The 57,671-nt window shown below is 47.2% G+C and carries 55 protein-coding genes and 4 pseudogenes (2 of these 59 running past the window's edge); 15 read left to right on the top strand and 44 right to left on the bottom strand.

All coding sequences use genetic code 11. The features are described 5' to 3' along the window. The 4 genes in view from NST44_RS21310 to NST44_RS21295 are tightly spaced (at most 40 nt apart) and all read right to left on the bottom strand, a layout consistent with a single transcriptional unit that may run on beyond the window. On the bottom strand, positions 1-791 hold the 5' portion of the coding sequence (locus tag NST44_RS21310; protein ID WP_213614105.1) for a Ger(x)C family spore germination protein. 451 nt of this gene lie to the left of the window's left edge; only the first 791 of its 1,242 coding nucleotides appear in the window; it begins with the start codon at positions 789-791; its stop codon lies beyond the left edge, outside the window. Positions 792-831: 40 nt separating this feature from the next. Next, the gene (locus NST44_RS21305) at positions 832-1,041 is read right to left on the bottom strand and encodes a CLC_0170 family protein (RefSeq protein ID WP_007131406.1); all 210 of its coding nucleotides are present in this window, start codon (positions 1,039-1,041) and stop codon (positions 832-834) included. Then, complete coding sequence (locus tag NST44_RS21300) at positions 1,038-2,132, bottom strand: GerAB/ArcD/ProY family transporter (RefSeq protein WP_340900545.1); 1,095 nt, start codon at positions 2,130-2,132, stop codon at positions 1,038-1,040. The genes NST44_RS21305 and NST44_RS21300 overlap by 4 nt, the downstream gene beginning before the upstream one ends. A gap of 3 nt (positions 2,133-2,135) precedes the next feature. Next, positions 2,136-3,767 (bottom strand): spore germination protein, encoded by a 1,632-nt coding sequence (locus tag NST44_RS21295; protein ID WP_210095497.1) that lies wholly within the window; start codon positions 3,765-3,767, stop codon positions 2,136-2,138. Between the two features lie 326 nt (positions 3,768-4,093). On the opposite strand from NST44_RS21295, the gene NST44_RS21290 reads away from it, so the two are divergent. The 5 genes and pseudogenes from NST44_RS21290 to NST44_RS21270 form a co-directional block, all read left to right on the top strand. Further along, complete coding sequence (locus NST44_RS21290) at positions 4,094-7,021, top strand: insulinase family protein (protein ID WP_210095498.1); 2,928 nt, start codon at positions 4,094-4,096, stop codon at positions 7,019-7,021. Positions 7,022-7,365: 344 nt separating this feature from the next. Next, complete coding sequence (locus tag NST44_RS21285; RefSeq protein ID WP_028404302.1) at positions 7,366-8,865, top strand: malate:quinone oxidoreductase; 1,500 nt, start codon at positions 7,366-7,368, stop codon at positions 8,863-8,865. 222 nt (positions 8,866-9,087) lie between these two features. Continuing rightward, entirely contained in the window at positions 9,088-10,230 is a 1,143-nt protein-coding gene (locus tag NST44_RS21280; RefSeq protein ID WP_051425038.1) for a nitric oxide synthase oxygenase, read from the top strand. A gap of 135 nt (positions 10,231-10,365) precedes the next feature. Then, complete coding sequence (locus NST44_RS21275; RefSeq protein ID WP_028404304.1) at positions 10,366-11,076, top strand: lipase family protein; 711 nt, start codon at positions 10,366-10,368, stop codon at positions 11,074-11,076. Between the two features lie 191 nt (positions 11,077-11,267). After that, positions 11,268-11,456 (top strand): annotated as a pseudogene (locus NST44_RS21270) (hypothetical protein); the annotation flags it as partial. Between the two features lie 358 nt (positions 11,457-11,814). On the opposite strand, the gene NST44_RS21265 reads toward NST44_RS21270, so the two are convergent. From NST44_RS21265 to NST44_RS21255, 3 genes are all read right to left on the bottom strand, one after another. Next, positions 11,815-12,273 (bottom strand): hypothetical protein, encoded by a 459-nt coding sequence (locus NST44_RS21265; RefSeq protein ID WP_244869112.1) that lies wholly within the window; start codon positions 12,271-12,273, stop codon positions 11,815-11,817. A gap of 466 nt (positions 12,274-12,739) precedes the next feature. Beyond that, positions 12,740-13,096, bottom strand: coding sequence for a DUF6463 family protein (locus NST44_RS21260; RefSeq protein ID WP_007131413.1), 357 nt, complete (start codon positions 13,094-13,096; stop codon positions 12,740-12,742). A gap of 169 nt (positions 13,097-13,265) precedes the next feature. Further along, entirely contained in the window at positions 13,266-13,652 is a 387-nt protein-coding gene (locus tag NST44_RS21255; RefSeq protein ID WP_210095505.1) for a hypothetical protein, read from the bottom strand. Positions 13,653-14,137: 485 nt separating this feature from the next. Here NST44_RS21255 and NST44_RS21250 point away from each other — a divergent pair, with 485 nt between their 5' ends. Beyond that, on the top strand, positions 14,138-14,626 hold the full coding sequence (locus NST44_RS21250; RefSeq protein WP_007131415.1) for a DUF3995 domain-containing protein: 489 nt from the start codon (positions 14,138-14,140) through the stop codon (positions 14,624-14,626). 492 nt (positions 14,627-15,118) lie between these two features. Here the strand turns inward: NST44_RS21250 and NST44_RS31110 are convergent, their stop codons facing one another. From NST44_RS31110 to NST44_RS21240, 3 genes are all read right to left on the bottom strand, one after another. After that, positions 15,119-15,277, bottom strand: a complete 159-nt coding sequence (locus NST44_RS31110; protein ID WP_138919346.1) for a helix-turn-helix domain-containing protein — start codon at positions 15,275-15,277, stop codon at positions 15,119-15,121. Between the two features lie 83 nt (positions 15,278-15,360). Next, positions 15,361-16,110 (bottom strand): DUF3600 domain-containing protein, encoded by a 750-nt coding sequence (locus NST44_RS21245; protein ID WP_007131416.1) that lies wholly within the window; start codon positions 16,108-16,110, stop codon positions 15,361-15,363. Continuing rightward, positions 16,097-16,684, bottom strand: coding sequence for a sigma-70 family RNA polymerase sigma factor (locus tag NST44_RS21240; RefSeq protein WP_007131417.1), 588 nt, complete (start codon positions 16,682-16,684; stop codon positions 16,097-16,099). The genes NST44_RS21245 and NST44_RS21240 overlap by 14 nt, the downstream gene beginning before the upstream one ends. A gap of 667 nt (positions 16,685-17,351) precedes the next feature. Between NST44_RS21240 and NST44_RS21235 the strand changes: the two genes are divergently transcribed. Further along, complete coding sequence (locus NST44_RS21235) at positions 17,352-18,518, top strand: glycoside hydrolase family 27 protein (protein ID WP_244869113.1); 1,167 nt, start codon at positions 17,352-17,354, stop codon at positions 18,516-18,518. Between the two features lie 289 nt (positions 18,519-18,807). Here NST44_RS21235 and NST44_RS21230 read toward each other — a convergent pair whose 3' ends face one another. Beyond that, a complete protein-coding gene (locus NST44_RS21230) occupies positions 18,808-19,617 on the bottom strand; it encodes an AraC family transcriptional regulator (RefSeq protein WP_213614107.1) in 810 nt (269 codons plus the stop codon). A gap of 200 nt (positions 19,618-19,817) precedes the next feature. Here NST44_RS21230 and NST44_RS21225 point away from each other — a divergent pair, with 200 nt between their 5' ends. Both NST44_RS21225 and NST44_RS31105 read left to right on the top strand, forming a co-directional pair. After that, entirely contained in the window at positions 19,818-21,353 is a 1,536-nt protein-coding gene (locus NST44_RS21225; RefSeq protein ID WP_210095506.1) for a carboxylesterase/lipase family protein, read from the top strand. 526 nt (positions 21,354-21,879) lie between these two features. Continuing rightward, positions 21,880-22,396, top strand: a pseudogene (locus NST44_RS31105) (AlkZ-related protein). 262 nt (positions 22,397-22,658) lie between these two features. Here NST44_RS31105 and NST44_RS21215 read toward each other — a convergent pair. From NST44_RS21215 to NST44_RS21200, 4 genes are all read right to left on the bottom strand, one after another. Continuing rightward, positions 22,659-23,177 carry an SRPBCC domain-containing protein gene (locus NST44_RS21215; RefSeq protein WP_007131420.1) on the bottom strand — a complete coding sequence of 173 codons (519 nt, stop codon included), beginning with the start codon at positions 23,175-23,177 and terminating at the stop codon, positions 22,659-22,661. 25 nt (positions 23,178-23,202) lie between these two features. Then, positions 23,203-23,547, bottom strand: coding sequence for an ArsR/SmtB family transcription factor (locus tag NST44_RS21210; RefSeq protein ID WP_213614109.1), 345 nt, complete (start codon positions 23,545-23,547; stop codon positions 23,203-23,205). A gap of 193 nt (positions 23,548-23,740) precedes the next feature. Continuing rightward, positions 23,741-23,953: a hypothetical protein gene (locus NST44_RS21205; RefSeq protein ID WP_028407015.1), complete on the bottom strand. Its 213-nt coding sequence runs from the start codon at positions 23,951-23,953 to the stop codon at positions 23,741-23,743. Between the two features lie 31 nt (positions 23,954-23,984). Next, on the bottom strand, positions 23,985-24,695 hold the full coding sequence (locus NST44_RS21200) for a GAP family protein (RefSeq protein WP_213614111.1): 711 nt from the start codon (positions 24,693-24,695) through the stop codon (positions 23,985-23,987). A gap of 91 nt (positions 24,696-24,786) precedes the next feature. On the opposite strand from NST44_RS21200, the gene NST44_RS21195 reads away from it, so the two are divergent. After that, positions 24,787-25,380 (top strand): TetR/AcrR family transcriptional regulator, encoded by a 594-nt coding sequence (locus NST44_RS21195; protein ID WP_028407017.1) that lies wholly within the window; start codon positions 24,787-24,789, stop codon positions 25,378-25,380. Between the two features lie 246 nt (positions 25,381-25,626). Then, positions 25,627-25,773, top strand: a complete 147-nt coding sequence (locus tag NST44_RS21190) for an IS3 family transposase (protein ID WP_186311217.1) — start codon at positions 25,627-25,629, stop codon at positions 25,771-25,773. Between the two features lie 523 nt (positions 25,774-26,296). Here the strand turns inward: NST44_RS21190 and NST44_RS21185 are convergent. The 3 genes from NST44_RS21185 to NST44_RS21175 all read right to left on the bottom strand — a co-directional run bounded on the left by NST44_RS21185 (position 26,297) and on the right by NST44_RS21175 (position 29,261). Beyond that, on the bottom strand, positions 26,297-27,016 hold the full coding sequence (locus NST44_RS21185) for a hypothetical protein (RefSeq protein ID WP_244869114.1): 720 nt from the start codon (positions 27,014-27,016) through the stop codon (positions 26,297-26,299). Between the two features lie 113 nt (positions 27,017-27,129). Further along, entirely contained in the window at positions 27,130-28,482 is a 1,353-nt protein-coding gene (locus NST44_RS21180) for a sensor histidine kinase (RefSeq protein WP_244869115.1), read from the bottom strand. Between the two features lie 71 nt (positions 28,483-28,553). After that, on the bottom strand, positions 28,554-29,261 hold the full coding sequence (locus NST44_RS21175; RefSeq protein WP_213614113.1) for a response regulator transcription factor: 708 nt from the start codon (positions 29,259-29,261) through the stop codon (positions 28,554-28,556). An 826-nt stretch (positions 29,262-30,087) separates the two neighbouring features. On the opposite strand from NST44_RS21175, the gene NST44_RS21170 reads away from it, so the two are divergent. After that, positions 30,088-30,507: a hypothetical protein gene (locus NST44_RS21170; protein WP_244869116.1), complete on the top strand. Its 420-nt coding sequence runs from the start codon at positions 30,088-30,090 to the stop codon at positions 30,505-30,507. A 278-nt stretch (positions 30,508-30,785) separates the two neighbouring features. Here NST44_RS21170 and NST44_RS21165 read toward each other — a convergent pair whose 3' ends face one another. The 4 genes from NST44_RS21165 to NST44_RS21150 form a co-directional block, all read right to left on the bottom strand. Continuing rightward, positions 30,786-31,556: a nucleotidyltransferase gene (locus NST44_RS21165; protein ID WP_213614117.1), complete on the bottom strand. Its 771-nt coding sequence runs from the start codon at positions 31,554-31,556 to the stop codon at positions 30,786-30,788. A 171-nt stretch (positions 31,557-31,727) separates the two neighbouring features. Beyond that, positions 31,728-32,222: a hypothetical protein gene (locus NST44_RS21160; RefSeq protein ID WP_213614119.1), complete on the bottom strand. Its 495-nt coding sequence runs from the start codon at positions 32,220-32,222 to the stop codon at positions 31,728-31,730. Positions 32,223-32,728: 506 nt separating this feature from the next. Beyond that, positions 32,729-33,214 (bottom strand): anthrone oxygenase family protein, encoded by a 486-nt coding sequence (locus tag NST44_RS21155; protein ID WP_210095512.1) that lies wholly within the window; start codon positions 33,212-33,214, stop codon positions 32,729-32,731. A 381-nt stretch (positions 33,215-33,595) separates the two neighbouring features. Beyond that, entirely contained in the window at positions 33,596-34,027 is a 432-nt protein-coding gene (locus tag NST44_RS21150) for a VOC family protein (protein WP_213614121.1), read from the bottom strand. On the opposite strand from NST44_RS21150, the gene NST44_RS21145 reads away from it, so the two are divergent. Beyond that, positions 34,021-34,440, top strand: a complete 420-nt coding sequence (locus NST44_RS21145; RefSeq protein ID WP_213614123.1) for a hypothetical protein — start codon at positions 34,021-34,023, stop codon at positions 34,438-34,440. The genes NST44_RS21150 and NST44_RS21145 overlap by 7 nt on opposite strands. 454 nt (positions 34,441-34,894) lie before the next feature. Here NST44_RS21145 and NST44_RS21140 read toward each other — a convergent pair whose 3' ends face one another. The 12 genes and pseudogenes from NST44_RS21140 to NST44_RS21085 all read right to left on the bottom strand — a co-directional run bounded on the left by NST44_RS21140 (position 34,895) and on the right by NST44_RS21085 (position 45,533). Further along, positions 34,895-35,734 carry a nucleoside hydrolase gene (locus NST44_RS21140; RefSeq protein ID WP_213614125.1) on the bottom strand — a complete coding sequence of 280 codons (840 nt, stop codon included), beginning with the start codon at positions 35,732-35,734 and terminating at the stop codon, positions 34,895-34,897. 347 nt (positions 35,735-36,081) lie between these two features. Beyond that, positions 36,082-36,651 (bottom strand): NADPH-dependent FMN reductase, encoded by a 570-nt coding sequence (gene ssuE, locus NST44_RS21135; RefSeq protein WP_210095515.1) that lies wholly within the window; start codon positions 36,649-36,651, stop codon positions 36,082-36,084. A gap of 11 nt (positions 36,652-36,662) precedes the next feature. Beyond that, positions 36,663-36,950 carry a M20/M25/M40 family metallo-hydrolase gene (locus tag NST44_RS21130; RefSeq protein WP_213614127.1) on the bottom strand — a complete coding sequence of 96 codons (288 nt, stop codon included), beginning with the start codon at positions 36,948-36,950 and terminating at the stop codon, positions 36,663-36,665. Between the two features lie 208 nt (positions 36,951-37,158). Continuing rightward, entirely contained in the window at positions 37,159-38,496 is a 1,338-nt protein-coding gene (locus NST44_RS21125) for an LLM class flavin-dependent oxidoreductase (protein WP_210095517.1), read from the bottom strand. Positions 38,497-38,532: 36 nt separating this feature from the next. Continuing rightward, the gene (locus NST44_RS21120; RefSeq protein ID WP_210095518.1) at positions 38,533-39,000 is read right to left on the bottom strand and encodes a DinB family protein; all 468 of its coding nucleotides are present in this window, start codon (positions 38,998-39,000) and stop codon (positions 38,533-38,535) included. 154 nt (positions 39,001-39,154) lie between these two features. Further along, on the bottom strand, positions 39,155-40,330 hold the full coding sequence (locus NST44_RS21115) for a M20 peptidase aminoacylase family protein (RefSeq protein ID WP_340900536.1): 1,176 nt from the start codon (positions 40,328-40,330) through the stop codon (positions 39,155-39,157). Between the two features lie 43 nt (positions 40,331-40,373). Beyond that, positions 40,374-41,390 (bottom strand): LLM class flavin-dependent oxidoreductase, encoded by a 1,017-nt coding sequence (locus NST44_RS21110; RefSeq protein ID WP_210095520.1) that lies wholly within the window; start codon positions 41,388-41,390, stop codon positions 40,374-40,376. A 13-nt stretch (positions 41,391-41,403) separates the two neighbouring features. Beyond that, positions 41,404-42,155: pseudogene (locus tag NST44_RS21105) on the bottom strand (amino acid ABC transporter ATP-binding protein). A 6-nt stretch (positions 42,156-42,161) separates the two neighbouring features. After that, positions 42,162-42,863, bottom strand: a pseudogene (locus NST44_RS21100) (amino acid ABC transporter permease); the annotation flags it as partial. After that, positions 42,860-43,645, bottom strand: a complete 786-nt coding sequence (locus NST44_RS21095) for an amino acid ABC transporter permease (protein WP_210095523.1) — start codon at positions 43,643-43,645, stop codon at positions 42,860-42,862. The pseudogene NST44_RS21100 and the gene NST44_RS21095, both read right to left, overlap by 4 nt. A gap of 33 nt (positions 43,646-43,678) precedes the next feature. Then, positions 43,679-44,515: a transporter substrate-binding domain-containing protein gene (locus tag NST44_RS21090; protein WP_090911061.1), complete on the bottom strand. Its 837-nt coding sequence runs from the start codon at positions 44,513-44,515 to the stop codon at positions 43,679-43,681. Between the two features lie 139 nt (positions 44,516-44,654). Beyond that, a complete protein-coding gene (locus NST44_RS21085; protein WP_210095524.1) occupies positions 44,655-45,533 on the bottom strand; it encodes a LysR family transcriptional regulator in 879 nt (292 codons plus the stop codon). Positions 45,534-45,802: 269 nt separating this feature from the next. Between NST44_RS21085 and NST44_RS21080 the strand changes: the two genes are divergently transcribed. Next, entirely contained in the window at positions 45,803-46,345 is a 543-nt protein-coding gene (locus NST44_RS21080) for a GNAT family N-acetyltransferase (protein ID WP_007131441.1), read from the top strand. A 474-nt stretch (positions 46,346-46,819) separates the two neighbouring features. On the opposite strand, the gene NST44_RS21075 is transcribed toward NST44_RS21080, so the two are convergent. Next, positions 46,820-47,146, bottom strand: a complete 327-nt coding sequence (locus NST44_RS21075) for a hypothetical protein (RefSeq protein WP_244152755.1) — start codon at positions 47,144-47,146, stop codon at positions 46,820-46,822. A gap of 141 nt (positions 47,147-47,287) precedes the next feature. On the opposite strand from NST44_RS21075, the gene NST44_RS21070 reads away from it, so the two are divergent. Beyond that, positions 47,288-47,662 carry a winged helix-turn-helix transcriptional regulator gene (locus NST44_RS21070; RefSeq protein ID WP_007131443.1) on the top strand — a complete coding sequence of 125 codons (375 nt, stop codon included), beginning with the start codon at positions 47,288-47,290 and terminating at the stop codon, positions 47,660-47,662. Here NST44_RS21070 and NST44_RS21065 read toward each other — a convergent pair. The 9 genes from NST44_RS21065 to NST44_RS21025 all read right to left on the bottom strand — a co-directional run. Continuing rightward, complete coding sequence (locus tag NST44_RS21065; RefSeq protein ID WP_138919349.1) at positions 47,652-47,990, bottom strand: hypothetical protein; 339 nt, start codon at positions 47,988-47,990, stop codon at positions 47,652-47,654. The two genes, NST44_RS21070 and NST44_RS21065, sit on opposite strands and share 11 nt — an antisense overlap. Positions 47,991-48,142: 152 nt before the next feature. Further along, positions 48,143-49,072, bottom strand: a complete 930-nt coding sequence (locus NST44_RS21060) for a hypothetical protein (protein WP_007131445.1) — start codon at positions 49,070-49,072, stop codon at positions 48,143-48,145. Positions 49,073-49,550: 478 nt separating this feature from the next. After that, on the bottom strand, positions 49,551-50,420 hold the full coding sequence (locus NST44_RS21055; RefSeq protein ID WP_340900530.1) for a hypothetical protein: 870 nt from the start codon (positions 50,418-50,420) through the stop codon (positions 49,551-49,553). A 448-nt stretch (positions 50,421-50,868) separates the two neighbouring features. Further along, entirely contained in the window at positions 50,869-51,795 is a 927-nt protein-coding gene (locus NST44_RS21050; protein ID WP_007131447.1) for a phosphotransferase family protein, read from the bottom strand. Positions 51,796-52,121: 326 nt separating this feature from the next. Continuing rightward, positions 52,122-52,811 carry a stalk domain-containing protein gene (locus NST44_RS21045; RefSeq protein ID WP_213614147.1) on the bottom strand — a complete coding sequence of 230 codons (690 nt, stop codon included), beginning with the start codon at positions 52,809-52,811 and terminating at the stop codon, positions 52,122-52,124. A gap of 41 nt (positions 52,812-52,852) precedes the next feature. Further along, entirely contained in the window at positions 52,853-53,959 is a 1,107-nt protein-coding gene (locus tag NST44_RS21040; protein ID WP_210095697.1) for a sensor histidine kinase, read from the bottom strand. Then, positions 53,952-54,647: a response regulator transcription factor gene (locus tag NST44_RS21035; protein WP_340900529.1), complete on the bottom strand. Its 696-nt coding sequence runs from the start codon at positions 54,645-54,647 to the stop codon at positions 53,952-53,954. The genes NST44_RS21040 and NST44_RS21035 overlap by 8 nt, the downstream gene beginning before the upstream one ends. A 269-nt stretch (positions 54,648-54,916) precedes the next feature. Next, complete coding sequence (locus tag NST44_RS21030) at positions 54,917-56,782, bottom strand: hypothetical protein (protein ID WP_340900527.1); 1,866 nt, start codon at positions 56,780-56,782, stop codon at positions 54,917-54,919. A gap of 107 nt (positions 56,783-56,889) precedes the next feature. After that, positions 56,890-57,671, bottom strand: the 3' portion of a protein-coding gene (locus NST44_RS21025) for a hypothetical protein (protein WP_007131452.1). The gene runs 169 nt beyond the window's last position; the window shows 782 of its 951 coding nt (coding positions 170-951); the start codon falls outside the window, past its right edge; it ends in the stop codon at positions 56,890-56,892.

Below are 57,671 nucleotides of genomic sequence, written 5' to 3'. Positions count from 1 at the left end.
ACCAAATATCCGGCAATTTCAAACGGCTTCGTCGTGCCGACCATCCTGGCCCCCTTAAAGAAAGCGATCCCGCTGATTTGAACATTCTCGCCTTCCATGATTTGAATGTAAGGGAGGAATCCTTCTTGACCCTTCTTCGAGGAATTGCTCCAGAACGTTCCAATGTAATTGGTCGGGAATTTCCCATGCCTAACAGCATCGTCTAACGTGGATGCCAAGTACAGCGTCGGAACGCGCTCCAATTTCGGAGCAGCTTCCATCAGCGCCTTTGCTTTTCCTTTCGACACCATCATCCATGCCATTCGGCGTACTTCCGCATTGCGATGAAGATAATCGTTTATATTTTGGATACCTTTCCTCGCAATTTCCTCGGAGATGACGATGACACGGAGGTGGCCGAAAAACAATTTTCCCGATATCTGCTGCTGTAAGTTCATCATGGCATCATCGATCGTATGACCGACGACACTGAGCACCCACACGGTCTGTTTTCCACCACCGTCGCTGCTGCCGCCGCTCTCGCCAGGCCCGAGGGGGATGCGCCCCGGCAGAGCGATCTGCACGGACAACTGAATCATGCTCTGTTTCGGAGCGGGATATTTCCCCATGAGGTGGGATACCTCGTCTTCCTTCTTCGCCGCATCCGGCCCGGCGGTGTCTATGGATATGCCAAGGACGACGGCACGCTCCTCAAGCTCCATGCGATCCCAACAGCCTGTCAGCAGCGACGCTAGGAGGAGAAGGGTCATGATGATGCTCAGCTTGTAATCTACGGATGCATGTTCTCTCATAGAAATCTTCCTTCCCCGGGATTGATCCATATCGTCACGCTCATAAAATGATTTTTAACGTCATAGCCCCCAAAAAAATGACGATGCCTGACACGATGTTGATCCAGCCTAGGACGCGCGATACTTTCTTCTCCTTGTCCATCTTCGATTGATCATATTTGCGGGTATCGACAACAAGATTAAATAACCCGGTCAAGATCCAAATCGCAATGGCGACATACAGATAACCGCTGTAGATTTCACCGATCATCGGGAAGCACCTCTTTTTTTGCGCAGCTTCGAGATCGTCAGCAGCACGCCTGGGTACACAATGGTTATCAGCAGTCCGAACTTGGATATGACGGCATTCCATTCATTTAATTGAAGCAAGCTCTGGGGAAGCATCGCCAGCACGAACAAGATCGGTAGTATGAAAAAAGACAGCATCCCTTGATCAGCCAGCTTCAACATCTTGCTAATCGAATAGATGGTAAAGTAATAACAAGAGAACAAGGAGGTAAATACGGCCGTAACCCATACGGCAAGAAATACTGCATCCAAGCGCTCCAGCACATTGGCGGGCAGTGAGGTCGCCTTGGCCAGCTCGAGTGTCGGCCAGAGCAGTGTCTTCGTTTCTTCCGCACCGAACACGCCGACGGTTGCGATAACGATCAATGTATACAGCAAGCCCGTCACCAGCATTGCCCAAAAGCTTGCCCGCATCGCCTTCTCGGGTCTGCACATGGCGGGGATGACCATCATCATAATAAAGTAACCCTGAAACATCGTGGAGAGCGTAATGATCCCCATTGGGATCCCGCTCGGGTCGTTCCCCCAGACCGGAAGCACGTTGATGATGTTGGCGCTCTTTAAGGAAAGGGCGACAATCAGCAATGCGGGTACGAGAATAAATGGGCTGTAAAATAAGTGGATGTAGGCAAAAGACATGATGTTCTTGCGTGAGGAGAGGGCTGCCAGAAGCAGCATCACGAGTACGGTCACTTCCAGCGGCGTATTCTTGAGCACGGCTGTGACGACAACCTCACCGAATTCTCTTGCCACCAGCGAGCACAATACGCCAAAGAAGACGATGAATACAAGGTTTCCAATCGTGCCGAGCCACCTGCCCATGATGACTTCACTATATTGGATGTACGAATCATTGGGGAATCGCATGCCCAGGCGGGTCATGAAAAATAAACCGACAAAGGCGAGCGCCATCCCCAAAAATGTGACAAGTGGGGCTCCGGCGTCCGCTGCGCGTGCCGCCCCAAGAGGGAGTGCTAGGACGCCGACCCCCACGATCGTGCTGATCGTGATTGCCGATGCCTGCAATACGGTTACTTGGCGCTGATTATTCATCGTTTAACGCCCCTTTTCTCCGTTAGGATGGGTGGAACTCATGATGTTATTTGAAGCATGATCGACTTGGTCAATCATGTTGTCGCCCAATCTTGTGATGTCCTGCGTGTGGAGGAAGGAAGGCCTGTTCTTCATTTTCCACAGTGGTCCTCGCGTCAGCAAATCGCGCATGCCCTGAACGTTGCCCGGAACGAAAGGGCTCAAGTAAGGAACGCCAAACGATTTGAGCGACAGCAGGTGATTCGTAATGAGAATAAGCCCGACCATAACGCCATAGAGACCGAACACGCCGGCCAAAATGATTAATGGGAACCGCAGAATCCGGAGTGCGAGCGCTGCATTGTATGCGGGTGTAGCGAATGACCCGATGGTTGTCAGAGCAATGATGACGACGGTGATCGGGCTTGAGAAGCCTGCAGCAACCGCAGCCTGTCCAATGACGAGCACCCCAACGATCGATAAGGCACCGCCAACCTGCTGTGGCAGACGAATCGTCGCTTCACGCAAAACCTCCATGGAAATTTCGATGACCAACACTTCAATGACCGCTGGAAAAGGTACACCTGCTCGTCCGCCCGCTACCGCAACGGCAAATTCGGTAGGGATCAATTCCGGATTGAATGAAATGATCGCTACATATAGCGAAGGGAAGACTAATGAGAAGATAAGGGCAACGAGCCTGGACATCCGGATCGCGCTCATCAAGACATACCGTTCGGTATAGTCTTCGACGGTCTGGTAGAACTGGCTAAAGACGGTCGGTACGATGAGAGCCATCGGTGATCCATCCACCATAATAGCTACTCTTCCTTCGAGCAGATTGGCTACGACTTTATCCGGCCGCTCCGTATATTGAATCTGGGGAAACGGCGACCAGTGGTTGTCTTCAATAAATTGCTCCAAGTAGCCGGCATCGAGCACGGCATCAATATCGATGGTGGATAGGCGTTTATTTACTTCTTGAACAATGCCCGGATTGGTGATGCCCTCCATGTAACAGACGGCAACCTTGGATTTGGTCTTCGTTCCGATCTGCATGGATTTCACCCGGAAATCCGGCGTCTGCAGACGGTATCGAAGAAGGGAGATATTCGTTCCCAAGGATTCAATGAAGCCTTCCCGGGCCCCTCGAATGACTTGTTCCGTGGCTGGCTGTTCGATCGATCTCTGGGAAATCTTACGGGTTTCGATGACGATTGCCTCGTTCAGCCCATCGATGACGACGACGGATTGCCCGCGCAGCAGACTGTCAATTAGTATTGAAATATTTCGTTCGGCGAATCCTTCGCTATGATAAAGCGTATCCTCTAATAATGTATCCCTCAGCGCATGAAGCGGGATGCTCTCCACATCGATATGGGGGGGACCGTACTTGAGCGGCTTCAATATTGTATTATTGATCACGACATGGTCCGTAATATCGGTGAAATAAAACAGGACCGCACCATGCTGTCCGAATATCTGGAAGGAATGGACGATAAAATCGTCGCTGCCCCCGAGGAGATCCTTGATGCTTGACGTCGTTTCCTCTAGACTTTCGGAGATGTTCCGACCCTCTACCTGCTTTGTCACCGGTTTGTCAGCGGATTTACCCTTTCTTGACCGGTTGGACCCCTGCCATTTGGAAAAAGACATGGATGTTCACACCTTTCCCGATTTAACGGTGCTCATAGCAATTGAATATTTTGACTCAGTATTTCCACTGTTTGTAATTTTTATCAATTGTGGTAGTGAACCCATCGAGAGCGGGTTGAATCACTTAACCTTAGATGACACATATGGGATTCTTGTATATAACGATGCCCAAGACGCTCCTCATCGGTAGAGATGAGCGGAGGAGCTGCGGCAGACATGTCGAATGTTTATATGGAAGGGGAGGCTGCACCCGATCACGGAATAATAAAAAATGAAACATACAAATTACCGTACTCAACATGGAGACGGTCATGGAGGTTACGATTATGAAGACACTGGATTCATTAACGTCATATCAAGTATTGCAGCATCGAAGACTGAAGGATATCCAGTCGGATGGAGCCTTGCTTGAGCACAAGCGCAGCGGGGCCAGAATCATTCTGCTCTCGAATGACGATGAGAATAAAGTATTTACGATCGGATTTCGGACGCCGCCGGTTGACAATACGGGGCTAACGCATATTTTGGAGCATGCCGTTCTTTGCGGGTCACGCAAGTTTCCTGCCAAGGATTCTTTTGTAGAACTGGCTAAGGGCTCCTTGAACACCTTTCTGAATGCGATGACCTTCGCGGATAAAACGATTTATCCGGTAGCGAGCCGAAATGATCAAGACTTCCAGAACCTGATGGATGTTTACATGGATGCGGTTCTTCATCCCAATATTCACCATCAAGAAGAAATATTTCTTCAGGAGGGCTGGAATTACAATCTGGAAGCGGTGGATGCGGAGCTTAAATATAACGGTGTCGTGTACAACGAAATGAAGGGCGCCTTTTCCGCGCCTGAACGGGTCGTATACCGGTCCGTGTTGAACACGCTGTTTCCGGATACGATCTACTCCTATGAATCCGGCGGACATCCGGACGATATTCCTAACCTGCAATACCAGGAGCTGCTGGCGTATCACTCGAAATATTACCATCCTTCCAACAGCTACATTTATTTATATGGAAACATGGATATGGAGGGAAAGCTAAAGTGGCTTGACGAGGCGTATCTTGCTCATTATGACCGTGCTGACGCAGCTTCGGACATCGCGCTTCAAGCTCCGTTTCATCAACGGGCAGAAGCCGTGAGGACGTACCCGATCGGAAGCGGAGAATCGGAGGAGAATCGCTCTTATTTGACGTATAATGCGGTGATTGGAACGAGCCTGGATCCTGAGCTGACGATCGCTTTTCAAATATTGCATTATGCGCTGCTGGGATCGCAAGGCGCCCCGCTTCGACAATCCATCCTGGACCAAGGGATTGCGAAGGAAGTGTATGGAACCTATCAGAGCCGAGTCTATCAGCCGTTCTTCAGCATCGTTGCGAAGGGGAGCAATCAGAGGGATCGGGATCAATTCGTCGATACGATTACGAATGTATTGAATGACCTGGTAAGCAATGGTATCGACAGGGATTCACTGCTTGCCGGCATCAGCCTATACGAATTTCAATACCGCGAAGCCGATTTCGGCCGTTACCCGAAGGGCTTAAGTTATGCGCTGCAAGCGCTCGGGAGCTGGCTTTATGATGATAACGCTCCATTTGTACATTTGGAAAATCATCATATCTTTAACCGGCTCAGAGAAAACATGGATAAACGGTATTTCGAGGGGCTGATTGAGCGGTATTTGATCCGAAATACGCATGCATCCATTGTCTCTGTCGTTCCGGAAAGCGGGCTGAGCATCAAAAAAGAGCAGAAGCTCAGAGCTCGTCTTCAAACTTACCGGGATCAGTTGAACCCGGATGAGCTGCAGCAGCTCGTCGATCGCACCAAGGCTCTTAAGGCATACCAGAATGAACCTTCGACGAAGGAGCAGTCGGCAACGATCCCCTTGCTTTCGCGGGAGGATTTGGATCCGAAATCGCCAAAGCTCGGCCTGGAGCTTGATCGATTGGACGATACCACGATCTTATATCACCCACTGTTCACAAACGGAATCGGTTATTTGCGGTTATGCTTTGATCTGTCGAACGTTCCACAGGAATTACTTGCCTATGCCGGCGTATTGGAGGGGGTAATCGGATCCGTCGACACAGAGCGCTTCAGCTACCATCAACTGGCCAATCGGATTAATATTCATACAGGCGGGATCCACACGAGCATCGACGCATACGGCAGTACAAAGCAGGTTAATGGCTATAAAGCCGTATTTGAATTTCAAGCGAAGGTGCTGTACAGTCAGCTGAGCTCCGCGTTCGAATTGATCCAGGAAATGATCCTGTCCTCGAAATTCGACGATACCAAACGGCTGTATGAGTTGATCGCACAGCTCAAATCCAGCGAACAGCGGAAGCTGATTTCATCGGGTCATTTGGCGGCAAGGGAGCGGGCGTTGTCCTATCATTCCGCCGTGTACAGTTTCCGCGATAGGGTGGGCGGGATTTCGCACTACCGGCTGCTGGAGCATTTGGAGAGCCATTTTGACGAGGAGAAGGAGGGGCTTATTCATCGGTTGAAGGAGCTGGCCGGCTGTATCTTCAGACCTGAAAATCTGCTGGTAAGCTATACGGCAGAGCAAGAAGGCATAGCAAGGGTAAAGCCCCTGGCGGCTGCGTTTAAAGGGAAGCTGTTTCATCACCCGGTGCAGCGGGATACGGTGATTTTCACGCCGGAGTTTCGCAATGAAGGCTTCAAGACATCGTCCGAGGTCCAATATGCAGCCCAGACAGGCAACTTTATCGATAAGGGATATCAATATTCCGGATCTTTGCGCGTACTGAAAATGATTCTATCCTATGATTATTTATGGAACCAGATCCGGGTAAAGGGCGGAGCTTATGGCTGCATGACCGGATTCCAGCGGGACGGTAACAGCTATATGGTATCCTACCGGGATCCGAACCTTGCTCGAACATATGAGGTTTATGCGCAAATCCCCGATTATTTACGCAGCTTTAAGGCGAGTGACCAGGAGATGACACGTTATATCATCGGTGCGATCCGGGAACTAGAGCCTGCGAACAGCCCGGCAGCTGCTTCTGCGAACGCGCTGGCCTCGTATCTTTCCGAGTTTGATGATGATGATTTGCAGAGAGAAAGGGACGAGGTGCTGAATACAACGGCGGAAGACGTTGCGGGTCTTGCTCCGCTTGTTGAATCGGTTCTCGAACTGGGGAGTAAGTGCACGGTTGGGAATGAAGACAGCGTAGAAGCCCAGAGGCAGCTTTTCCACCAAGTTCTTCCTTTGTTTGAGAAGTAATTAGGGGGGCAATGCTTTGCGGGTCTAAACGCTCTACACCTTATCACATGCCGTCGATCAACCACAGGTTGAGATGTCTATCGATCATATATATCGATCAAAAGTCGCCAAAAATCGGCGGCTTTTGTGATTTTATGTGATAAGTTCTTGTCCCTAGCATGAAATCGTTTATAATTATCAGATAGTAGTAGATATTTTAATCTATAAATATTTATAATAGACTAGAATGATATGGTGATCATTACATCGGAACTGGTTCTTTGTTGAGGTGACGTTTTGCTTAGATTTTATAAGCGGCGGCGCCTACTCTTTTTTTGCAAATATAGTGGATAAGGAAGGATATCATGAGCAGCATTCAGAAAAAAACAGACGTCATCTTAATTGGTGCCGGAATCATGAGCGCGACATTGGGAGCATTACTGAAAGAGCTGGCGCCGGAGTGGGAAATCAGCGTATTTGAGAAACTGGCAAGTCCAGGGGAAGAGAGCTCCAACGAATGGAATAATGCAGGCACGGGACATGCTGCGTTGTGCGAGCTTAACTATACATCCGAAAAACCTGATGGATCTATAGATATCAGCAAAGCGATTAAAATTAATGAGCAGTTTCAGCTTTCACGTCAGTTCTGGTCTTATCTGGTTAGCAGCAATCTGATCCGCAATCCGCAGGACTTTATTATGCCTATTCCTCATATGAGTTTGGTGCAAGGGGAGAGCAATGTTAGCTTTTTAAAGAAACGTTTTGAAGCGCTGTCAAACAATCCATTGTTTCAAGGAATGGAATACTCCGAAGATCCGAAGAAACTGAAGGAATGGATTCCGCTGATCATGGAAGGACGGACTTCCAGCGAACCGATGGCGGCCACCAAAATTGATTCCGGAACGGACGTTAACTTTGGCGCTTTAACGCGCATGCTGTTCGACCATTTGAAGAGTCACAACGTTGAGGTTCACTACAAGCATATGGTGAAGGATATTAAACGAACCAGCGACGGTTCTTGGAAACTTAAAGTTCGTAATATCGACACCGGTTCAGTAGAGGAGCATACGGCGAAATTTGTCTTCATCGGCGGAGGCGGAGGCAGTCTGCCTTTACTGCAGAAGACGGGCATTCCCGAATCCAAGCATATCGGCGGTTTCCCGGTAAGCGGCCTATTCATGGTATGCAACAATCCGGAGGTTGTCGCGCAGCATCATGCCAAGGTATATGGGAAAGCCAAGGTTGGCGCTCCTCCAATGTCGGTTCCGCATCTGGATACAAGATACATCGACAATAAGAAAACCCTGCTGTTTGGACCTTTTGCCGGCTTCTCGCCGAAGTTCCTGAAGACGGGCTCCAATCTTGACCTGATCCGTTCCGTTAAACCGAACAATCTGCTCACAATGCTGGCAGCCGGCGTTAAAGAGATGGCGCTGACGAAATACCTGATCCAGCAAGTGCTGCTATCCAATGAAAAACGAATGGAGGAGTTGCGGGAGTTCATCCCGAACGCCAAGAGCGAGGATTGGGAAATTGTCGTAGCAGGTCAGCGGGTACAGGTTATCAAGGATACGGACGCCGGCAAAGGCACGCTCCAATTCGGTACGGAAGTCATTAGCGCTTCTGACGGCTCGATCGCTGCATTGCTCGGCGCTTCGCCAGGTGCTTCCACGGCCGTTCACGTTATGCTGGAAGTGCTGCAGAAGTGCTTCCCTCAGCATATGAAGGAGTGGGAGCCGAAGATTAAAGAAATGATTCCTTCTTACGGTGTATCCCTCGTGGATCAGCCTGAGCTGCTGCAAGAAATTCATCACTCCACTGCGAAGACGCTTGGTCTAAGCGAAAAAGAACTCGTCCATAGTTAATTCTTTAATTATATTGATGAGATCGATCTCTCAATTTTCATTGATGATCGGTTCACAGAAGAACCTTAATCCGTCTTTGGATTGAGGTTCTTTTTTTGTATTGTGCTTGATGAGATGACTAGATGTGAGCAAAATCCGAACAATAGGCGGATGGGTTTGATCGTTGGCTGGACTTCAAGGTAGTATATTCCTGAAGGCTTGAGGAGCGATGAGAGGAGCAAGATGATTTTGGTACAGGTACAAGAACACGGATTGGGTCTGGAACGGCTTAAGCTTGAGGCCGCCCATTTTATACAAGCATGTTACACTGAATTACATAAACCGGAAGCTGAATTGAATCAACGCCTGGCTGAAGTACAAACGCAAATCATGGAGTCGGGTACATACGAGCATACCTATGAGGAGTTAACCCATGGCTGCCGCATGGCTTGGAGAAACAGCAATCGCTGCATTGGCCGCTTGTTTTGGGAAGGACTTACCGTGTTTGATGCCCGTCATGTCACTACCGATGAGGAGATGGCGGATGCTTTGTTCAAGCATATAGCATACGCTACGAATGGCGGCCAAATCCGTCCTGCAATAACCGTTTTTAGACCGGCAGATCCTCTGAAGCATAAATCCGATGCGCGAATATGGAATCGTCAGCTTATACGATATGCTGGCTATGAGACGGATGATGGGATGGTTGGGGACCCGGATTCGCTTGCGTTGACATCGTTATGTCATTCGCTCGGCTGGGAGGGAAAGAAAACGCCATTCGATGTGTTGCCGCTGGTGATAAGCGCACAAGGAAAGGAACCCCGTTGGTTTGATATCCCCAAGGAGCTTGTGCTCGAGGTGCCGATTGAACACCCGGAATACCCGCAGTTGCAGGAGCTCGGCATTCGGTGGTACGGAGTGCCGATTGTGTCCGACATGCGGCTTGAAATTGGTGGTATTTCTTATACGGCGGCTCCTTTCAACGGTTGGTACATGGGAACGGAGATTGGCGCTCGCAACTTGGCGGATGAGCAGAGGTATAACCTGCTGCCGGCACTATCCGAGATCATGGGGCTGCCTGCAACGCATGAATCTACGCTATGGCGCGATCGTGCGCTTGTTGAATTGAATGTGGCTGTTTTGTACTCTTATAAGAAGAATGGGGTTACGATTGTAGATCATCATACAGCTGCCAAGCAATTTAAACGCTTCGAGTCAAATGAGGATAAGAGAGGCTGTCCGGTAACAGGGGACTGGACGTGGCTTATTCCGCCGCTGTCGCCCGCCACGACACATATCTTTCATCGTTCATATGACAATCGGATCGTGACGCCTAATTTTTTCTATAGAGATTCGGATTCAAGCTCGAATGAAACAATGCTTTAGTAAATATGGCGTGATAAACTCTAGATTAAGGGACAGTTGCATAGCGTACCGGCAATCGGCAGCGTTTAAACGTTTATAAGTAAGGATTGTTATAAATTTCACATAATGAGTCGATAAATTAAGTAGGGGGAAATCATGACAGAGGCTTACATATCGCCAAGCAGCACATGCACGGAGAAGTGTCGCACCCTGGTGTGTTTTTTTGCCGGTATCCTGACATATCGGAATAACTTTGAAGACGCAGCCAATGAGATTGCGAAAAGATTTCGTCATGCTAAAATTGTGATGATTTTCCCCTATGGTTTGGCCAACGGCAAGCAAGGTTCGGCTTTAATCCGTCTGTTGACCCGTCAATTGAGTCAAGCAGGCTATGACTTGGTTCGTGATCAATCGCGCCGAGTTAAGGAAGCATCACACATCATACGGGCGCATGCAGCCGATGTGGAACGGTTGATTCTGATCGGTCACAGCGCCGGCGGCGTGATCGCATACCGGACTGGGCTTGAGTTGCAAGAACACTACGGAGATCAGCAGATTCGAGTGTTTGCTGTGGGCTGCCCGAAATTTTATTTGAAGAACATTCCATATAATGAGAACTTTACATATATAACAGGCCAAAATCGAGACAGAATCACGCAAATCGGCAGCTGGCGCAAACCAGGATCCAGAATATATAACGGTAAGCCTGGACGCGAAATTCAAATGGACTTTAATCCGGATCATCAAGGCTGGCGGTTTCACGCATCATATTTCTTAAAGTCGTCTTGGGCCGACGCTAATGAAACGTTCCGAACGAACTCCGAGGAACTGATTGCCAAGATTTATGAATTATGTCCGGATGGTTGAGTAAGAAAGAGGTATGAAAGTAAGAATGAACATGGATGAGTCATGGCTGATGGATTGACTGTGAAATGACTAAAAAACGCTCAGGGCGTTTTTAAACTGACATCTGTTTCACAAAACTCGTATTTTGTACATATGTCACTTCAAGAAGCAATCGGTACAAGTTCTTGTCCTCGGCTCGTGTCTAATGACGGCTTGTTCAAATGGGTGATAGCAAAAACAAATTAGATTTTCAAGAAATGGCATTTGATGACTATGCCATTATGATACCCGCAGGAAAATGGCACAATGTAATCAATACTGGCAATACACCACTAAAAATTTACGTTATTAAAATTATAGGACAAGAACATGTATATTTTTCAAAGCCACCTATAATGTAGCCGAGTTTATGTCATAATCCTACAATGTGGCCACTTTAGTGCATTTTATAATGACACAATTATGGCTACAAAAATAATAAAAAGCCTGATAAATCAAGCTTTCTTATCTAATAAATAGACTCTTTTGTGTCATTAGACAGCTCGGGACAAGAACTTGTACCGATAAAACAAAAAAAGCCGCTAAATCAGCGACTTTCCAAGAAATATGCTCTTGTTCCTCGACAAATAAGATCATAAAGCAACAGCTTCATCTTTATCGCAAGCTAAGTTTTTCGTTAGTGCAAGCTTTTCGGTCTGTACTCTTCGTGTGAATGCGGTTCACTTCACGCTGGAAATCGACCAACAGTATGACGAATTCTTAAAAAAAGCTTAGTTTATCAACAAAGTCAAAAACGATGGCTGCTACAAAAATCGCAGTAACGAGAATGGTGGTCAACGAGAATATCAGTGTGCCCCGTCGCAGAGCAGAAAGCGCAACGCCTCTCGTTTGAACATAATGAGCTGCTGATAATTCTGACAAGATCCCCATGATGAAAAACCATGGTTGATATACAAACAAATCCCAAAAAGCATCGACACGCATATCCACATCTCCGCTAAAGGCTTGCGGCATTTTCAAGGTGATGTGGCCTGCCAAAAAGAGGACTCTTGTTATGATTCCAGCAGCCCCATGGGCGATTAGAAAGACAGAGCAGATGAGCGTCGGAAATAACAGAAATCCTCGGTAAATGCTGGCACCGCCGATCCATGGAACCCATGAAGGAACATCCCTCACCCATGGTTTAACCAGTCCCAACAGGATAAATCCGCACAACATGATTATTACGCCCACGACGTAGCTTGCTTTATAAATGCCTCCGGTGGGATCAACAATCGGAGCCGAAAGGCCGATGGTGCCTCCCGCTGCTTGATAGAATCGGACGAAAACCGCATACAGGAGAGCTCAGATGCAACCAACATAAGCCACCCATTGTGACTTTTTTGTAAAGTGGGCGTACATGTTCCAGCCGTTAGCGAACGATGAATCACCATTACGTTTCATTACTTAGCACCTCTCATTGGCTGTAATTGATTCGCGCAAGAGAATTCGTTGCTGGTAAGATTGCACAAATGGTTCGCGCGTATAGCCACTTCCAAGGTTTAATCCCGGCGAATCGATTTCTCCATGACATATTCGAACTTATCAGCGGGTGAAAGTAGTTGCGAGCCAGCCCCTTCTTCGGAAAAAATCGTAAAACCTTCTCGTCGTTTTGAAGCACAATGTCAATGCTTGATTTGCCATTTCACATTCGCAATAGCAGCCATGCCTGAGGCAAGCCAAGCCAAAAACCCGAAGCCGGCATTACGATGGCGCCGAACAAACAGATAACCAGCAGCATCCAGCCGAAAATTGCGGGAGGAGCGATTCCCTTCTTTTTAATCAGCCAATCTATCATATAGCCAAGCAACATTAGCAGGAAGCCGAACATCATGTACCAGAACGCGGTGCGATCCCATTGATCATTAGCCACTGTACTCCACAAGCCTTCGGTAACGATGGGCTGTAATTGACTCGCGTAAGCAAATAAACCGTAAATAACATGAAGTAATCCGGTCAACATCAGCATCATTCCGACAAGGCGCTTTACCCAACTTATCATGGTGTCCTCCCTTCCCCTGCTCCTTCACTTTCGGCAGCACAGATCAAGATCGATCGTGACATTTCTAAGTGATCAAATTGCACATTGACGAGGAGATCGGTAACACATTTCACTGAAGACTGCTTGCGCTAGTATTCGCAGCTTTCGGGATGGGATTTGTTAACTCGGATCAACTACTTGAGCTGGTGACACCAAATGCGATCAAGACTAGTGCAACTGCATACAGCAACCATGCCGGATGTCGACCGCGTGTTCCCCAAAAGTTCAATAAAGTGCCATACAGATAGGAGCTGCCTACGAGCAAACCGGTCACGAGCCTGATATCCCGCTCGAACCAGATGGAAGCGATCAAAGCGATGCCACCGAGGATCCAGTTGAACGTGCTGAACTGTATGAGCCCCGGTATGATACGTTTGATAATTTTATCGTTGGCGAATTGGGAATCCGGCTTCACCAACGGCCTAACGATGCCACGTTGGATCAGAATTCCATGAACCAAAGCCACTCCAATTCCGATGATCCCCGCTATTACTAATGCTATGTCCTGCCAATTCATTTCAATTCTCCTCCCTAGGAAACAATAATAATGTATCCGATATACCTTGTTCTACAGGAAGTTCAACGTTGTTGATGAACTTGAGGTCGGTTCAAACGAGTTTGGACTGTGGAGCAATCGCGCGGGCTCAGTCTTATTAGTATGAATTCGTAGTATTTATGAATAAGAAAGAATCAAGTTGAAAGACTTCCCCCTTCAAACTTTTTACCGGACGGTTGTTGCGATAACGGGCATTGAGCTTATCGGAGCGCCACCCCGACCGACACCCCCCCTTTTTTTTTAATACGAAATCGTAGTAAGTTCTCTTCACAATTTAATACGTTTTCGTAGCAATGTCAAGACACAAAAGCCGTGATTGTTTTGCGAATGTATTTTTCACATGTTTCATGAAATGCACATTTTAATTTCTAGATTGAATATTATTTCACAATTGGATAAAATCTTGTGTGGGAAATAGACTTTGGTAATTATAAGGCGGTGTCGATATGTCCACTCAACAGAAGCAAAGGCCGATTACTTGGGGGATTGTCTGGTCTTTACTGTTTGCCTTGATGAGTTTTTATTGGGCAAGTGGCGGCATGCTGGGGGTCAACACGCTCGGACCGGAGATATCGCGGCAAGCCGTTTTGCGCGACGGTGGCTTCATTTTTATCGTGTGGCTAACGGCGGTGGCTAAGGTTGCAGGGGCACTTGTCTTACTCGCATTGAAGATCAACTGGAACAAGGCGCTTATTGGAGGAGCGTTTCGAATCGCTGCCATGTCCGGCGGTGTGCTTCTTTTTCTCTATGGGCTTTTTAACCTTGTAGCAGTACTGCTCATGATGGTTCGAGTTCTGAATTTACCAGCAATCGACTCATACTCGGCGTGGTGGCGCCTCTTCTTCTGGGAGCCGTTCTGGATGATCGGCGGGTTGCTTTATTTCGTTGCCGGCCGGTCGGCGAGAGCGGGGGAACGCCGCCAGCCGGAACTGTAATTCTCTATTTCGGGCAAATTAACGATTTCCTAAGTTACGCTAATTGCTCCTGCTATGCTGTGGTACTCCCGAAATCGGCTAACCGAAATATGGATATCGCGAGCAAAGTCTATCCTAGTTAATAGTTATTGAATTGCTGTAATGATCCAATCTGCGCGCTTGGGTATTCTCAAGACTTACGATTGTTCAGCCCTTCCCGAATAAAAACTTCCGGTAATATGGCCTCTGCTGACTTCTCACAGCAAGCTTTACTCCGTCTTTCGGATTTTTTTCCCATCTCCACGTCTGTGAGACCTCCCCGGGTAAGAGCGATAACCTTCCCATCATCCATCTGCCACAACTACATGATGGGATTCGGGCAGTAATGGACTTTGCTTTGGATTGCAAGCTCGTCCGTCCCGTCATGCCTTTTATGTGATTTCTGTTCGTCAGACCGGGGGTTTGCCTCTGGCTTCCTTCAGATTCCGTCTCCCGGCCCTTGGCTAACAGTTCCTACTGACGCCCTTTCTTTTTTTGCTCAAGGGCTTCTAAACCGCCTGTCTCCATCTTTCTCTGCCAGGAATACAACATGGAGAAGTCCGGAAGCCTAAACAAAGCAGCGGTATCCATGAGAAAAGCGTCTGATTGAGCCAAATGATTGAGTACGTTCAACTGGCTAAAGCCGCTAATCAAAAAAGCCCGCTATTTATGCGGACTTTTAAGCGTACATGTTCTTGTTCCTCGACAAGTGGAGGTCAAGCTTTCGGCTTAATTGTAATGCCCAACTTCTTAAAAAATGGTTGCAACTGCTGTTCCACTTGCTCTATATTCGTTTGATCTTCCTTTGATAGCCGTTCAATATGAACACTACCATCCGGATCAAGTGTTTTGGCCTCATAAGCCTTTAATTCATTTACTAATTTTTGAAACTCATCAAACTCTTCTTTGCTTAATATTTGCCCTGCTTGATCTAGCACTTCATTCCAGAAAGTAGTGCTATCTAAAAGTTTAACTTCTCTCTTCGTTGATTGAACTTCATTTAATTTACGAAAGAGTGGCTCTAGCTCTGTTGTTAACCTTCTATAGTTTTTTTGCTCTCCTACGCTTAATTTCTCAAAATTAAAATCCCCATTTGCATCGGCAACTTTCAAATTAAGGGTGCCCAATTCTTTTAGTAAGGACTTCCATTTTGTAAACTCCTCTTCACTTAGGTTTTGCTTAGCGGTCTGCAGCTTTGCCTCCAGCTCATCATATTGTTTTTGAGTTACTCCGATATTTTCCCGTGAACCATAGATGGAATCAGCTATGTAGCTATAACCGGCAAAAGCACCTGTTGGGATTAACAATGTAGCGGCCAAAATACATACAACGACCCATTTTTTCATTTGCCTTCCTCCCTGAATGTGTTCGACTTTGTTTAATATTTTTTCCTTGAGCTCCGTTGGTGCGTTCCATTCTTTGATCTCTTCCTTAAAAGCAGTTTTCAATCTTTCATCGAGACTCATTAAGCTCCTCCACCTTTCCCATAGCGAGAATGCTATTTTTCTTTTTTTTGCGCATCTTTTGTAGAGCAGCATTAATCCGCGATTTTACCGTACCAAGAGGGATTTCTAATATGGCTGCAATCTCTTCTTGCGTGTAATCATTCATATAATGCAGAATAACTACTAGCTTCAGCTTATAAGGAAGTCGATTTACGCATGCAAGTAGCGATTGATTCGATACTTTGTTGACCACCTCACTTGAGAAATCGTAGACCACGGCTTGGTCAGTCCGTTCAGCTTTTTTGATGATCCGCACATGTGTCCAACTCTTTCTGCGGTAAGCCTGAACTTGCCGCATGACCACTCCCATTAACCAAGGCCGAAACGGCCTGCTTACGTCAAACTTTTTAAGAGACCGGTATACTTGAATATAAATCTCCTGAACGACATCCTCTGCATCTGACGGTTCCCGAATAAGGAAATAAACAGTATTGTACACGTCCTTAATGGTTGCTTCATATAACTCACCAAACGCATCACGGCTCCCGGCCAGCGTAAGCGAGATAAGCCTTGCATATTCAGATAGATGATTCATCTTCCACCTCCCCCTTCGGTCTTACAGTATCTATTGGTGATTTTTATTGATATCGTTCGAATTATTTCAAAATATAGGACAAATATTCAGCTGTGACCGGAAAATGATTAATTTCTGCATATCGGCATATCCGCTGGCGTTATTGTTAAACCAAGATGCCTTATAAGAAAATCTGCCCGAAGTTAAGGATAAAATTTCTTATCACAGGCTTGGGACAAAAGCTTATATTCATAAATCAAAAGGCCCGCTATTTATGCGGACTTTTATGCGTATATGTTCGTTGCCATAAATAAGCGGGCCCTCTCTTTCTCTACAAGGGGATCGCTTTTTGTGAATCATCAGCTGAGCAAAGTTCAACTAACGTATCCCGTTAGTTCAATCATTGAATGCTATTCAGATACCTTCCAATGGGTATCTTGATTTGATCGTACACATTTTCTTGCTCATTCATCCAAACTACCCTGCCCTTTCGTAATATGAGATCAACCAATATCCATTGCAAGCATAGCTTTCGTTGAATGCCCAGACAACATCTGTCCATGTTCAAGCAACGTCAATCTATGGCTGAACACGCATTTTTCGTATAAGTTCATTGTAGCTACTTTGAAATAAGAATTGTGTTCACTCTGTTCATAACTTTTGAAAACAGGATTAGGAAGGAAGCGAGATGATGTGCAACCATTCGTTAATGGGATTAGCCCCTGCGCTGGGCTGGAATTCATGGAATACCTTCACATGGGATATCAATGAGCAATTAATCCGGGACGTCGCTGACGTCTTTGTGTCGGAGGGTTATCTGGCAGCAGGTTATGAATACATCGTCATCGATGATTGTTGGAGCCTGAAGGAACGGGATGCTGATGGCAATTTGGTAGCAGATCCCGAGAAATTCCCGAGTGGAATGAAGGCGCTTGCAGATTATATCCACGATAAAGGCCTGAAGTTCGGCATGTACTCCTGTGTCGGTACACATACTTGTGCAGGTTATCCAGGCAGCTTTGAGCATGAATTTCAGGATGCAGCGCTGTTTGCCGAGTGGGGCGTGGATTATTTAAAATATGACTACTGTTTCAAGCCGCGTCATGTCTCTGGCGAACTGTTATACAAACGCATGAGCCCTGCGCTCAAAAACTGCGGACGGGATATCCTGTTCTCTGCCTGCAACTGGGGAGAGGACAATGTATATGACTGGATTCGTGAATCAGGGGCTCATATGTATCGCTCCACCGGTGACATTCGCGACAACTGGGAATCGGTCAAGGAACTGGCTCTTTCTCAGCTCGGCAAACAAAGCTACACCGGCTCCTTCTGCCATAATGACATGGACATGCTCATCGTTGGCATGTACGGTGGAAGCAACAACGACTTTATCGGAACGATTGGCGGCTGTAACGACATTGAATACAAAACCCACTTCTCGCTCTGGTCCATGATGGGTTCACCGCTCATGATTGGATGTGACGTACGCAAAGCCAATCAGATTACCAAGGATATTTTGTTGAATCCGGACCTGCTTGCCATCAACCAGGACGCGGAGGCTCGCGGAGCTTATCGCATCAAACCCGAGCCGCAGTGGTTCCACACAGACGATGTATTCATGCTGGTGAAGGTGCTGACAGACGGAGATCTCGCCATCGGCTTCTTTAACCTGAGCGACAGTCAGCGCGAGCTATCTCTTCAATTCTGGGATATGGGGCTGCCTTACGCCGCCGGTTATGCCCTATCACTATACGATTGCTGGGAGCACAAGGAGCTGGGGATATTCCGCGAGCGTTATGCACCAGTTGTTGGGCCCCATGATTGTCTCGTCGTCCGGGCCAAATTGGTGAAGTAATGGCTCAAAGCCGCCTGTGCACCTCCTGTTCCGTTCCCCTCTCCTCGGACGATGTCGGCATCTATATCAAACTGATCTCGCGCGCTGCCCAGCAATTTCTCTGCATTGATTGTCTCGGTGTGAAGCTGAACTGTGGACGGGAGCCGATCGAGAAGCTGATTCGTTATTTCCGAGAATCGGGTAACTGCGCCCTCTTTCGTTAACGTAAATATTGTTAATCATTATCCCGTGCAGTTAATTTGTCTTTGTGGCATTTGCTATGGTTACTTTGTGCCATGCTCTATTATCGCTAGGTGTCTTTCTGATGCAGCATCATGTACGCTGAGGGCGTATGTGATGTTGCTTTTTTGAATACTTTGGAAAAATAAAGCGGGTCATTATAACCAACTGAATAGGCTACGGATTGAATGGTTAAGTCGGATGTTTTCAGCAGCTCGCAGGCGCGACAAATGCGGCATGACATGATGTACGCCGATACCGATTCACCTGTGGCTTCTTTAAAACGTCGAAACAGGTAACTACGCTCCAGATTCACCGCCTGCACAATCTCGGAAACAGTTAAGGACGGCTTCCAGTAATTTTGCTCAATATATCTTTTCGCCAGCCATACGTAATCTTTGGGTTTCTCTTGTCGTTCGCTTGGAAAATACTCCATGTAATAGGATAGCAACAGGTGCAAACGTGCATCTGCCCGCAGCACTTCACTTGCCGATGCACCCGCATTCCAGGCCAGATGAAACCACGGCTCCAGCGTCTCTGGCGCAGCTGATAGAACAGGTTGTGATATCGAAAGTTGTGTCAATTCCAATATCTGCGTGGCATCCTGCCCGCTGAACTCAACCCACACGTACTCCCACGGATCGTTAGGGTTTGGGTAGTAATAGATTTCCTTTTGCGGAAAAATCATAAAACTCTCCCCAGCGCTCAGTCGAAAACGTCGGCCTCCTGTCTCCAGTGTTCCTTGCCCCCGAATAATATAATGCAGTGCATAAACGTCACGTACCCCCGGTCCCCATTGATGGGTGTTACACGGCTTATGTCCGCCGCTGATAAAGTAAACTTGACTGGCATTTCTCCTGTCCTTCCATAATGAGCCCAACCTGATCCTCTCCTTTGTTCATATGCAGTCATTATTAAATATTACTATCATATTTTATTTCTTTTCCCTACTGGAAACACAGCTTCAAGTTGCTTATGATGGAAGTAGAGCGTTTTTTGCCCAGCATGAATGTAAGCGCATCCACTCTTCTTGAATCGACATACGTAATGGATATTCAATCTAGAGAGGAGAATGTTGTGTTGCTTAGAACGGTTACAGTAGAAAATGGTCAAATTCAAGGACTGCCTGCCGCAGATCCGCGTATAACCAGCTTTAAAGGTATCCCGTTCGCAGCCCCTCCGGTAGGTGAGAATCGGTGGCGTGCTCCGCAGCCTGCGCCTGACTGGGATGGGGTGCTGCAAGCTTTTGATTTTGCGCCGATCTCCATGCAAGCGCCAACGGTCATCGACGATAATAACATTTACACCCGGGAATGGGCTGTTGATCCGGACCTGCCGATGAATGAGGATTGTCTGTATCTGAACGTCTGGACACCCGCTAAAAGGACCGATGAGAAGCTGCCTGTGTTTGTCTGGTATTTTGGCGGAGGACTTCAAGTGGGTCACACCGCCGAAATGGAGTTTGACGGTGAACGTATTGCCCGCAGAGGTATTGTTGTGGTTACCGTCAACTACAGGCTTAATGTGTTTGGCTTCCTGTGTCATCCCGATATCAGTGCCGAATCCCCGGAAGCTCCGGCCAACTTCGGACATCTGGATCAACAGGCAGGCACGCAGTGGGTGAAACGCAACATTGCCGCCTTTGGCGGGGATCCAGATCAGATCACGATTGGCGGACAGTCTGCAGGAGGCGGCAGTGTACTCAGTCAGATGACCTCCCCGCAAAATAAAGGGTTGTTTCACCGAGCTGTCATTATGAGCGGCATGGCCACCGAGCTGTACCCGAAGGTACGTGTACCAGCGGTTCGCGGTACACTTCGTGATGCCGAGCAAGACGGTGTTGCATTTTTCCGCTTCCTGGGAGTATCCTCGCTGGCTGAAGCAAGGCAGCTGGATGCCGAATATCTGCGTGACAAAGCATTGGAATATAAGGGTTTCTGGGGAACCGTTATCGATGAACAGTTCTGTGCAGGCGATCCATTCACCCGCTTCATTCAGCATCAACGCGAACCCGTTCCCGTAATGCTCGGGCACACGTCTTCCGAATTCTGGACCCGGCCTGCGGTAAGCAGCCTGGATGAACTGAAACAGATGGCTACCGAACTTTTCGGTGAGAATGCCCCTGCCTTTTTGCAGCATTGCGAAGCCGACACCGGTGACTTGGAACATGCCCTGCAGATGGCTTCAGTCCGCATGATCGAACATGCCATCCAGCTGGCGATTCGATCGAACAGCGGGCACCCGTCCGAGACACCGCTCTATTATTATAACTTTGACGCGGAGATTCCAGGCTGGGATCAGCCAGGCACCTTCCATTCTGTCGATCTATGGTTTTTCTTCGAAACACTCGCCAAATGCTGGCGGCCATTTACAGGTAAGCATTATGATCTGGCGCGCCAGATGTGTCACTATCTGTCTCATTTCATCGCGACAGGTGACCCGAATGGTCCGGATTCCAACGGCAAACCTCTGCCCTATTGGATTCCGGCCAGCACTCACCAGCCCTATCGCATGGAATTTGGTGAACAGGCCGGGTTACAGCGTGCAGAGCCTGGGCCCGTGCTTGAATTGGTAATTGAGCAGTATTTCAAAAAGCAGAATGAGCCTGTTGTGTAAGGGTTTGATGCTACTTTAATATTACAATAAAGAGCCGTGCAAATGTGCACGGTTCTTTATTGCCTTGCCTGTTTTATTACTTACTCCTTTTTATCAATGCAGTTTTGCATCAGTTGATGCTTGGTAAGTATACTTTACTCACGTTTAAACGCACCTGTGTATAAGGTGCAGAATTTTAATTAGAATTGTGTATCTAATCGGCAATCGGGCCCGACCTTTATGCAAGCATCAGCTTATCGCACTCGGTCCTTCTTTCGATTTGATTCAGCGACGTATTATAAATTGCTTAAACTAATTTGTATTGAGATATAACCGTATGTGATTCTTGTCTTTATAACATAAAAAAAGCCGCAGGAACGCGGCTATTAAGTGTTGATGAGAATCGAGAGCCGAATGAAACAAAACGTGAATATGATGTTAGCTGATGGATACGGCTGCTTCGAACTACTCACTTACGCTTCTTTCCTTAGTCAGCTTCTTAAAAGCAATGTATTCTTTATTAGATCTTATATAATGTAATATCTCATTGGTACACTCACTCGATCTCATTATTTCAGTATTGAATTCAAGATCCTATTCATTAAAGATTCCGTTCGCAGCGTTTATCCCAGATTATCCATCGTTGACAGCTGCGGCGGATCATAACGACTGGCATTCAGGATCCGGCACGGATCCGTGGTTATGGCGTATTCGGATTGTCCAAGAAGGTGTTGCTGCATATGGAAAGTTTTTTAGTGATAAAGCCTGCTTCATTCAAACCGACCGGTTTGGATAAAAAGGAAAACAAAAAAGAATATGAAAGATCACTGGTTGAACTACAGAATTATGGTGATGTCGTTATCACTGGAGCAGCAAAACAAAATGAAGATGATTCAGGCTGGAACAGTATGTGCTACCAACCTTCGGAATTATGGTTGAGCTCGATTCAGGCAAGAAGTGACGATGTACTCGTCGATGATGCGAGGATTCGGTTGAAATCGGAATTATCCGAAATTTGCTCTGAGAAGTCTTTTAGATTCTTCGCAAAGAAACTAGCTCTCTGAACAAACAACAAAGCCGCTAAATTTAGCGACTTTCAAAGAAAATATCCTATGATGCATGGATAGCCCTCTTCGTGCCCCATAATGTAGATTCTCCTGAAAAAAGCTAGGGAAAGAAAAAATCCCTAGCAACTAAATTAGCGACTTTCTATGAGGCCATGTTCTTGTCCCACGGCAAAAGCGGAACAGTTAGAACGGATAACTAGTTCGAAAGGAGCACCTTTCTGCGGTGCTCCTTCTCTACCAATCTATCATAATGCGAACATTAATTTTTCTTCAGTGTTTCTACAAGCTCGTTCAAGCGATCCCAGGTTTGAGTAATGCCTTCCAGCAATCCCATGTCGAGAACCGCTTGAAGGGATTCCTCTGAATCGAATACTGAACGGCTGACCAATTTTGTTTCTCCTCCCAAATCAAGGAATTCCATCGTCACTTCAGGAGCAGGCATAGCTTCATTGATATTGCCATCCTCATCTGAGAAATAATCAGTGTAGACAATTTTTTCTGGCTCCACAATTTCCTTATAAATTGTCTTGTTCCAAGATTCCATACCGTACTCATCCTGATTTTGATCCACACATTTCATGCAGTAATGCCAAACACCGCCTGGTCGAAAATCGATGTTGCAAACAGGCAGTTCCCATCCATGGGTACCCCACCAACGCTTCAAGTATTCTGGCTCTTTGAACAGTTTGAATACAAACTCACGCGGGGCATCAAACACACGCTCTAACACAAGCACCTTATCATTTTCCACTCTAGAAATCATTACATGTTTGGACATTGTAATTCCTCCTTTTTTTCAGTCGCTAGAACTCTCCCTCATTCTTTAGCTCCTTCAGTAGACGATCCAAATTATCGAATCTTTCTTCCATAATTCCTTGGAATGTCTTGATCCATGACTCCAAGGATTGAAAGGGCTCGGGCCTAAGCTTGTAATATCGACGGTTAGCTTTAGCAAGTACCTTCACAATCCCACAATCACTCAACACTTTTAAATGTTTAGATGTGTGAGGTTGACTTAGTTTAATCTGATGGCTAATTTCACCAACTGTTAGAGGGGATTCCCGCAATAGTTCAATGATAGCTAATCGGTTAGGTTCCGCTAATGCCTTGAGTGTTGTTACATCCATGTTTGGGGTTTCTACTGGCATGCGACTCACCTCGTTCTTATAAGTCCTCGATCATATAATGCAGTGTCTCAGCTCCTTCTCATCAAATAATAACTACTATATGGAATATAACAAAAACGGTATATAACTTTCAAGTAATATTCGAAATTAACACCTATCGCTTTCATTTTCTTTCGCTGGTTCAATAACAATGAGGACTTAAAGGGATAGTAGGTTAGTCATCTTTACCTTTTATTTTGAGAGAACCTACACCAATAATTGCTCCCAGTATAACTAAAACTATACTGGCTATAATTTCATAACCTTGCAAAGCCTCGATGTAATTTACGAGAAACCAACTTGGTCCCCCACTTGTCAATCGGTTTATGATACCTCCAACTCCTTGAATTAATAGAAGTAGACTTACACCGCTTGCAATCTCTTTCATAATGTTACATCCCCTTTCCAAATAATTAATTTCACGATAGAATTCCTCTGATGCCAATATTGAATAAAACCGCTCCAATAACTGCCACTCCCACTAATACGGAAGATAATGGAGCTTTTACTAATTTTGTTCTTAGTTTTTCAAGCTTAGTCTGTATCCAGCCTCGAAATAATTTATAAATGAACAATAATAAGATTGAAGGAAGTACCATAAGCACGTTATAGCCGAGTAAAATACTTATGGACCAACCCGTATTTAACGCTAAACGATCCATTAATAATATCGAATAAAAATACGGTAAAGCTGTGGTAAACTCGATCGCAAAAACAATAATGCCGAGTATAATCATCGCACGTATTGATACTTGCTTAGGTAACCATTCCAAAAATCGGGATTCCATTCCTTTTTTAGGCTTATAATAACTAATTAGTACAAAGACGACTCCAAGTACCGTATAAAACCAACTTGAAATTTGATTGTTAGACATGCTATCTATAAAACCAAGTATCTTCCCGACTCCTAGGTAAACCAGGATCCCCATCATTAAATAACAAAATTGTGTGGATAATAAAAAAATGATCAAACGCGATGTCAATTTTTCTTTTTGTATTAGAAGGATATAAGCTGTGATCGCCAGTACCCCGGGGCTTAAGATATCAATGAAAGCACAGAGTACAATAATGAGGAGTGCTGTTGTGGAATTTATGTTGGCAGGAATTAATGATTCCATGATTTCAAGCACCTAACCATCCCCCCCCCTAATTTTATTTATTTAACACACTGTGATAAAATGATAATAACACAGTGTGTGAAAAAATCAAGAGGTGATTTGAGTGCCGAAAATTGTTGATCATGATCACAAAAGGAAAATTATCGCCGAAATGGCTTGGGAAATTATTGAAAAGGAGGGCTTTGAAAAAGCATCTATCCGAAGAATTGCATCTGAGGCTGGTATGTCTACCGGGGCACTAAGACATTATTTCTCAAACCAAGATGAATTACTATTATTTATCATGGAATATTTTCTTGCCCGGGGGAAAGAAAGATCGGATAACAGATCATGGTCTCAAGACCCTTTCATTGCGGTTCAAGAAACATTGTTAGAATTAGTTCCAGTGGATCGGGATAAACAAACTGAAACTAGCGTTTGGCTGGTTTTCGCGATTCGCTCGCTTACGAGTGTAGCTCTAAGCACGAAAAAAGATGAATTAACTGAAGGAGAATATATTTTAATGGAAGCACTGCTTAAAATATTGATAAAAGCAGGCTGTGTAAAGAAAGACATCAATATTGAAATTGAGAAATTAAGGCTTTCGGTAGTTATTGAAGGTTTATCCATACATGCTCTATTAAGACCAGATATTTTTACAATTGAAAAAACGGAACAAATTATTACTCACCACTTAAATGAACTTTGCAATCAATAATGCAGCTAGAATAAAAATAGACACCCTTAGTGATAATGAGTTGAACATTAATCCAGGCACATTACGTAACTGGCGCAAAAAGTATCGGGTATCGAGTCTGTCAAAAAGAACTAAGGTTTCAATTTATCGAAGATTATCGCTCCAAGTTTCGTTTGGAGAAGATGTGCGTTCTCTTTCACGTGTCTCGGAGCGGTTTATTACACATGGCGTACCTCTGAAGCTTCTGAACGGGAAAAACGTAAGGCAATGCTAACTGAACGTGTGAAATGGCACTTCTACGACTCCGATGAAACCTACGGCAGTCCCAGAGTACGAAACGGGCTGGTGGTGGAAGGATGGACGGTATCGGAACGTATGGCAGGTCTCATTATGCGCGAACATGGTCTTCGTTAAGTTTGATACTTATCTAATCGGTAATCCGCTCATGTTCTTGTCCTTGACTCGGACAGGCCGTAAGTACGACCCTGTAAGTGCTTTAACACTTCCCGAAATCATTCTTCACGATATATCACACGGCTTGCAGCAGTGACTATGATTGAATAAGCCAATCTGTCTCTAACGCATTCCAGTTTGGCGCAGGCACATCCGACCTTGCCCTCCATTCGGCAAAGTCCTCATTCAAGGCTGTAAGTTCAACTGCTGTCCCATAAACTAACCCGCTAACCGGAAGCACGAAGAAAATCTTCAACGCCCAGCGGATTAAGTTTGGATAGCCGGTAATCCAAGACGTCTGCTTCGCAGGGGATAAAGGGTACCCCAATGATTCAAGTACACGGAAGCCCTCTCCCATCGCCGCCACTAACTGATGCATTCGCCTGTCATCGCGGACAATATACACGAGAAAATACCTACCCGGGAGAGGGCAGGTATTAAAGGTGAATCGTATGAATGGCTTACCAACATCGATCACTAAATATTAGTCCAGAAGGCTGTAGATCTGAATGCTCTCCACCTTGGAATCCTTGATATGAAACGACATCACATCCACATAATTGGATGGCTCGTAACGGAATTCATCCTCCTCATTAGGGGCTCCATCACCAAGCAGTTTCCCCTCAGGGTAGGCGTTTTTGAGTGTATCCAGGCTATCTCCTGCTTTAATGTTTCGCACTGTCGCGTACTTAGGATCTGTAATTTCGATATGAAAGATGGAGTCTTGCTTCCCCTCCGGTATACTGATTGTTTTAATCTCCAGACCAGGATACGTATAAACCTTCTCTGTAAAACCGATTAACGTATCCATGTTTGTTCCATCGCCGGCACGGTACGTATGAGATTTCAGGTTATCCGGTTTGCCCAGCATCTGTTCCATCTGATCTTCATTTGCTGTATCCGAAATCGCAATGGTGTGCTCATTATAGACAAAAGCAAGCTCCTTCAGCACCACATTGCCTTCCTTCTCCATCGAACCTTCCTTAATAGCTTCAGCACTTTGTCCTTGCGAATTTTCTGAAGCAGGCGCAGTAGAAGTTGATGCTCCTTCGCCTTTGGCCTGTTCGTCGGGCGTGTTTTTTTCAGCCGAGTTCTGCGCCGCTTCTGGCGACTTGGCACCATTGGACAAACAGCCCGTCAGTGCCATCGTTAGTAAAATACTCAGCAGGAAAACAGCTGGAGCTTTGTTTATCCGTTTCATCATGATCCCTCCATAAATGTGTGATTTCTTCTTATGAAGTGATTATAAAAAAAGCATTTATTAGTCTCATAACAGAATTGTACCAATCTTGTAACGTAACTGCTTACGCGCGTTTTTTACGCACGGGGTAACACAATCGTAACGGTCGTTCCTTCCCCGATTTGACTTTCCAAATCGATATATCCATTAAACCGCTCTACAATCTCTTTGCAAATCGAAAGTCCAAGACCTGAACCGTTCGCTGTGCTTGCATTTTTCGCCCGGTAAAATCGTTCCTGTACTCGCTCCAGCTCATCGCCCGCGATACCGATACCTTGATCACGTATCCGTATAACTACCTCGCTTGGCGTATGTGTAAGCTTCAATTCGATTCGCGATGGACTGCCTGAATACTTGATGGCATTGTCCACAAGGTTGGCGATCGCATGGGACATCAGCATGGGATTCACGTTGGCGTGGACTCTCGTCAGAAGCTTATCCTCCGGTTCCGCTCCCGCCTCCCTGAACATAATCTCGATTCCTTTATCTTTGGCCTTGGCACCCATACTCATTGCGACTTGCTGAATCAGTTCGTTCATTTCCGTCTTCCGGGCTTCCAGTTCGTTTGAACCAGCCTTGTCGAATCGGGATAGCAACAACAGTTCATTAATCAAGCGCGTCAGCCGATCCGATTCCTGCAGCAGATGAGCATAGATTTTTTGCAGCTCCTTGTTCTCGTTCTCCCCTTCAACCAAGTATTGAGAGAAACCACGAATGGCTGCCAATGGGGTTTTTAACTCGTGAGATACGTTGGAGACAAATTGCTTCTGGTACTGAATGTAATCATGAAGCTGCCGCCCCATGGAATCCAGCCCATCTGCCAGCATGCCCAGCTCATCCTTCCGGTTTAGATGAACTCTCCGAAACTCCTGTCTAGAGAAACTTTGCGCAGCGCCAAGCAACAGCTTAATCGGCTTGGTTGTGCTCTGGGCAATCCACAGACTGGATAACGTAATCAGTACAATAAATCCGCCTGCACCCGCAAACAGGATATAACGGATTTGATCCATAATCGCATAAAAGTAGGAAATATCCTCCACGAACTCATACACATATGCGTTCTCGTAATATTGATTCTGAATGGGAGTCGCAAAATATAGCAGATGATCTTCCGTTACGGTGTAGGCGTAACTGCCGCTCAGGGCTTTCTCAATATTCTTATTAAAAATAAGAGGTTTGCCATCATTAATGATGATGCCATCCACAGCCAAGCCCAGCAACTGCTTGGAGCTATCATAGATACGGACTTCCTTGCCTGAAGCTTTCAGCTTCTCCAGAGCAAGTCTGACGATTTCTTCTGTCTGCGGTTCTTCTGTCGATGATCTATGCTGTGCCAACACCTCACGGAAGGACAACTCGGACAGATCCGCCTTCTCCATCATCTGTTTTTCAATGGTAACGAAGCTGTAGTAATCGATGGTTTTATTCACCGCAAAAATGATGATGCCAAAGGACAGCACGGAGAAAAATAAATAATTCAGCAGTAACCGGGTTGCATACTTCAGGCCTCGCCACCTCCAAGTTGATAGCCAAATCCATAGATCGTCCTGACATACTTCGGTTCATCCGCGTTATCCTCCAGCTTCTTCCGTAATCGCATGATGGTCATATCCACACTGCGACTGTCTCCCATAAAGTCATATCCCCATCCGATCTGCAGCAGCTCATCCCGGGTAAAGATTTTGTCCGGCCTTTTGAGTAACGTTTCCAGAATTTTAAACTCTTTGGCCGTTAAAGACACGGGTACACCGTTTTTCAGCACCCTTCGGCTTTCCAGATCGAATGTCAGCTCTTGATGAACGATGCGTGTAGATTTCACTTCTGTTCCTTCGCTTGATTCCTCCTTGCTCTCGTTTCTTCGCAGAATGACCTTGATCCGAGCGAGCAATTCACGATTGTCAAAGGGTTTGGTCATGTAATCTTCCGCCCCTAGCTCTAGTCCGAGCACCTTGTCGATCACCTCGTTTTTGGCAGAAAGCATGATCACAGGAACGGCACGTTTCCCGGTGATTTCCTTGCACAGGTCATATCCGGAGCAGTCAGGCAGCATCAAGTCAAGCACCACCAGGTCCGGTCCAAAAGCATCGAGCAGCTGCAGGGCTACTTTACCGTTTTCAGCCGTTTGAACGACGTAGTTTTCTCTTCTCAGTACGAGCTCAATTAAATCTCTGATTGCGACTTCATCATCAATGACGAGTATTTTCTTCAATGTGCACCCCTTCTAGCCTTGTTCCCCAGCTTGAATCATCATTTACCCTCATCTTAGCACAGACACTTTAGATTCCTCCACCAACTGGATGATGAGGTATATTCCACTGAGCCCAACATAATTAGTAATAAACCCGAAGAAAGGAGTACAATCAAAGGGGCTTCACGCAATTCCTTGTCAATGGACATACACGTCTCCTCACGGCCTTTCGAAACGCTTTTCTTTTCCTGAAATGCTGGCTACCCTCATACCAATAGCTTTCATTTTCACTTCAACAGAATAGCTAACTCTAGTTGCCGACAAAAAAACACCTCCAAGATGATCTCCATGTCCTACGACATGGTTGCATTATCTTGAAGGTGTTTTAATTTGTCTTACATTATGGGGGCAGTTCCCCTCCCCGGTCAATCCTTGATGCCTCACTATATTTATAACGAAAGGCTTCAGCGTTTTTTTGTTATACCTGTAAGATTATAATAGGATATAATACTGGTACTAGAGGGCTTGGAGACAAATGGAAAATACTGTGTGGTTATCCTTTTTATATTAAACAAAATAAGAAATATGGAGATGAAGCGGTATGACAGATTATCCAACTAGTAAGGATATTTTTCGGGAATGTTGTTCCAGGATTGCCGCGGCCTGCGCGCCATGCGGTTTCAAATACAATAAATCCAGAAGAAAGATGATTAAACCAATCGGTCCCTTTACAGCTGAGATAAGTTTTTTAAGTCACTCTTCCAATTTAGCCGGCAGTAATTTGGAGTTTAATACCAATTCCCGGATCATAAATACGCACAGCGGAAAAGTATACTGGGAGATCAGCTTGAGCAGCTTCCGGGACAAAGGCAAGGTATGGAATTTGGCCAAGGAAGCCACTCGAGAGCGGGAACTGGCAGAAATAATCACGTTGATTCAAAATAAGGTCGTTCCATTGATGGACAGGTACGAGACGAATCTCGAGGAGATCCTTGAGGAGGTCATCCAGAATGGATGGTTTTTGCCGAATGCGTATCCAATGGAATTCTATGTGCTTGACGTTCTAGACCTGGTGGTTGATTTCGGCTCACCTGAACAAATACGTGAATGCGCGCATCGATACATCCGCCACTTATCGGAGGAAATGCAGGAAACCTTCGAGAACGATTATAATGCATATCAACGGGACGGACAGCCTGCAAGCACAATAGCATTTCGTAAATTAATCCCTTTTATGACCGAGCGCAACATTTCACTACCACTATAAAATGAAAGGATATCGACTATCCCAATCCACACAGACATCTCATTGTTTGTTTTGCTTGTTCAATGATTGAGTTCATAACAATCAACTCCTATACATCTTATAGCATCACTTGCAGCAATTTCTGATAACGTTTTGTATTTACGACTTTCTGGCCTCTTAGAGTCGCTGCTTATAGTTGTGAGGCTTGCCGAACACCTAATGCAGTAACGCCACGACGGACTTAGGGGCTGGATGAGGTCACTCGCTTCTCAGTGTGACCCGAAGCGTCAAAAATGGTGTTAGTCGAAGGAAGTTCTGGAAGCAGCCATGGCATTTAAGGCCTTCTCAAAATAGCTATATACTTCATCCGCAATTCCCAGAAACTCTTCAACAAGTACATTATTACCATCCAAGTAACAAGCATACAGATATTCAACTAAAGCGGAGTCAATCTCACAATAATTTAATATGGCATTCTTCATCTTAATAATGTCATCTTGCCATACACCTGTATCTTCTAAAACCAGAGAGTATAAAGCACGAATTAATCTCTTAGAGTAACCTTTAATATATCTGGCTTTCATTGTGTTATCACTAGCATTAGAAAGTAAACGATGTCTACGATCTACTTCCTTCTTGGTCTCTGCATTTAAGTCTAAAATGAAATCTGGAGAAATAATTATCGGTGGTACTTTTTCACCAACGTCATCACCATTTATGCAAACACAAATGATCTTTACCCAAAAACCCCAATCATTTGGTTTACTTAATACATCGTCAATCGAGCAAATTGTCGTATCAATCTTAGTTAATACTGGATATTCTTTCAAAAGACTGTCATTAATATTTGACAATCTTTCGTAATCAATATCTTTGGGATTTACACATACAATAGTAAAATCTGCATCTGACTTGAAAGGTTTGGCAGTTCCTTTTGGAATCGAGCCACACATATAGATGCTATGAATCTTCCCTTTAAATTCGGTAAGTATATGATCTATATACTTATCAACAAAATCCTTATATTCACTTTGTATTACAATTCTTTTTATAACTTTTTCTAATTTCATATAGACTCCTCCTAAACTAAGAATTTCTTTTGGCTAACGTTTTTGTATTCACGACGCCTGGCGAATGCCAGGTGTGTCCGGCAGCCTCTGCTTCCCCGAAATCCTCTGCCGGACCGAGGGCGTATGCCCGATGCGTGAATATGGTGTTATATGACGGCGCGCTGAACCAACCTACATGTCTTTTAAGAGCCATTCTAAATCAAAATTATACTTTTTAATTAGTTTCTTCTCTTCGTATTGTGCAATATAATCAATTATTGTTTCTAGAACTCCTGTTTGAATAATCATCGAAAGATTTGAAGAGGCGTCCTTTATTCCTCTTTGCTTTTCTAATTCCAACATTCGTTCTATAATCTCTTTAAATCCTCTTAGGGATTCTTCATCTTGATAAATAAACTCCCTGTTGAGGTCTATACTCTTTAATTCTTCCTTATACTGCGCAATTTTTTCAGTCTGTCTTTTTTCATCTAAATCAGCACTTCGTTGGTAAGGTCCAAGACGGAATTCTGTTCTCCATTTGACAAATAATTCTTTCGAAATCCCCAATTCTTTTGAACCATCCCACTGGTCTAAATTTCGATCTACTACTAGTTCATACATCACTTCTTTCAAGGGTTTTCCATATCTCTTCTCGATTTGCTCTTTATACTCTTTATTAGTAATCAATTTTTGTTGCCTCCTTATTTCTTCGTACTGTCATATAACGTCTTATTTACGAACTTTGTAAATAACTTCACTATGTAGAGTATTCGCGAAATCAATAAACTCCCCTGCCTGTTAGCTTAATAAATTTAATTAATAGTTCAATGCTTATCTAATCGGTAATCGGTACAAGTTCTTGTCCTTGGCTCTGGACAAGAACTTGTACCTATAAATCAAAAAAGCCGCTATTTTAGCGACTTTCAATGGGACCATGGTCTTGTCCCTCATGAAAATTATCCATTTTAAAGTATTCGCGAAGTTATTGAAAATCCTGCCCGTTAGCATTATGAATGGGAACATGGTTAGATACTTATCTAATCGGTAATCGGCTTATGTTCCTGTCTTTTACGGCTATCGGTACAAGTTCTTGTCCCCCGTCAACGGTCACCCGCTGTCTGTAACAGCAAGCTTTAGATGCTACTCTTAGGGAGATGACTTAACATTATTGAACTAGCTTGGTACAGATAAGCTTACCACCTGCGAATAGCGCATATAAATGAAATAAGTGCCCCAATCGATGCGATTGTCCGCACATGATTCCACGGTACCCAACTGTCCCAATATTCCCCCCATGTCTGAGCCCCCTCCGAGCTACCAGAAGTCGCGGCGGCTAAAGTGTCGTTGAGCGGAACATTGAAGATAGCCGTGACCATAAATACTCCGAAGATGATGAGCAGGCTTCCAACAATTACGTATATTGCGCTAGTTCTACCCATTTTGATAAATGAAGCTATCCCCAATACGACACTCAATACCGTTGTGCCCATGAAGACCAACATAAAGGACGATTGTAGAATCGTCGAATTGATGCTCTGCATGACGGATATACCTTTTTCGACCGGGAGCTTGGCAAGTGATTGCATGACGAAGGCAGAGAAGGCGAAGAATACGCCAGCCAGGAGGCCGGCTCCCACCGCGGATGCATAGGTTAAATAATAGAGCAGATTTATCATCATCTTTCCCCTCCCGCTATCCATAGGTTGAATTTACGAACAAGTTACTGCAAGTGATTGTTCTTACAGAGGTTTCGCATAACATCATATCTACGAACTTCGTAAATAACTCCATATGTAGAGAATTCGAGAAATTATTGAACTACCCTGTTCGTTAGCTAAATAATTTCCTTAATGAAAAAGTTGATGCAGAGACAATAGCCCCAATCCAGGCGAGTCTTAAATGTATTTATTGTCTTCACCTTTAAAATTTACTTTTTGGTATATAAATTGGTTTATCTACTCTAAGGCCGCCCAAACGAGCGGCCGGGAAAAGTTGAAGGTGTTTTAATTTGTCTCTACATTATGGGGGCGGTTCCCCTCCCCGGTAAAGGCCTTTTATTTTCAACTCCAACTGCTTGTTGTATCATTCATGAAGAACTGAAATGTAATGTTAAAATGATCTTTCACTATTCCGAAGCAGGGACTGAATTCAGTTTCTTGCAACGGGAATATAACTTGTCCTTTTTCGCTGAATTTTTTATACATTTCTTCAATCTCGCTTTGTTGCGTCGCTGTAATGCAAATATTCACCTGATCTCCGATTACAATAGATTGCCCCGGAAAGATGTCAGCGACCATCAAATCATTTTCACCGGTTTGCAACACAGCATGGGAAATACGAGTCTTCACTTCATCAGGCAAACCATCGGCATCCTTGCCTTCTCCGTACGTAGTTTTGAACAGTAATTTCGAGTTCAACGCTTCCTGGTAAAACTCAATCGCTTCCGCAGCTTGTCCATCCAGCATAATAAATGGTGTTGAGCGCATTGACATATAAACATCTCCCTTTAATTGAAATTGTCCAATTTGTTATTTGGACTTCATTAGCATCTTATCTGAAAATAGTGACAATACTTGTCATAAATATAAGAAATGGAGTTTATAATGGCAAAGTCGAAAAGACTGATCGGGATTATGATAATCATCAACAGAAAGAGATCCTTCAAAACCAAGGACCTTGCCAATTTTGCGATCTGGTTAGATCTGTTGAACCATCCGAGCCGAAAATCGTTACCACCTTTAATGATAGTAAAAACTCTTCCTTACTGAATATGTCGGTAACACTCTTCGATCCAAATATGAAACCAATGCACGACGGGGTCATTGCCCCTAAAGCGCCATGTTCTCCCGGTTCCCCCCATCGTAAAACGACCACAAAAAAAGGCCAACCAGAAGATTCTGGCTAACCTGATAATACGAAAAGCCGCTAAAATAGCGACTTTTCTAAGGGGTAGTGCAGGAATCAGATAGTAAGCTATCCTTATAACTTTCCCAACAGCCTGCAGCTCGACTCCGTTTTGTTTCAAGTTGCGGAGTATCGTTGTGCGAAGAGCTTCCATGTTTCACCGAAAAAAACCTCGTTTTGCCGTCAGGATTTTTCGCACCGACAATTCCTACACATGTTCAGGTGATGAGTGAGCTTTGTTATATAATCTTGTTACATGGACGCTCACCTCTCTATTACAGCAGACTTTCAGACTATCTTACTGCTGTGTTCAGCATTATGCGTCCGGTTTCTTTTTGGCCAATTTGGCTCCAGCAGATTTTGCACGACAGACTACAAGCGGTGGGACACTTCGACGCTGAGCGTTATAATTTCAGCTGTCTAAAGTAGTGCTTAAAATGTGATAAAACTGCTCCCTATCTACAGTTCTGGCGATCTCCACATTTCCGTTTGGAGCGGGAGTAAATATCGTACTTCCCATATTGTTTTCCTTTTCCGTTTCCACCCGGACAAGTGCCCTTTTCAAAACTGCAAATATCAGGGTGAAAAATAGAAACAGCTACTAAAGGGTCATGTAAGGTCAGCTTTCCGGCACTTTCCAGCCATGCGCTTCCAAAATCAAGAACAGCTTTCATCAAATCCGTATCTGCTCTTAAAAGGGTTCTCGCCCGTCTGGCATCAATGGTAAGCATATCGGTAACTTCCAGCGGAAATGCCTGATGGTTGGCTACATGGGAAGCAAATACAATCTTTGAAGCCAATGGGTCAGCCCATGAGTTCCAGTTGTAGCAAGGTTCTGGCAACGGATCAACGCCAAAATAGCCGTTCATTACATAAAGCCCTTTTAACAATCCCTGTGCGTCTGGATAAGAGCAAAACAGGGTAGCGATATTTGTCATATTTCCTATACCAATTAACACAATTTCATGTGGGTTTTCCTTTATTTTTTGATACAGAAAACCTGGTGCGTCCGCTTTCTCATAAGTATTGTGCGGCCAATGCTCTAATGCGCTTACACCATCCGGCGTGGGATATACGGGAATAGGCTGTAATGTCGTGTCCAAGCCCGCCACGATCGGAATCATTTTGCCTACGGTCCGACAAATTGCGTCTGCAACTGCCGCCCGTTTTTCAGGCTCTCCACAAACCGTTGTTATTCCAAGAAGTTCACATTGTGGTTCCTTTAATAAATATGCAAGGCAAATCGCATCATCAATATCTCCGCCAATATCTGTATCAAGTAAAATTTTTTCCATTCATAAAATCCTCCTGTATTTTTTTATTGATACAAGAGGTTGTTGCAAATCCCCATACTGCACCTCCTTATTTTAGTGGCTTATATTATATCACATGACCAAAATCTAGTGCGGCAACTGGTGGGTATGCTGCTCTTATGATTACCAAGTCTCGACGTCCGGTAATTTTTCCCCGGGTTAGGCTACCCTATAATGTAGTCACATTTCAGTCAATATCCTACAATGTGGCCGCTTTAATGCATTTTTTGGTGACACAAATTATTCTATATAAAAATAAAAATGCCCAGTAAATCATGTTTTTCTCGAATCATAAAATTTCAAGAACACGTTTCTTGGGGGCCAATGCGTCAGACAACCTGCCCCGGCCGCTCTGCCGGTGCAGCCGAATATCGGGCCAGCTCTGCCTGCAGCTCGTTCAGCGCGTCATCCAAGCGCCCTCTGAGCTGCTCCGTTATGTCGTAACCGCCGAGTTCCAGGCGGGTGACCCACTGATCTACGGCAAACACCCCGCTGAGAATGTTGGTCCCTCCGAGTGCGGAGACCACCGGCTTCAAGGCATAATCCACGGCAAGCAAATGCGCGATCGTGCCTCCGATAAAAAGGGGGAGCACAACCTTGCCCTGCAGGCCTTTTTGGGGAAGGAGATCCAGAATCGTCTTCAACGCTCCCGAATAGGAAGCTTTATACACCGGGCTTGCAATGATTACGGCAGCTGCGCCTTCAACGGCTGCGATAGCCTGCTTGATGGCCGGACTGTTAAAATCGGCCCGCAGCAAATCCTCAGCCGGTAGATCCGCTGCCGAGACGAATTCGATCTCGTAGCCGGCAATGACCAGGCGGTCCTCTAAGTATTGCGTCAGTCCGAACAAACGGGACCCTTGAGTCGGGCTCCCTGCTATAAATGCAATTTTTGTCATGGTCTTCCTCCTTATTCGTAAACGTCATGTACGGCTAAGCGTACCCATATTCGCGTCCCATGCACCAGGACATCCTCATCTGGATCGAATCGGGGCTGGTGTATCGCATGCACGATTCCCCGATCCGGATTCCCGCAGCCGATGAATCCAAAGGCACCAGGGACCTGATCCTGGTACCAATCGAAATCCTCGCCCGCCGAGCTTGGTGGATGGAGCCCCTGCACTTGCTCCTCACCCAGCACCTTCCCTGCGGCTTGCGTCATACGACGGAGCGCGGCTCCGTCATTGAGCACGGCCATCCCTTCTCGAAGCTCCAGCTTATAGCTGCCGCCTGCTCCCCCACGACTCTAAAAGATCTGCAACCAGCTTCGAGGTGCGGAAGACATCGTACACTAACTCGGGATACTGATGAAGGTCCCTCCGTATCCTGGAGAGCTCTTCACGAAGCTCCCCCGCAAAAACCATCATTTCTTCATGCTCTACAGCAGCCTTCATTCGCGTCGTCTCTTAGGAACGGACAGCGACTGTCTGAGCCTTGCTGTACCGGTTCTCGGGCACGGGCAGACCCAAATTGCCGCGCAGCGTGTCGCTCTCGTATTCGGTTCTGTAGATGCCTCTATCCTGAAGAATCGGCACGACATGATCCACAAAATCCTCCAGTCCGTTCGGCACCGCTGCGGTAATCATGAAGCCGTCGGCTGCCCCGGCTTCGAACCAAGCCTGGATCTTGTCTGCCACCTGCTCCGGCGTGCCGATAAACCCGCCGCGCGGCGTGGCCGACTGCAGCGCCACTTGCCGAAGAGTAAGCCCCTTCTCCTTGGCATCCCTTTTGATTTTGTCGGTACCGCTCTGGAAGCTGTTCTTGCCCAGGTCGCCCAGCTCAGGGAACGGCTCATCCAGCGGATACTGGGAGAAATCGTGATGCTCGAAGAATCGGCCGAGATAATCCAGGGCATTCTCGATGGTCACCAGGCTGGCCACCTCCTCATATTTGCGCTCGGCCTCCTCCGGCGTGCCGCCGATGATCGGGCTAATGCCGGGAAAGATCAGCACTTCATCCGGATTCCGGCCGAATCCCGCCGCCCGCGCCTTCACGTCCTGATAAAAGGCTGCCGCATCCTCCACAGCCTCATGTCCGGTGAATACCGCATCGGCTTCCTTGGAGGCATAGTTCTTGCCGACCTCGGACGCTCCAGCTTGAAAGATGACCGGCTGCCCCTGCTTGGAACGGGCGATGTTCAGCGGCCCCTTCACGGAGAAGAACTCGCCTTCGTGATTCAGCACGTGCATTTTCTCCGGATCGAAGAATACGCCCGTCTCCTTGTTCCGCACAAAGGCATCGTCCTCCCAAGAATCCCACAGTCCCCGGACAACCTCCAAATACTCCGTTGCGATCCGGTATCGCTTATCATGCTCCGGATGCTCCTTCTTGCCGTAATTCAGCGCAGAGCCCTCCAGCGGAGAGGTAACGATATTCCAGCCTGCGCGTCCGTCGCTGATCTTGTCAAGCGACGCGAACTGCCGGGCCACGGTGAACGGCTCGCTGTACGAGGTGGACAGCGTACCGACAAGACCGATGTTTTTGCTGACGGCGGCCAGGGCGCTCAGAATGGTGATCGGCTCAAAGCGGTTCAGAAAATGCGGTATCGATTTTTCGTTGATATACAAGCCGTCCGCGATGAAGATCAGGTCGAACTTGCCCTCTTCGGCTTTCTGAACCCACTGCTTATACAAACCAAAATTAACGCTTGCGTCGGGCTGCGCATCCGGATGCCGCCACATGGAGGTTCCTCCGCCCACACCGTGCAGGAGCGCCCCCAATTTCAATTGTCTTTGCTTTGCCATGTTCCATTCCTCCTTATCGATCTTAGCGCCATCGCCTCACACGGGGGCGGCAGCCAGTTTAATGCGTTCGATCTGCCCGAGATGATTCTGTATGTGACGGGTAAAACCGTTGACGATATCCGAGACGCTGACGGTCTCCCCTTTGAAATTGATGCCGGTTTTGGCCGCATCGGCCGCGCTCAAACGACGAAGCAACAAGCTGTTATAGTGCAGCAGCGCCCGGAATGCTTCCAAAATATCCGCGGCTCTGCCTTCGTTCGAATATTGGCCGCTGACCCAGGCATCCTGATTAAACGCGGGCAGCTGGGCCGTCGTTCCGGCCAGAATGTCCCGGATTCGGAACGAGATCACGATGCTGTGATCCACCAGATGAGAGAGCACCTCCTGTACGCTCCATATGTGCGGTGCCTGCTTCCATTGGAGCTGATCCTCGCTAAGGCCGGCGACGGCGGCCAGCAGTTGATCATGCGTATTGACAAAGGCTTCAATAGGGAATTTGTTCATTCGATCTCCTCCAATACAAACTCGATAATGACCTGTTCGTGAGAAATAACAAGGAACTGCCCTTCGCATAACACTACAGTCCGTGTTCAGGGCCTCTTCATGGCAATGCATGAAATAGAACAAGGCTTTCGAACGGCAGTAACAAAAGAACTCCTTATCGCGAAGTCTCCCCGCCGGCATGGTAATGCCGGAGCGCCCGCTCCGCCAGCCTCGTGAAGAAATCGATGCTGACCGGAATCGCCCGCTCATCCAGATCAAAAGCCGGATGGTGCCACTCCTGCGTGCCCGCCGTTCCCATGAAGACAAACAACCCGGGAACCTCGCGCTGGTACACCGCAAAATCCTCCCCGGCCGGCGAAGGAACCGGTAACACCGCTTCATATCCTGCTTCGTCAGCAGCGGCATAACCGAGCTCCGCCAGCTTGCGGTCGTTATGGACCGGCGGCGGTCCCTCGATCCAGCGCACGGCAGCCTTCGTTCCGAAAGCTGCCGCCACGCCTTGAACCACCTGGCTGAATCGTTCAAGCACCTGCTGCCTGACGTCGTCATCAAAGGTGCGGATGGTCCCTTCCAGCAGCGCTTTATCCGGAATCACGTTCCACGCGGTTCCGCTATGCAGCTTCGTCACGCTGATGACGGCACTCTTCAAGGGGCTCACATTGCGGCTTACAATGGACTGGAGGGCCGTAATGATATGCGACGCGGTCACGATCGGGTCAAGGCCCGCTTCGGGTACGGCCGCATGGGACCCCTTCCCCGCCACTTCAACCACGAAGCCGTCGGCGGCGGCCATCAGCGGACCTTCCTTAATGCCAATAGTCCCAACAGGCAGGTCCGGCTTGTTATGCATGCCGAAGATCGCCTGCACGCCTTCGAGCGCCCCGCTGTCGATCACCTGCTTTGCGCCCTTGGCCTTCTCTTCCGCCGGCTGAAAGATCAGCCGGACGGTTCCTCTCAGCTCCTGCTCCCGTTGCTTCAGCGCATACGCCATCCCGATCAAGGCAGCCGTATGAAAATCGTGCCCGCAGGCATGCATTTTGCCGGGAATCGTCGAGGCGTACGGGAGTCCCGTTTCTTCCTGGACCGGCAGGGCGTCGATGTCCGCTCGCAGCGCTATGATCGGACCCTCTTGAAATCCGCCGACTTCGGCGATTACGCCTGTGGCCAGCGGATACTCCGCGACCCGTATCCCGGCTTCCTCAAGCCAGCCCCGGATCAGCTGCGTCGTCCCAAACTCCTCGTTCGACAGCTCCGGGTACCGGTGCAGATGGCGCCGAATTTCAATAAATCGATGGATGTCTATATTCGTGGATAGAACTTGGCTAGGCATTCGTAAAACCTCCTAAACAGTCACGGATCTATGGCCGGCTCCATTACGCCTCGGCAGGAACCTCAGCCAACGCCTCGCTCAGCAGCTCGAATGAGCGGATTCGCTTGGCAAAGGGCTGGATATTACTGGTGACGATAATCTCGTCGACGCCCGAAGCCTGCTGAAGTCGGAGCAGCTGCTCGCGCACGGTTTCCTTCGTCCCTTTGGTGATGAACGGCTCCTGTTCCTCAATCGTGTACGGCTCGCCTGCCTGGCGACCGAATTCTTCGGCCTGTTCCCTCGTCCCCAGCGTCAGCGTCCGGCCGCTGGCCAGATGAATCTTCACCAGCTTCAGCGATCCTGCCAGCTCCGCCGCCTCCTCCGCCGAATCGGCCACGATCACGGACAGGGCGACAAGAATCTCCGGTTCCCTGCCGTGGGAGTAGTCAAACGTGCTCCTGTAAACGCGAATGGCCTCCAGCGCTGCGGATTCATCCCCGTTGATGAAGAGGGAGAACACATAGGGCAGCCCGAGTCCGGCCGCAATTTCCGCGCTGCCGGCGCTGGCACCCAGGACGTACAGCTCAGGCGCGGTCTCCGGCAGCGGAGCGGCGCGAAGCCCGGCGAGCGGATGATCCTCCTCCAGCGTGTTATGAACAAATTGGCGAAGTTCGACGATTTTATCCGTTAACGACGCGTTCTCCTGCACGCCCCGCTGCAGCGCCTGCGTGCTGCGCGGCAAACCGCCCGGGGCGCGCCCGATGCCCAGATCCACGCGTCCCGGCGCGAGCGCGGCCAGCACGTTGAAATTCTCCGCTACCTTGTAGGGACTGTAATGCTGCAGCATGACGCCGCCGGACCCCACGCGGATGGTTTGGGTTTTGGCTAGCAGGTAAGAGATGAGCACCTCCGGCGAAGAGCCCGCCACATGGTCCGAATCGTGATGCTCGGATACCCAGAAGCGCCGGAAGCCGAGCTCCTCCGACTTTTGGGCAAGCAGCACGGTGTGCGCGAACGCCTCCGCTGCCGTTTCCCCGGGATATATTGGACTTTGGTCAAGCACGCTTATGGTAATCCCCATATTGGTTGGCCTCCTAAATGCTATAGTTAAGCTCGGGCGTGATCCGCTTCAGGAACTGCTTGGTCCGTTCTTCACGCGGATTGTGGAACAGCTCGGACGGGGGGCCCTGCTCCACGATCACGCCTTCGTCCATGAACACGACGTGGTTCGCCACATCCCTCGCGAAGCCCATCTCATGCGTTACCACGATCATGGTGATCCCCTCCTTCGCGATTTTGCGAATGACCGCTAGCACCTCGCCCACAAGCTCCGGGTCGAGCGCCGACGTCGGCTCATCGAACAGGATCACCTCCGGCTCCAGGGCGAGCGCCCTGGCAATGCCCACCCGCTGCTGCTGTCCGCCCGAGAGCTGACTCGGGTAGGCATCCAGCTTATCGGCCAGACCCACCTTTTCGAGCAAGGCAATGCTCTTCAGCCTTGCCTCTGCCTTTGGCATTTTTTTGACGACGACCAGGCCTTCCATCACGTTCTCGATCGCCGTCTTATGCTTGAACAGATTGTACTGCTGAAACACCATGGCCGATCTCTGGCGTAGTTCATGAATCTCCTTCTTGGTGGCGCGTTGCACTGGACACGGTAATCGCCGATAGCAATCTCGCCGCCATTCGGCTTTTCGAGATAATTCACGCAGCGCAGCAGCGTGGTTTTGCCGGAACCGCTCGGCCCCAGAATGACCACCACTTCCCCTTTGTTTACCGTCAGATCAATGGATTTCAGCACAACGTTCTTGCCGTATGACTTTGAAATATCGGTCAGTTGAATCATGCGACGCCCCCCCCGATTGTAGAGATTGATTCGTCTCTCGATGATCGCGGTCAGTCTTTCGATGAGAAGCGTAAGCCCCCAGAAAATAGCTGCCGCCGCCAAGTACGATTCGAAGAACTTCCAGTTGGTCGAAGCCACGATCTGCGCCTGCGCGTTAATGTCCACAACCGACACAGTAAATGCCAAGGTCGAGCCATGAAGCATGCCGATCACCGAATTGGAGAGGTTTGGCAGGCTGACCGCCAAGGCTTGGGGGAATACGATCCTCCGCAGCGCTTGCCACGTCGTCATGCCGATCGAATAGGCTGGCTCCAGCTGTCCCCGGTTGACCGCGAGCAGGCCGGAACGGATCACTTCGGACATATACGCGCCTGCCGTAATTGAGAATGATATGAACGCAAACCAGATCATCGGGATGGAGGATGACTTAAAGCCCCAGCCCATCTGGGCGGACAGCGCATCCACCAGCACCGGCAGGCCGAAATAGATCAGCAGCAGATGCGTCAGCATGGGAGTGCCCCGGATAAAAGTCACGTAGGCAGTAGCGATCTGGCTGAGCACAGGCACCTTATAGATCCGGGCAAATGCGGCGATAAGCCCGATCATAAATCCGGCCGTGACCGATACGGCGGTGATCAACAGCGTTGTCGGGATCGCGGACAGCAAGTTTACAAATGCCGTCCATATGAAGGATGGATCGATTTTCACAGCTCCGCGCCTCCTTTTTCAGGTCTTATTCCGGCGATGATACGGCGGTAGGATAATTTCTCTTGCACACGGAATCTCTTGCGCGCCGCCGACTCCGGAACCTCGTGGCGCATCAGGCGCCGCTCCGCACGCAGCAGCAGTTTCTCAAGCGTGAAGCTGATGACAAGATAGATGAAAGCCAGCGCCAGATAAGCTTCGATAAAATGCTGGGTGATATTGCCCAGGGTTTGCGCTTTTCCCGTCATCTCCATGAGCCCGAGGGTAAACGCCAAGGAAGTATCCTTTAGCAGGGCAATCACCATATTCGAAAATACCGGAACCGCGATCGCGAGCGCTTGAGGGAGGACGATCCGAAGGAAGGCTTGATGTCCTTTCATCCCCATGGCGTACGCCGCTTCTACCTGGCCTCTGTCCACCGCGGTTACCGAAGCCCGGATCATCTCCGACATGAAGGCTCCGGTATGAAGCCCGTAAGTCAGGATCACGAATACCATGACAGGCGCCCGGGACAGGTCGATATGAACCAGCTTAAGGATCTCCGGCAGACCATAATAGAACAAGAAGAGCTGGATCAGAATCGGCGTTCCCCTGAAGAACGAAATGTACACCATGGAGAATGCGTTCAGCACCGGGATCCGGTAGAGGCGAGGAAGGGCAACCAGAAATCCGGCGACGATTCCCACCAGCAGAGAGCCTGCCACGATCAGCATCGTGACGCCTAACGTCGACAAGAGCTTGGGCAGAAAGCTAAATACATACGAGTAATCGAACGGTGCACCCATGGACCCCTTCTCCCTTCTACTAGGTTAATCTCATCATGGATTCGACGAGGTGAAGTCGTCGCCCAGCCATTCCTTGCTCAGCTTGGTCAGCGTTCCATCCGATTTCAGCTCCTTGATCGCATCGTCAACCGCATCCGACAGCTTCTGGCTGTCCGGGTCATCCTTGCGGAATACGAACAGGATGTCGGCCTCCGACAGGTGGTCGCCCGTTGTTTTCAGCTTTCCTTGCGGGTCGATCAGTGGCAGCGTAAAGTCCGCCCCGACGGTTGCATCCACCCGGCCCGTCGTAATCTGGCTCACGGTATCATTCGCCGCGCCGTTCTGATAGACAATGTTGATCGCATCGTTATTGTCCTTGTTGTAGTTCTCCAGAATCTGAGCAGCCGCACTGGTTGCACCGGTCAGTACCTTTTTGCCCTTCAAATCATTCAGCGATTGAATGGAGTCGTTCTCCTTGGCGACGATGATCTTATTCCGCCAGTAGGCGTAAGGCTCTTTATTGAACAGGTACTTTTCTGTTCGCTCCGGATTCTTCTCCATCTGGTGAGCTACAAAATCAATTTTCTTCGTTTCCAGGCTCAGCAGCAGATTGGAAAACTCCTGGGTCTGCAGCTCGAACTCATACTCCGGCAAACGTTGATCAATCTCCCGTACCAGTTCAACGTCAAAGCCGGTCAGCTTTCCGTTCTCGTCAATAAAGCAGATCCTTGGAAAGGCCGTGCCCGTGCCGACAACAATCTTCGTTACTTTTCCTTCCGCAGCGTTCGCCGTGCTATCTTTTTGCGCCTCTCCACTCTTCGTGCCTGTTCCGCATCCGGCGATCACCCCTGCCAATGCGATTACAACGGCTGCCACGATTGATTTCTTCACGACCTCATCCCCCTTCAATCTTGTCCCGATTCATAAATTAATAATTCCTATAGATTTAGTAAGAATTATGTTGTCACTAACTTTACCGCGATTTTGGAAACGCGTCTAATAGAGTTTTTCTATTCATCCATGCATTTCATCAATAGGACAATTCGCGGCCGAGCTCCAGCAAAGAATCCAGAAACCCATTGTTGTGCCCGTTCAAGGAGATGAGATGGGTCTGCAGGGAAATGCCTGCCGTCTCGGCAATATCAACGGGAATCAGGCTTCCCTCGGCTACCTCCTGCTGAGCGCATAGACCCGGAAGAAAGCAGATGCCTGCCCGCCCCAGCACAAGCTTCTTCGCCGTCTCGGAATTATCGACCTGAAACACGATATTCGGCGGCTGTTCCAGACTCTCGAATACCCGGTGAATCCTCAGCCAATCCAGCGAACCGCATTCGAAGAAGACCAGCGTCTCGTGCCGGATATCCCGAATGGAGGCTCTCCCGGCAGCAGCAAGTGGATGATCCTTATATACATAGAGGCGGATGGGATCTTCAAAGAACGGATAGGATTGAAACGCCGGATTCATCAGCTTGCGGACGAAGGCCAGATCGATGTCCTTGGACGTTATCTTGCCGGCCAGCTCTTCCGTGGGGCCGGTCGTCAGCTTGAAGTTCATCTCGGGAAACCGACGGTTGAGCACTATGAGCAGATAGGGCATTAAGTAATTGGATACCGAAACCGTGCTTCCGATTCTGAGCTCATTGGGCATGGACGCTTTGGATTGAAGATGGTGTTTCCCTTTTTGGAAGGTTTGGAGGATCTGCTGGGCATAGGGAAGGAATTGTTTGCCTTTGTCGGTCAGATGAATCTGTTTGCCCAAACGGTCGAACAGCCTGCAGTCGAGTTCCCTCTCCAGCGACTGGATGCGCGCAGTTACCGTCGGCTGGGATAGAAACAGAACGTCTGCCGCCTTGTTGAAGCTGCCGTAGTGGTTGATGTAGACAAAAGCCTCGATATTTTCGATGTTCAAGCTAACACCTCCGGGACCATAATTATACGCATTATACCTATGAATATAGATGGTTTTAAGACTGCAATTTACCTTATAAATTATCCTTATCTTAGGCAGTTGGAAAATTATTGTCAATCCAAATATGCTTATAGATTTTTTTAATGATAGTATTAATATTCTTGTTTTCCCATTTGTTTAATTGGAATAAACTGCTATACTAATCTCACCTTTTCAGGATATGGCCGTATCCTCTGAAGTTTAAATGACCAAAAAAAGGAGTGGTAGCGTTGAATTCAATCCAAGAAGTGATCGTACGGGATGCACATGAGTGGGAACGCGAGGCTGTTGCGGCTGTGATGCTGGAATCCTATCAGCAGTATGCCTTCGATCTGTCTGCGGAGCGATGGAAGGATTATCGGGATTCCATTAGGAATTCGGCTTACAGCCATGCGCCGCATGCCCGGATCGTCGCCGAGCTTGGCGGGGAAATCGTTGGCAGTGTGCAGCTCTTCCTCTCTTCGGAGGCCGCTTACGGAAAACCGGAGATGGGGATTCACTCGCCTATTATCCGCCTACTTGCCGTATCTCCGGGTTTCCGGGGGCGCGGGATCGCCACGCTGTTGATTCAAGAGGCTGCCCGCAGATCGATCCAGCTTGGCGCAACCACGCTGAATCTCCATACTTCCGACATGATGGCCTCTGCGGTGAAGCTATATGAGCGGCTCGGCTTTGAGCGGGCGTATGACACGGATATCTACAACGGAGAAAGTCTTGTAAAAGGATACCGGATCGAACTGCCCGGATCCTTGCTGCTACAAAGCGCCTTATGAAAAATAAAGGCCCTAGTAATCAGGTTCCTTATGTTCAATTGAGATTCTCATCTGTATTATAAATATCTTTCTGCAGCAACGCCTTTATCCAATTATGAAGCCATCCTGATATTTTTCTCGAAAGTTTGGCCAATTCGTAACGACTTCATTATGTCTACTTAAAAGCCCTGAAACTCTTTAATCCCTTGCTTATAAGAAGACCCGCCCTCAAGAACCGGGCAGGGTCGATATCATGAATGGAAGCAAGATCCTCGGGATGTTCCATGATGTATACCTCATACGGTGCAGGATCCAGTATTTTTCGCATAAGATGCATTACGCCGTCGCCGTTCTTGGGGTCGAAGTCCAGTATTGAAGCATAACCGTTCCGCCGATACATGTCAGCCAGCCAGGGATGCCGCGCGGCTGTCGCTAAAGTAACCGCAGGTGCTCGATGTCGTCAAGAAGGACGGACCGTTCGACCCAATCCATTAACTACGACCCAAGTTCCCTCGCTTGGAGCAAGGGATCCACCGCAAACCATTTTATAAAAGGCAGGGCCGTCACGTCCCGAACCTCTCCTTCCAGCGAATAGGTGAGCGTCGCCGCGATTTCACCGTCCTGCTCCAAGACATAGCATTCATTGCGCTGGATATTGGACGCGGCGAGTTCTGCCGTGGCGTTGGCGGCTGGCCATTTCAGTTCCAACTTCCGAATCGGTTCGTAGGCACGGAAAAGGATATCCCTTACCGTCGCAGCATCTTCCGCAGTTGCCAACCGTATGGTATCGCTAATCGAATATGCCCCCTTCCATTCTTTCATGATAATATTTCGACAGGAGCGGCTCTGGTTACTCCTTTTGAGCATGGGTTTCATACTTGAAACGATGGGCTCGGTTTGACAATATCCCTATTAAACGGGGGAGATTAGTCTATTTTAATTACAAAAAAAGGGGTATTGAATATGATCGAATACCGCAATAGCGTTTTTCTTTGTACCTCCGAAATCACTCTCGGATTAATAAGCGGAAAATGGAAGCCTTTGATTTTAAGTCATTTATCGAAACAAACCTACCGGTTCAACGAACTTCAGAAGCTGATGCCCGGAGCTACGCAAAAAATGCTGACGGTGCAGTTAAGAGACTTGGAAAACGACGGATTAATCGCCCGGAAAGTGTATGCGGTAGTTCCGCCAAAGGTCGAATATTCGCTAACCCAATTGGGAGAGGCGCTCATGGTTATATTAGTCCAGCTTCGCGACTTTGGGACAGAATATATGCGGTTATTTCCGGACGACGAACTGCCATCCGGAACACAAGAGCATGAGGTTAACGGTTAACAACTTGACGAGAATAGCTTCCATTCAACAGAATTACCCCTCTTAATTTACTACTTGCCAGATGCGGCGCCTCCACCTCATCGGCTTGTTCGTCAATGATTACAACCACATTGAGCGGAAACAGTTTGCCAAGCAGCGCCCACACAACAAGCGGATTGCCTCCAACCGAAATGTAGTGAACGCCGTCTTCATCAAACGCCGCGAGTCCTGTCACCCCCAAGATATCCGAAGCAGAGTGTTCGATCCATGCGGAACGGGCCGGCCAGGCTGTACTTTCCGCGGATACGTGGATTTGCTCAGGACGATACATATATCGGTGTCCTCGCATCGCCTGCCCAACATCCACACAATAATCGTAATTCCCATCCGACAATCTCAGATTTAATACAACCCGACCTTGTTCATTGGCTTCGGGTACGATATCTATTTCGTTTTGGAAACTTGCTTCATTGTTATTCTGTTGCTCTGATGTACGGGAACTTATCCAACTGCGGGTAACTGAGTAGTAATCCCCCTCAGCATAATCGAAGACAACGGAGTCAGCCCCCCCGGCCTTCTCATACGGCAATAGATGAGCGGGATGCCAGCAAAGTAAGCTTTTTGTGCGGTAATTGGTTTTCCAATTGCGGCAGGCAGCACCATCCCGAGACGGTATTGAAATCCGTATCCAATCATGGAGAGTTCAGGGCTTAGGAAACTTTGCGCGAAGCGTACAACCTCTTTGTGTGGCATTTGTTTGACCAACAGTTCTGTGAGGAAGCGATTCCGCGCCGGCTCGATAAATCGAAGTCCCTTCGCTTGATCCCCCTCCACGATCATAATAGGAACTTCCTCCCAGTTTTCAAAAGGCATCAACGCATCTCTCAGGAGGATAAGTTGGTGCAGATACTCATTAAACAACTGCATGATTTCGGGGCTGCCCTTAGGCCCCATTAAAATGCTCACCACCTCTGGCGTCCACCGATGATTGTCACACTGGCTTCTATGAACAAGCTGGAGTAAGGCTTTTTCTCCGTACATCAACCAAGCCGACTTCTCTAAATAATATTCTCGAGCCCAGTTTGACAATGTGTTTCCGATTTTTTGCGCCTGATCGAGGAACGGGAGTTTCGTTTCATCTTCCGAGGCGATCAAGGCCAACGGCAGAACGGCTTCTCTTCCGGAAACTCCTAAGCTGGATTGGAGATTCCTTAGCAGTGACTCAGCGGCTGCAGAGTCCCCAAGCTGTGAGCAAACCGCCTCGAGTAAGGCACTTGTTTCGCGGACGATATCTTTCGCGCGGTACACACCAACAGGGAGTTCCCATTGCTGTTTCTTTTGAAAGTCTACAGCACGAAACGTCGTAGTCTCGATATCCATTCGCGTCCCAAGTCGCAGGCTGCTATCCTCTATTTTGATCCGATATTCCAATTTATCTCCCCCTTTCGTTATTTCTGACTCAGTATAAATTCAATTGACATACTTGAAAAGTACGCACTTTGGGGTATGTCAATTTCAATTAAGTGACTTAGTTTCATGAAGGAAACCTTAGTTGCCGATAAAACAAAAAAGCCGCTAAAATAGCGACTTTCAATGTATCGTGTTCTTGTCTCCCGACGCTAACCCCCTTATCCCATGTCTTTCATTTTGAAGAAGCTATTGTCATCAACACGACTTCGGTCCTTGGTTTTGTACCGTTAGCGGCAACTGCTATATACGAAGGTGTTTTTGTGACCCACCTTAACGATACGATGAAGTCTGAACCTCCAAAGTTTCATTAAGGAACATGTTCTTGCCCTTCTTGAAATAACCTCGCTGAGGAAATCCACCATCGAAACCTCGCGCTTGAACTCCTTGATTACATTACCTTTCTTCCCAGTCATTAAGTCTAACTCTTCCCTATTCATGGTTACCACGAGGAGAGCCCTGTTCTTTTCCACTTGTTTTCGGTAACGCAAACATATACATAATCGTCGTCCCATGCTATCTGACCCTGACTACAGGCATCTGTGGATGAAGCTGGCGTATATTTGTCTCGGATTCGAAGCATACCCCCGTTTATATCTAGCTTGGTATCGGGGTCATTCGTTCCTAAACCGACATTACCGCTGCTGCGCTTTATGGTTAGCGGGGAATCAACGACTTTGCCGTCATCGTCAAAACGAACGAATTGCATGTCGGCTCCGGAATTGTCCCCCGGTTCTTCGGATCTATCTGCCCGAAGGGCCCATCTCGTTATCGTCTCATTTTCCTTGCCGGCTACACTGAACTGGATATCCCGGTTAGTCCCTCTTTCCCCTGCGACTCGCAGTATGCCGCTCATTACATTGAAGTTGGAAGAATGTGTACGAATCTCGCTAACGTCAGTATCGTAGGGAATTTCAAACCGGGTAAACAGTTGGTTCGGATATTCACCCGTTGGCGACATCGTCGTCTCGAATGAGATATGCTTATGGTCTTGTTGCTCCGGATTGTTAGCCTTGTCATGCGAAATGATCGCCGTTTTGTTCATTCCCTTCTCGTCGAGCCAAACGATTGCAGGCTTAGCCCTTTCCGCCGTCCATTGAAGCCGAATCAGATCAGACTGATGCCCTTCTTCCTCAACCCACCTCTGATCAGTAGACATATGTAGTCGGTCATTATGTGGTACGCGAATATTGTTATCGGATTGTTTAAGTTCGCTTAAGTTTATCTCCGATTCTTGGTTCTGAACGGTACAGCCAATGCCCAACAAGCAGATGCCGCCTACTATCATCATAATCGTCCTAATGTACTTCAAAGCGTTTCCCTCCGTTGTCGTAAATTCGAACTCGTTACGTAATAAGACTGATCGTATTATATTCAACAGAGGTCGTATACCCATTTCATCAAACTTCCCGGAAAAATGATTCTTTTCGTCTATGCTATCAAAAAAGCACTCCACCAGACAGAAAGTCCTACAAAATCGTTTTATGGCAATCGGTACAAGTGCTTGTCTTTCCTCTCGGAAACATAATTGTTTGCGTTCAACCAGATCAGCTTCCCTGAACGGACATTGGGTTCACCGATAATTATTAACCTTGTAAAAGTGACCCTGATTGCCATTAAGCATCAGGGTCATTTTCGGGTGTTTTATAAATGATTACATTTTTCTTCTCACGTTTTAATCTTCCAAGGAATGATATTTCAATTGCACTGGCAAATATCCCGTATTTCGCTCAATTATCAAAAACATTGCTCAATCTCTGCTAGTCCATAATCATATCAACAACTTTTTTAGCGAACGCAGCATAGGATTCGATTTGGTCCGGATTTCGATCAATGGCCCATCTGAGGTTATCAAACGCGCTTAATAGCAGCAAATGTTTCATTTCAGTTAGGTTTTCTACACTTATTCCGTACCCGTCTAAAAATGCTTTGAATTCTTCTATACTCGGATTTCCGTCTAGGATATGGCACCGCATCAACCAAATAATTTCTCCATGCGGTACCGTTCTTACTTCTGCATTGCCCCAATCCAATAATATTACTTGTCCCGTCTGATTGACTATCGTATTCTTCAATGAAATATCTCCATGGGTTAAACCGAAGCGGAACGTTTCTTTTTTCAAATTTTCAAACAGTTTTCGCACTCTCTGCGATTTTATTTGATTGATTACTCCAAGCTCAATCAACTGATCATTCTCCGTCAAACTATTGATATTATACTGCACATATCCTAGCCAACTGCCGTCCGATCCTGCGTGAGAGGGTGAATGAAACTCACCATGGACTGGATCAATCAGATTTTCCCCATATCCCTTCACTGGGATCGAATGAATAAGTTTCGCATATTTGCCAAGTTGCCTCCAAACATCGGACTTATTAACCTTACTATCTACTCCATTGTCTCCATCAACGAAAGCTTGAATCATATATGCGGTTCTATCAATTATGCCAATGGACAACACCTCAGGTCCGGGAATGCCAATTGCGGCAGCTTGTTCAATACACCATTTTTCTTTCACATAGCTTGGATATGTACCTGAGTCGTTCATGCGAACAACGACTTTACGACTCTCTGTTTCGACTACGAAAACCTGATTTACGAAGCCTTTCCCTATGATCTGGTATGATGTTTTTACTTTTTCAAGAAGAAAATCGCTTGCAATTCGTTCTGCTTGTATGTCTCCCACGGTTTTTTCACCCCCAGAAGTGTCGTGTTTCGAATAGTTTACCACACACTTTTTTTGGGGAGAAAGTACGTTTATCACTAAACTAACCTGCCCGTTAGTTGAATAAAGCCAGCGGGCTTCTTGTTCATTATTGAACTGTCGTCTCCGTTAGCGTAACATCGTCTATAATTTTTATACTACAAATACCCCGACTATTACAGCGATTACAATCATAATTCTTTACGTCAAAATGAAAAAAACACCGTCATAAAAACATGACGGGTTTTTTTGACTTTTATTTTGAAACGTAACTCTCCGACGTGTTGGCTGAAGTTCCTTGTTCAAGATTAGTCGCTTAGATCATCGCGGTCAGTAATATGTATAACAAAAGCATACGAGGTATATCCTGCCTCCCAGTCCGAATTAACTAAGATGGTATATACCCCCAGTTCCGTTGGCAGCTGTACTCGATGATCAACCGCCATCATTTCGACATACTGCTCAGTGCCGTTACCCGAATCAAAGACGTTGAATATCTTCAATCCGTCAGGCTCCAATCCAGCCGGATAAGTTATGACGATATTTGAGCCAGGCCTCACGCTAACCGGCGGATACCGGGCTTCGGACACCCATTGCTCTACCGGATCGTTCACTTCCAGGCATCCATTCCAGCAAGAGCTTCCCTGCAGCAGCGGTATCTCCTGCATCCATACGGTACCATCCTTGTACTCGTTCTCATAAGCAATGGACGGAACGGGTGCCTCTATTTGTTCATCGAATGCTAAGCTTTGCTGCTTGATCGAGATTAATTCCTTGTTCTCGTCATAATAAACTTCGGCATGCATTTCTTCCCCTACAAGGCGAAGCGGGACGTAGATGTTTCCGTTGTAGTTAATTACAGGAAGCCTGACGGTTTTACCGTTAATCTCAAATTTCCCGGAAGACAGGAAGTCAATCGAGGAGCTTGCGCCGTAAGCGGCCAAACCGATCACAGCTAACAAACCGAACCATATCCATACCCATACATATTTCCGCAAATCGCCCTCTTCGCTCCCTTCGATAGTCGGTCATACCATTTTTATTCAGGTACTTGCATGCCTCGCGGCAGTCGTACTTCAAAAGCTGTACGAATCAAGCTGCTGTCGGCCGTGATCGTTCCATGATGCTGCATCACGATATTTTTCGAGATAAATAAGCCAAGGCCTGTGCTGCCCTCCCGATGAATCCGGGATTTATCGCCGGTGTAAAACATGTCGAATAAATGCGGCAGTTCGTTCGGATGGATGGGCTCGCCAAAGTTGATCACCTGAACTACCGCTACTTCTGCTTCAAGGAAAGCATGAATATCTACAAACTGACCGTCGTTGCCGTAACGAATCGCATTGGTCAGCAAATTTTCAAACACGCGTGCCAGCAAGTCGCCATCGCCCGAAATGATCAGATGCGGAGTAACGTGCAATCGGGCCTTCAGTTTGTTTTTCTCAAAAACCGGAAGTAATTCTTCGCTTAACTGCGTCAGGAGCTCGCTTAAGTCGATGGGTCGTTTTTCGACTGGCAGCATACCGTAATTCATTCTCGTGATTTCGAACAATTCGTCGATCAGCTTCTCCAAGCGCTTCGACTTCGCGAAAGCAATGCCCGTATAATGCCGAACCTGTTCTTTGGTCAATAACTCGTCCCTGAGAATGAAATCCAGATAACCGATAACGGAAGTGAGCGGCGTACGCAAATCATGGGCCAAATTCAGTATCAGTTGATCTTTGCTGCTCTCGGCAAAATCTCCCCTCGCCACCGCTTGCTTGAGCATCTCCCCGGTCAGATTGATATCCGCTGCGATATCCCCGAATTCGTCCCGGGTCGCAATCGAAACCCGCTTGTCAAACTCGCCGTTGGCGAGGTGCCGAATCCCCGCAGAAATTTCATTGAAATAAGCCACATAAGGCTTCGTAAGCAGAAAGAAAAAAAAGACCGCCAGCGGGATAAAAAATATCAGGAAAAAATTAATATCCCCGACCGTTCTTATGAACAAACGGACATAAGCCAGCGGATCCTCGAATTTAACCTGAGTTCGGTAATAATATTGCAGAATTTTGTATAGTGCGAACATGATGATGCCGGATAAGAGCATGCTCAAGCCAAAGAGCACAATCATTTTGGAGCGGAAGCTTTGTATCAAATTAGCCATTGAACGTATAGCCTACCCCCCAAACCGTTTTGATCAGCTTGTTTTTGTTCGTATCTTCATGCAGCTTTTTCCGCAAAGTCCGAATATGCACCATAACCGTATTGCTTGTTTCAAAGTAGGCCTCGCCCCATACGTGCTGGAATATATTTTCCGTACTAAACACCTTTTTTGGGTAACTGGCCAGTAAATGCAAAATGTCAAATTCTTTAGGCGTCAGCTCGATCGTTTCGCCATACAGGGTCACCATCCGCTGATCGGGGTAAATGACCACCCCTCCCGCTTCCAGCGCGGGTTTGCCGGAAATCATCGGTTGGCTCATTTGCATATAACGGCGAAGGTGGGCATTCACACGCGCGATCAGCTCCATCGGGTTGAAAGGCTTGGTCATATAATCGTCTGCGCCTCTCACCAGCCCAGCAATTTTATCAAGATCGGACGTTTTGGCGCTCAAAAAAATAATCGGCATTTGATTCCGTTCCCGAATTTGCCGGATGACTTCATAACCATCCAGCTTGGGCATCATAATATCCAGTATCGCCAGATCGATGGAATGCGTTTGAGCTGATTGTACCGCCTCCTGCCCGTCCGCCACTTTAAGGACATCATAGCCTTCTTTTTTTAAGTGCAGCTCAATCAGGTCCGCAATTTCTGGCTCATCGTCCGCGATAAGAATTGTAATCCGCTTCATGGTATCCATCCTCTTCGTTCACTTTGCAACTTTATTGAAACTTGAGACTATAAGCAGGAGGGTTCGTAAATTCAATCCAACAGCTTGCTTGTAAGCACCTCCCGACTATACCAGTCTAACTGGAATATCTTAAGAATCCTTTTGGAATTCTTAAAGAGTTATTAAAGTTACAGTTGTAAACTGAAAGAAAGGGTTCAAAAACACCCCCGAATATAGTCTTCCATCTTCAGGGGTGTTGCCCTCTATCTACCTGTGTCTAGATATAGTATTTAATCGCTATCCGGCTTGTTCACCTGATTCTCTTCATAAATAATCGGATACGATTGGCTTCCGATCAACATTCTCCGACCTTGGAACTCATCATACAGATTGATGCGAACTCCCCCTCCGCTTACATTATTGCGGAAATTGTTATTCACTGTAATGGAGTATGATTTATTATTGCCGATGAACAAATCGGTGCCGAGCGTTAATGTCTTCTCCGTGGATTGTCCGTTCGGGTCAATAATCTCCATAATGAGTTTATGTTCATATTCACCTGTCTCGTAATCGCCATTCCTTATGAGATTATAATGAATAACGGTATTGAGCATGTCTTTTCCCTCACTAAGTCTAGCTTCTCCTCTCGTGATGGAGAGTTTATAAGGAAACAATTCCACATTCCCTAGATTCGTTGCTGGTTGGATAGCTCTAGGGTTAAGCGCTAATCCCACTGTATTGATCGATCCAATGACTTCCGTTGATTCTTCCTCAAGATCGGTCAGCTTTCGGCCTGCTACACCTTCGCCGACATACAATACAAGCTGTGAAGTATTCACATTCAGCGGAAGCTTGCTCCAAACGGTCACCAGATTTTTTCCTTTCGGGCTTGTTTTGACGGACGATTGATTGACCTCTGCCTCATAATACTCGTTGTCCGGTGTTTTGTAGTAAGCCACCAGCTGCGCCTGCATGGATTGACGTGTTTCCTGACTGGCCATCTCCAGTTCCGTGTATATCAAATTGGAGCTGCTGTCCTGGTACACGGTACTCATTCGTTCACGGACCTCCGCTTTCTTGCCCGGCGTATGGATCAGATAAGAATCACCTGCAGCAACCTGGTTCACCACATTGTTGACCGCTCGGGTATTTAGCGACAGAAATCTCGTGACGTCCTCTCCTGAACTTTCCTGAAGCTCAATGCGTAATTGATTGAAATTATAGGAATAGGGCACATTGGCAAGTACATATAGCTCTACGGTTTCATTAGGCGCCAGAGTCGTCTGATCATTCGGTATCACGATTTGAGCTGTACTGCTGATGTCACGCATATCAGCCTTAACTTGGGCTTTGAGTTCCGGCAGCTGTACGGTTAACGCTTTGGTGTTGCGAATGCTGATTCGGGCTGCAATCTGATCCCCATCTCCCCAAGGCAGCCGCTGGTATGAACTCAGCTTTACGCCGAATGTGCCATGATCGTTCTCGATGATATTCTCCGAGCCCAGATGGCTTCTGCCTTCCTGAGCATAGGGAATTTTATAGCGGGCTGTCGGGAAGCTGATCTTCCCCTCCACCGCAGGCTCCGTTAATTGCAGCTGCAACATATTCTGTTTCATGTGCAATGGTACATCTGCACGGAGATCAATCAGCTTTTCTTCTAACGGCTTCAGCGTAACATTGGCAAGTGCCTTCGCATTCACCGGGATGCTGTAGCCTTCATTCGTGTGGATGGAAAGCTCATAAGCCGGCAGCTTCAATGATTTTTCGCCAAGATTTTTAACTCGGAATTGTATGCTCCATTTCCCGGTATCGTTCTCAGCATATACGGAAGCGCTTTTCAACTGCGTTTCAATCATAAGGTGATTAACGGATATTTTTTTGACGGCATAATCCGCCGCAGGCACATCAGCCGTAACGGAAGGCAGCTTGAAGGTTTTTACTGGCAGCGTCATTTTTAAAGCTTCATCTTCCAGCATGAATTGCATCATCATATTGTCGGTTTTGAGTTTGGACGGAACCTCTGCCAGATAATAAATCGTTCGCTTCTGCCCTGGCTGAATCTTGAAGCTGGCTCCTGTTTCGTCCTCAGGCACAAGGTCGAACACCGAGCCGCCGGCCGACTTCAGTTGCACTTTAAATCCAGGATCACTTAGCACCTTCTTACCTCCGTTTGCATAATTGACCCCCACCCTCAAATACACTTTCCCATTATGCTTCATACGCTGCATTTTTTCTGCCTTGACCGTTACAGGCTGCTGTTTCATCATAAGCTTAGCGCTTTTGCCTTTAGCCACGGCAATATCCGAAGCTCCGCAGGAAGTTTGAACGATTGCAACGGAAGTTGCATTTTCAAGGTTTCGTCTTCCTGAGCCAGCTGCAGCGTCATGCCACGGGTCTTCATCGTGGAAGGAATTTCTGTCCAATAGTAGATGGTTCTGCTCTCCTGAGGCTGGAGCTTGTAGCCAGTGCTAGACGATTCAGGCAAGAGTTCAAATATCGAGCCGCCAGCCGATTTTAGATATGCTTTATATCCTGGATCGCTAAGCACCTTGGTTCCTCCATTCGAGAGCTTCATGCCCAACTTTATATATACTTTTCCGTTGATTGTATACCTCTGTACCGTATCTGCCTTGGCCGTAACTGAAATATTATTCATCTTCATCTTCTTGCTCTTGCCTACAGGGACTACAGATGAGTACTGAGCCGGAATCGTGAAACCTCCCAGCTTCTTCTCATAAGTGGCGCTGCTAAAATCCCATCCGAACATGGAAACCTTCATTCCGTTTACCTGTGCCGATCGTCCAATGTTCACATAGTACGTCACGGATTGACTGCTATTTGCAGGCAACGTTCTTTTACCAGCATCACTCGTAACAACTTTTCCTTTTATGATGGTGCCACTCGGAGTGGATAGCTTGGAAAAATAATCGATTAGATCTACTCTACTGCCACTATTATTACTGTAACGAAGTGTGTACGTGAGAATATTCCCGTCAGGATGAACAGAAATATTCATATCCGTCAGCTTCACACTGACGCTCTGCT

The organism is Paenibacillus sp. FSL W8-0919, from assembly GCF_038003785.1.
Lineage (GTDB): Bacteria > Bacillota > Bacilli > Paenibacillales > Paenibacillaceae > Paenibacillus_AQ > Paenibacillus_AQ lactis.
This window is presented reverse-complemented; position numbering and strand designations above follow the sequence as displayed.

Coding starts and splice junctions, on each gene's coding strand:
- NST44_RS21150 (WP_213614121.1), bottom strand. CDS start 34,027: ATGTCAATGCGCTCAACACCATTTATTATGCTGGATGGACAAGCTGCG.
- ssuE (WP_210095515.1), bottom strand. CDS start 36,651: ATGACAAAAATTGCATTTATAGCAGGGAGCCCGACTCAAGGGTCCCGT.
- NST44_RS21285 (WP_028404302.1), top strand. CDS start 7,366: ATGAGCAGCATTCAGAAAAAAACAGACGTCATCTTAATTGGTGCCGGA.
- NST44_RS21235 (WP_244869113.1), top strand. CDS start 17,352: ATGATGTGCAACCATTCGTTAATGGGATTAGCCCCTGCGCTGGGCTGG.
- NST44_RS21275 (WP_028404304.1), top strand. CDS start 10,366: ATGACAGAGGCTTACATATCGCCAAGCAGCACATGCACGGAGAAGTGT.
- NST44_RS21130 (WP_213614127.1), bottom strand. CDS start 36,950: ATGGCCGTGCTCAATGACGGAGCCGCGCTCCGTCGTATGACGCAAGCC.
- NST44_RS21190 (WP_186311217.1), top strand. CDS start 25,627: ATGCTAACTGAACGTGTGAAATGGCACTTCTACGACTCCGATGAAACC.
- NST44_RS21035 (WP_340900529.1), bottom strand. CDS start 54,647: ATGAAGCGGATTACAATTCTTATCGCGGACGATGAGCCAGAAATTGCG.
- NST44_RS21205 (WP_028407015.1), bottom strand. CDS start 23,953: ATGAAAGAGATTGCAAGCGGTGTAAGTCTACTTCTATTAATTCAAGGA.
- NST44_RS21155 (WP_210095512.1), bottom strand. CDS start 33,214: ATGATGATAAATCTGCTCTATTATTTAACCTATGCATCCGCGGTGGGA.
- NST44_RS21040 (WP_210095697.1), bottom strand. CDS start 53,959: ATGGCTAATTTGATACAAAGCTTCCGCTCCAAAATGATTGTGCTCTTT.
- NST44_RS21115 (WP_340900536.1), bottom strand. CDS start 40,330: ATGCCTAGCCAAGTTCTATCCACGAATATAGACATCCATCGATTTATT.
- NST44_RS21245 (WP_007131416.1), bottom strand. CDS start 16,110: ATGAGTCTCGATGAAAGATTGAAAACTGCTTTTAAGGAAGAGATCAAA.
- NST44_RS21070 (WP_007131443.1), top strand. CDS start 47,288: ATGATCGAATACCGCAATAGCGTTTTTCTTTGTACCTCCGAAATCACT.
- NST44_RS21075 (WP_244152755.1), bottom strand. CDS start 47,146: ATGAAAGAATGGAAGGGGGCATATTCGATTAGCGATACCATACGGTTG.
- NST44_RS21065 (WP_138919349.1), bottom strand. CDS start 47,990: ATGCGAGGACACCGATATATGTATCGTCCTGAGCAAATCCACGTATCC.
- NST44_RS21120 (WP_210095518.1), bottom strand. CDS start 39,000: ATGAACAAATTCCCTATTGAAGCCTTTGTCAATACGCATGATCAACTG.
- NST44_RS21185 (WP_244869114.1), bottom strand. CDS start 27,016: ATGATGAAACGGATAAACAAAGCTCCAGCTGTTTTCCTGCTGAGTATT.
- NST44_RS21165 (WP_213614117.1), bottom strand. CDS start 31,556: ATGAAATTAGAAAAAGTTATAAAAAGAATTGTAATACAAAGTGAATAT.
- NST44_RS21210 (WP_213614109.1), bottom strand. CDS start 23,547: ATGCCAGTAGAAACCCCAAACATGGATGTAACAACACTCAAGGCATTA.
- NST44_RS21125 (WP_210095517.1), bottom strand. CDS start 38,496: ATGGCAAAGCAAAGACAATTGAAATTGGGGGCGCTCCTGCACGGTGTG.
- NST44_RS21240 (WP_007131417.1), bottom strand. CDS start 16,684: ATGAATCATCTATCTGAATATGCAAGGCTTATCTCGCTTACGCTGGCC.
- NST44_RS21295 (WP_210095497.1), bottom strand. CDS start 3,767: ATGTCTTTTTCCAAATGGCAGGGGTCCAACCGGTCAAGAAAGGGTAAA.
- NST44_RS21290 (WP_210095498.1), top strand. CDS start 4,094: ATGAAGACACTGGATTCATTAACGTCATATCAAGTATTGCAGCATCGA.
- NST44_RS21305 (WP_007131406.1), bottom strand. CDS start 1,041: ATGATCGGTGAAATCTACAGCGGTTATCTGTATGTCGCCATTGCGATT.
- NST44_RS21140 (WP_213614125.1), bottom strand. CDS start 35,734: ATGGAAAAAATTTTACTTGATACAGATATTGGCGGAGATATTGATGAT.
- NST44_RS21280 (WP_051425038.1), top strand. CDS start 9,088: ATGATTTTGGTACAGGTACAAGAACACGGATTGGGTCTGGAACGGCTT.
- NST44_RS21300 (WP_340900545.1), bottom strand. CDS start 2,132: ATGAATAATCAGCGCCAAGTAACCGTATTGCAGGCATCGGCAATCACG.
- NST44_RS21215 (WP_007131420.1), bottom strand. CDS start 23,177: ATGTCCAAACATGTAATGATTTCTAGAGTGGAAAATGATAAGGTGCTT.
- NST44_RS21260 (WP_007131413.1), bottom strand. CDS start 13,096: ATGATAAGTTGGGTAAAGCGCCTTGTCGGAATGATGCTGATGTTGACC.
- NST44_RS21255 (WP_210095505.1), bottom strand. CDS start 13,652: ATGAATTGGCAGGACATAGCATTAGTAATAGCGGGGATCATCGGAATT.
- NST44_RS21265 (WP_244869112.1), bottom strand. CDS start 12,273: ATGTTGTGCGGATTTATCCTGTTGGGACTGGTTAAACCATGGGTGAGG.
- NST44_RS21110 (WP_210095520.1), bottom strand. CDS start 41,390: ATGGGGATTACCATAAGCGTGCTTGACCAAAGTCCAATATATCCCGGG.
- NST44_RS21250 (WP_007131415.1), top strand. CDS start 14,138: ATGTCCACTCAACAGAAGCAAAGGCCGATTACTTGGGGGATTGTCTGG.
- NST44_RS21095 (WP_210095523.1), bottom strand. CDS start 43,645: ATGGGTGCACCGTTCGATTACTCGTATGTATTTAGCTTTCTGCCCAAG.